This is a genomic window from Ectopseudomonas oleovorans (assembly GCF_003052605.1).
Lineage (GTDB): Bacteria > Pseudomonadota > Gammaproteobacteria > Pseudomonadales > Pseudomonadaceae > Aquipseudomonas > Aquipseudomonas oleovorans_A.
Genome location: NZ_QASO01000119.1, coordinates 1 through 55,054, shown reverse-complemented (window position 1 = coordinate 55,054; position 55,054 = coordinate 1). Strand labels below are relative to the sequence as shown.

The window sequence follows — 55,054 nt, the reverse complement described above, 5'->3', positions numbered from 1 at the left end:
GTGACCGCTGCATCGCCGCAGGCGGCGACAATGGTGACGGCGGCTAGCAGCCCGAGTCTAGCTGCGCCGCGTAGTAGGAATATCAGAGCCATCATCGCGTCTCCAAGTGAGGGCCATCTGTGCCAAGGCCTCTTTCGAAAAAAGAGGCGCCTGATCCAGGCGCCTAGGGCCAACCTCCAAACCAAAGGAGCAACGGGAGGATGGCAGCACAGTTACCCATGGTTGAGTCAAATCACTGATCCGAAAGACTGGCCCGGCGAAAGGATATAGCTCACCGGACCGGCCATTCTTGGCGCTATTACTGCATCGGCTTGATCGACAGAAGCGTCGCCGTCATACCTTCGCTCTTGAACTCGAACATCACCTGTTGGCCGACCTGCACTTGAGCCAGTTGCTCGGGCGTCGCCTTGAAACCCATGGTCATCGCCGGCCACTTCACGGCAGGCACGGGGCCATGGGCGATGGTGACACTGCCTTTCTGACTGTCGATGGCCTTGACGGTGCCGGAAGCCTGGGCGGTTGCCATAGCCCCCGATTGCTCCATCTGCATTTCTTTCATGGGCATCTTGTCCATGGGCATGGCAGGCATTTCGGCGGCAAAGACCGGTTGGCCGAGGACCAGAGTCAGAGCACCTAGGAGGGTGTAGTTCTTCATGCGAGTTTTCCTTCTGCTTGGTTGGGGATGAATTCAGAGGTCTGGCGGCGACGCATCAGTCGATAGGCCGCCGGCAGGACGAACAACGACAACAGCGGCGCGGTGACCATGCCGCCGACCATGGGCGCGGCGATGCGGCTCATCACCTCGCTGCCGGTGCCGCTGTCCAGCAGGATCGGCAGCAGGCCGGCGATGATCACCGCCACGGTCATCGCCTTGGGCCGCACACGCTGCACGGCGCCTTCGCGGATCGCCTCGATAAGCGCACTTTCGTCGGTGCGGCCGGCGTCTTGCCGTTCGTTCCAGGCGTTCTTCAGGTACAGCAGCATGATCACGCCGAACTCGGCGGCGACCCCGGCCAGGGCGATAAAGCCCACCCCGGTGGCCACCGACTGGTTGTAGCCGAGCAGGTAGAGGAACCAGATGCCGCCGACCAGTGCGAAGGGAAGTGTGGCCATGATCAGCAGGGCTTCACTGAAGCGAGCGAACGTCAGGTAGAGCAAGACGAAAATGATCACCAGGGTCGCCGGCACCACCAGTTTGAGCCGGGCATTGGCGCGTTCGAGAAACTCGAACTGCCCGGAGTAGCTCAGGCTCATGCCCGGCTCTAGTTTGACCTGATCATCGATGGCCTGGCGCAGGTCACCCACCACTGAAGCCAGATCACGGCCACGCACGTCGATGTAGACCCAGCCAGACAGACGCGCATTCTCGCTTTTCAACATGGGTGGACCGTCAGTGATCCTGATCTGCGCCACAGTGCCAAGGGTGATCTGGCTGCCCTGGGGGGTATAAATCGGCAGCTCACGCAGCCCTGCCAGTGAATCGCGCCACTCGCGCGGATAGCGCAGGCTGATCGGGAAGCGCGCCAGGCCCTCGATGGTCTCGCCGATGTTCGCCCCGCCGATGGCGCCGGCGACGATCGCCTGCACATCGGCGATATTCAGGCCATAGCGCGCCGCCGCTTCGCGGTCGATATCCACATCGACGTAACGCCCGCCGGTCAGGCGCTCGGCCAGGGCGGAACTGACTCCGGGCACGAGTTTGGCGACCCGTTCGACCGCCTGGGTCATCTCGTCGATTTGCGCCAGGTTGCTGCCGGCGACCTTGACGCCGATCGGGCTCTTGATGCCGGTGGCGAGCATGTCGATGCGGTTACGGATCGGCGGAATCCATAGGTTGGCCAATCCTGGCACCTGTACGGTACGGTCCAGTTCCTCCACCAGCTTCTCCGGGGTCATCCCCGGTCGCCACTGCTCGCGCGGCTTGAACTGGATGGTGGTTTCGAACATCTCCAGCGGTGCGGGGTCGGTGGCGGTTTCGGCACGGCCGGCCTTGCCGAACACATGGGCGACTTCCGGCACCGTCTTGATCAGGCGGTCGGTCTGCTGCAGCAGTTGCGCCGCCTTCTGCGCGGACAGCCCCGGTAGCGCGGTGGGCATATAGAGCAGGTCGCCCTCGTCCAGCGGCGGGAGGAACTCGCCACCGAGACGGCTCATCGGCCAGAGCGCGCTGAGCAGAATCAGCACCGCAACCAGCAGGGTGATTTTCGGCCGCCGTAGTACCGCGTCCAAGGCCGGCTGGTAGATGCGAATCAGCCAGCGGTTCAGCGGGTTCTGTTCCTCGTTGGGAATCCGCCCGCGAATCCAATAGCCCATCAGCACCGGCACCAGGGTCACCGACAGGCCGGCGGCGGCCGCCATGGCGTAGGTCTTGGTGAAGGCCAGCGGACCGAACAGGCGGCCTTCCTGGGCCTCCAGGGTGAAAACCGGGATGAACGACAGGGTGATGATCAGCAGGCAGAAGAATAGTGCCGGGCCGACCTCCACCGCCGCCTCGGTGATCACGTGCCAGTGATGTTCGCCCTTGAGGTCCTCGCCCGGGTGTTCCTCGCGCCAGGCCTCGATCTTCTTGTGCGCGTTCTCGATCATCACCACCGCGGCGTCGACCATGGCGCCGATGGCGATGGCGATGCCGCCGAGGGACATGATGTTGGCGTTGATCCCCTGCTGCTGCATGACGATAAAGGCGATCAGCACCCCGACCGGCAGCGAGACGATAGCCACCAGGGATGAGCGCAGGTGCCAGAGAAACAGCGCACAAACCAGGGCGACTACGATGAACTCCTCGATCAGCTTGTGACTGAGGTTTTCTACGGCACGATCGATCAGCTTGCTGCGATCATAGGTGGTAACGATCTCCACCCCCGAGGGCAGGCTCTTGCCCAGTTCGTCAAGCTTGGTCTTGACCGCGGCGATGGCCTCGCGAGCATTCTTGCCGCTGCGCAGGATCACAACGCCGCCGACTACCTCGCCCTCGCCGTCGAGTTCGGCGATGCCGCGACGCATTTCCGGGCCGAGCTGGATATGCGCAACCTCGCCAAGCGTCACCGGCACGCCGCCACTGTCCAGGCGCAGGGGGATGGCGCGAAAGTCATTCAGCGTCTGCAGGTAACCCGAAGCGCGCACCATGAACTCGGTCTCGGCCAGTTCCAGCACCGCACCGCCGGTTTCCTGGTTGGCCCTGGAAATTGCCTCAGCGACCTGCTGCTGGGTGATGCCGCGGCTGGCCAGCTTGATCGGATCGAGCACCACCTGGTACTGCTTGACCATGCCACCGATGGTGGCCACCTCGGCGACATTGGCCAGGGTCTTCAGTTCGAACTTGAGGAACCAGTCCTGTAGCGCCCGCAACTGCGCCAGGTCATGCGTGCCGGTGCGGTCGACCAGGGCGTACTGATAGATCCAGCCCACCCCGGTGGCATCAGGGCCCAGGGCGGGCGCGGCGCCCGCAGGCAGACGGGCCTGCACCTGGCTGAGGTATTCCAGTACCCGCGAACGCGCCCAGTACAGGTCGGTGCCGTTCTCGAACAGCACGTAGACGAAGCTGTCGCCGAAGAAGGAATAACCGCGCACCGTTTTCGCGCCCGGCACCGAGAGCATGGTGGTGGCCAGTGGATAGGTCACCTGATTCTCGACGATCTGCGGCGCCTGCCCCGGGAAGGGCGTGCGGATGATCACCTGCACATCGGAGAGGTCCGGCAGCGCGTCGATGGCGGTGTTCTGCACCGACCAGACACCCCAGCCGACGGCGAACAGGGTGGCCAGCAGCACCAAGAAGCGGTTGGCCACCGACCAGCGGATCAGCTTGGCGATCATGGTTGCACCTCCAGCTTATCCAGCCGCTCGATCAACAGGCCGTCGTCCGTTTCGCGCACGCCAACGTGTACCGAGTCCCCTGCCTGTACGCCCTCCAGCAGAGTCGGATCTGCCAACGGAAAGGTCATGGTCATTCCAGGCATGCCGAGGGTCTTGAACGGACCATGGGCCAGGGTGACCGAGTCGTTGTCGATCTCGACCACCTTGCCTTCCGCCTCATGCAGGGCCTGCATCGGCTGAGCGTCGGGTGATGCGAGGTCCTGGGCGAGTACCCCGCGCAGGCTGGCCTCGGAATCGAGCAGGAACTGTCCGGAGGCGACTACCTGCTGACCTTCCTCCAGGCCCTCGACAATTTCCGCCTTGTCAGTCCTTTCCCGTCCAAGACGGACCTCAACCGGTCGATAACGACCCTCGCCTTCGACCAGCATCACCAGGGCACGCCGGCCGGTACGGATTACCGCTTCATTCGGCACGTACAATGCTCTCTGTTCGCTCGGGCGACTCAGCCGAACCTTGGCGGTCATGCCTGGCCGCAGACGGCCCGTCGGGTTATCCAGTTCGACCCGCACGCGCAGCGTGCGGCTATCCAGGTTGGCCTGCGGCAGGAAGGCGCTCACCGTGCCCGCCAGCACTTCACCGGGGAAGGCGGGCAGGTATGCCTCCACCGGCTGGCCGAGCTGTACGCCGCCGGCTTCGGCCTCAGGCACAGCCACGTCGAGCCAGACACTGCTCAGGCCGTTGACTGTGGCCAAGGGTTGGCCAGCGGCCAGGGTCATGCCTTCGCGGACATTGAGCTCCTGCAGCACGCCGGCAATCGGGCTAGTGACCGTCCAGAGGGCCTGGACCTTGCCACTACGCTCGACCCGCTCGATCAATGACTGCGGCATCCCAGCCAGGCGCAGGCGCTGCCGGGCTGCGTCCAACAATGCTCTTTCACCGACCTCGCGCAAGGCCAGGAACTCTTCTTGAACAGCCGCCCATTCGGGTACCAGTAGGTCGGCCAGCGGCGCCCCGGCGGCCAGCAGGTCCTCGGGCGCGCGCCGATACACGCGCTCGACGAAGCCCCCGCTGCGTGCCTGCACCACGGCGACATCGCGGTTATTGAAGGCTAGGTTGCCGACCACTTCCAACTCAGTGACCGAGTGTTCACGGGTGACAGTCGCTAGGCGCATGCCCAGGTTCTGGACGACGCTTGGGTCGATGCTGACCGCGGCACTGTCACTCGCCTCGCCGGCGTAGCGCGGCACCAATTCCATGTCCATGAAGGGAGACTTGCCGGGTTGGTCAAATTTCTGCTGCGGGTACATGGGGTCGTACCAATAGAGCACTTCGCGCTCGTCCGGTGCGGAGGACTCCTGGGCATTGGCCATGCTGGCCCCGGCCTCCACCAGGGGCTGAGCGAACCAGTAGCCGCCCGCTGCACCAATGGCGAGCGCCAAGCCCGTCAGCAACGCGCCTTTCCAGATTCGAGTCTTCATTGGCTACTTTCTCCATAGGCGAAATACAGGCGGGCACTGGTCTGTGCACGTTGCTGTTCAAGGTCGATGTGTTTCAGGCGGGCCTCGATGAGTTCGCGCCGCGCGGCCACTAGCGCCATTAACTCGCCACGGCCGGCGCGGTAGTCCGCCATGGCCAGGCGTACCTTCTCCTCGGCCAGCGGTACCAGGGTTTGTCGGCTGCGCTCCACGGCGCGCTCCAGGCGGCGGTGTTCGGCCAGATCGTCGGCCAGCGCTTGCGCGTGCTCCCGTGTCATGGCTTCGCGCTCGGCTTCCAGGCGCAGCACTTCGGCGCGCTTGGCGGCGATCTTCGGGTCCTGCCGGCTGGCGGTGAACAGGGGTAGGTCGAAGGTGAACTGCACGGAGACCATGTCGCCAAAGGCCTCGCCACGTTTTTGGTAGGCCAGCTCCCAGCTCCAGTCGGGTTTCTTGTCCGCTTCGGCTAGACGCACCTGGGCCTCTGCCTCCTGTGTCATCGGCGTGAAGGCCTGCAGCTCAGGGTGACGATCCAAACTGTGGCGGAAATGCAGGTCATCGACTCGCCAGCTCGGCCAAGAGCCGGACAGCGGCTCGACCGCCACCGGCCCGACCCAGCGGCGCAGGGCCGCGCGGGCCTGCGTGCGGTTGCGTTCTAGTTCATCTTCCTGCTCGGCGAGCAGTGCTGCTTCCTGCTTGGGCGCCAAACTGTCAGCCGCCTGGCCACGGCCGCCGGCCAAGCTGGCCTGTACGGCCTTGGCCAGCAGGCGATTCTCGTCGTACAGAGTCTGGAACAGTTGCAGTTTCTGCTCGACCGCGAAGCCGCCGATCCAGGCAAGCGCAGTTTCACGGCGCACCTTGAGGCGTTCGACCCGCTCCAGTGCATCGGCGCTGTCGATGCCCGCCTGGGCAGCCTCGACACGGGCACGGCGCTTGGCTCGGTTGGGAACTTCTTGCATGACCCCGACCATCTGCATGGTCATGAAGTCGCGCGTGAGGCTGCCACGGGCATCGCCCTCGATGGGAAAGTTCTGGATACCTAGGGCAAGCTTGGGGTCCGGTAATTCACCGGCGGGAATGGCGGCCTGCATGGCGGCATCTTGGTTGGCAGCCTGGGCAGCCAGTGACGGTGCCTCGCGCTCCGCCAGGCGCAGGGCTTCGTCCAGGGTAAGGGCGGCGGCCAGGCCGGGCACGGCCAGGGCGCACAGCGTGAGGGCGGCCAGCGAAAGGCGTCCTCCGCAGTAGCGTCGGAGATTCATATTCACGATTCCTGTGGATGATCCGGCGCGTACCCACACGGGCACACGCACACCGTCTCGCCGCCTAAGAGGGGGAAACGGGACTCAAGTCGGCACGGGAATCAGGCGCGGGGGGGACGCCACACCCCAGAGGGGGACGCGGTTGGAAGGAAATCGTGGGTAGGAGTGATTACTACGGAGCGAGAAAACAGAAGAGGCGTCTTGATGACCGAAACCTGCAGCATGCTGCTGCTCTTGCACTCTTGTCCGGTCTTGCAGACTTTGCCGCTGGACATTTGCTGCTGATGGTCTTCGCAGCAAGAAGCCTGCATATCCTCCATCGAGATGCCGTGCTGTTCCATGGGGCAAGGTTCGGAAAACGCGAGCACACCTGCGACCCCATTCAGGGGAAGGGTCAGGCTGAGCAGCAGGAGCAACAGCAGGTGCAGGCGTCGTTTCATGCGGCGGAGTCTAGCCCAGGTCGATAGGGGGAGCAATTCGTCAGTGTTCCGTTTTGCGGAAAGATCACGGCGCGTCAGTCGGATCACGCTCGATCGGCTTTACCTTCTGCGTGTCATCGCTAGCGGGTGGTCCTTTGTGCATGCCGCGCATGCAGAACAGCATTGACAGCGGACAGAGCAGTAGCAGGAAGATCAGCGCGTTCGCCGCAATCCAGGTTTGAAAAGCCGGGAACAGGACATAGGCAGCCAGCAGAAAGATGCCGGCTCCTATGCCAACCCGAATCATGGTGGATTTATCGCAGGTCATGATGTTCTCCTTTCATTCAGCTAGTGGGGGGGGCAGATCATCCAGAATCGGCCCCGGTGGTTGCTCAAGGTCGTCGCAATGCTCGGCCAGGTAGCTCAGACTGTCGCGCAGTGCCTGGAGCAAGACAATGCGTGCGTTCAGCGCGTCGATGTAGTGGTGGGCTATGACTTGAACTTCGCTGCTAGGGCGTTGGCGATCCCGCCATAACGCCAGCAAGGCGCGCACCTGCGTCAATGAGAAGCCCAGTTCTCGGGCGTGGTGGATAAAGCGCAAAACCTGTACATCCCTTTCCAGGTAGTCGCGATAGCCAGACCGGGTGCGCCGAGAAGCTGGGACCAGCTCGATGCGTTCGTAATAGCGGATCATTTTGGCGGTCAAGCCGCTGACGTTCGCCGCTGCGCCAATGTTCATGGATGCCTCCTTCTTGCTGAGCCAGCGCCTCCGTCCAGCTCTACCGGTGCCGGCCGCCATCGCTTGAGCAGCAGCGCGTAAGTGACCACCGAGACGCTGGACAATGCCATCGCCGCACCGGCCACCACCGGGCTCAACAGGCCGAAGGCGGCCAGTGGAATGCCGACCAGGTTGTAGACGAAGGCCCAAAACAGGCTCTTCAGAATCCGTCCGTAGGTATGGCGGGAGAGAGCCAAGGCATCCGCCACCAGCGCCGGATCACCGCGCATCAGGGTGATGCCGGCGGTGTGCATGGCTACATCGGTACCGGTCGACATGGCAATGCCAACATCCGCCGCCGCCAGCGCCGGAGCGTCGTTGATGCCGTCGCCGACCATGGCTACCACTGCGCCACCGGTCTTCAGCGCCTGCACCTCCGCGGCCTTGTCGCCGGGCAACACCTCGGCGCGCACCTCGTCGAGGCCGAGCATAGCCGCCACGCTCTCAGCCGCACCGCGGTTGTCGCCGCTGATCATCACGGTCCGTATGCCCAGTCCGCGCAGCCGCGCCACGGCCTGGCGGGCACTCGGCTTCAGCACATCACCGAAGGCGATCAGGCCCAACAGCAGTGGCTGTCCAGTCACGTCGGCGAGCCAGGACACGCTGTTGCCGGCCCGGGCCAGCGTTGCTGCGGACGCCGCCAGCGGTGACAGGTCAACGCCGAGCTCCTGCATCAGTCGTGTGCTGCCCAGGCGCAGCTCTCGCCCTGCGACCAAGGCCGCCAGACCGCGCCCCGGCAACGCCGTGACCTTGGATGCGGGCAATAAATCCGTGCCGTCCTGCTTGGCCTTGTCCAGCAGCGCCTGCGCCAGCGGGTGTTCGCTGCCGGCCTGCGCCGAGGCGGCCTGCAGCAGCAGGCGCGCGCTATCGCCATTCGCCACTTCCAGCGCGGTCACCCTTGGCTTGCCCTGGGTCAGCGTGCCGGTCTTGTCGAAAGCCACCACGCTGACCCGGTGGGCGATCTCCAAGGCTTCCGCGTCCTTGATTAGGATGCCGTGGCGCGCACCGACGCCGGTGCCGACCATGATCACCGTCGGCGTGGCCAGGCCCAGCGCGCAAGGGCAAGCGATGACCAGCACCGCCACCGCGTTGATCAGTGGGCCGGCCACCTCGCCGGTGAGCCACCAGCCGATCAGCAGGGTCATGGCAGCGATCACCAACACCACGGGGACGAAGACGGCGCTAATCCGATCCACCAGGCGCTGGATCGGCGCCTTGGCCGCTTGAGCGTTTTCGACCATGCGGATGATTCGGGCCAGCGTACTTTCCGCGCCGACCGCTGTGGTCTCGACCAGCAACAGTCCTTCGCCGTTGATTGCGCCGCCGGTCACCACATCGCCTTCAGTTTTCGCCACCGGCAGGCTCTCACCGGTCAGCAGCGACTCGTCGAGATGGCTGCGCCCGTCGCGTACCAGACCATCGGCGGGAACTCGCTCGCCCGGCCGTACCACCAGCAAATCACCGACGGCCAAGGTACTCACCGATACCTGATAGTCCACACCCTCACGGCGCACCCGGGCGGTGTCCGGCCGTAGTGCCTGCAGTGCTCGAATGGCGTCTCCAGTGTGGCGCTTGGCACGCGCTTCCAGCCACTTGCCGAGCAGGACCAGGGTGATCACCACCGCGGAAGCCTCGAAATAGAGGTGCGGGACGCCGGGGCCGGCATGCGTCGCCATCAGATAGACCGACAGCCCGTAGCCGGCACTGGTACCGAGCGCCACCAGCAGGTCCATATTGCCGCTGCCGGCGCGCAATGCTCGCCAACCGGCCCGATAGAAACGTGCCCCCAGCCAGAACTGCACCGGCGTGGCCAACAGCAGTTGTATCCAGCCCGGCAGGCTCCAGCGCGCGCCCAGCAACACGGCGATCATCTGCACCACCAGCGGCAGGGACAGCACGGCGGCCAGTGCCACCGGCCACCAGTCGCGAGACGGCGGCGCGGCGGCGGCCTCTTTGGCTGCCGGCACACCGGCCTCGTACCCGGCGGCCGCAACCGCCTGGATCAGCGCCGCCGGCGCTACCGCACCGGACACCACCCGGACCCGGGCCGCCTCGCTGGCCAGATTCACCGTGGCCGCCAGCACGCCCGGCACCTTCAGCAGGGCCTTCTCGACCCGGCCGACGCAGGAAGCGCAGGTCATACCGCCGATGACCAGGTCCAGTTGCTCTTCCTTCACGCGGTAACCCGCGCCTTCGACCGCCTCTAGCAGGGGAGCCAAATCGGCATCGGCTTCTACCATAACCGCTTCGCTGGCCAGATTGACCCTGGCGGCGGAAACCCTGGGTACTTGAGTCAATGCCTTCTCGATCCGTGCCACGCAGGAGGCACAGGTCATGCCTTCTACGCCAAACGTCCATTGCCGAACAAGGCCGGCGTGCGCAGCAGCAGTGGTTTCGGGGAATGCGCGGGTCATTGCCAACCTCCACGATTATCTCGTTATTGAGAGGTTGGACCTTACCGTTGGGGCAAGGTCAAGCAGTAAGGTGGCGACCATCCGAGAGTTTGGGATGATCACAAATCTGGGAGCACTACGCGGAGCTCCACGAGCAGAAGCGCTAATTCTGTGAGATCAGCTGCGCTCAAGAAGGCAAAGGCCATTGAATAACGGAGGCTGTGATGGAATGAATACCCAACTAAGCCCTTAATCTATCGTGAGGGGCGTTCCGACCGACTGACCTTCAGCTTACGGGGGCCGTAGAGCTAAGGTGGATCGGCGGTCTACCGGGGCTGCCAGGCCACCTACAATACATGATCAGGTGCAAGACCGAGCAAGGGGACGATCCCTGCTTGGGCTGATTGCACCCACTCAGAGAGGGCCTCAAGATCCTGTTGTAGCGACTCGGCTTCCGACCAGATGCAGGCATTCTCAGTCGGCACTGTCAGTGCCGAGCCCTCTACGAGAGTAAGAGCCATTGCGTGAAGCTTCAGCAACTCATCACGGACGGCCACAATTTCACCCAGATTGGCCAGACAGGCATCCAGTCGGTCAACCAATCGCAGAAGTTGGGAGGTGTCGAAGTCCTCTCGCAGCTTTTCCAGGGCCACAGCATCCACTTCGCCGTAGGGGGTAATGTGAAAAGACGCCGGTGGAATCTCGATCATGTTGCCTCCTCGGCATCGGCCCTGCTGGCCGTGTTGACTCGCAGCGAGCCGGCGGCTTGTTGAAACACCGAATCCTTGATCCAGGGTTCTGGTGGCCGGTTGAGCTTGAGGTTGAATTCGCCGAAGCGTTTGACGTTGCTGGTCAGGTAGGGACTGAGGAAAGACACGTCTTCATCGGTGAACTGCCAGCCCTCGCGGGCCAGCTTCTGCAGGATGCGCATCATATCCACAGTGTTCTGCAAGATCACCGACGAGGCCACCATGTCGTTGTAGCGCAGCCGCTTCTGCTGCTCGTCCGGATCGTTCTCAGCAATCACATCGCCGCCGAAGGACAACCACTTGGAGAATCCGTTGTAAGACTCGATCTTGTTGGTGTTCGCGGTGACCTCCTGGCGCAACTCGCGACTGCCGATCCAGTTGAGCAGGAAGATTGTACGGATCACGCTGCCCAGTGCCTGTGCCGCATGGTAGAGCTTGTTGCGCCGGCTGTAGGAGCCGAGTTTGCGCAGCAGCATAGGTGAGGATATTTTGCCGGCCTGGATCGATAGCGCGACCTGCATCAGATCCTGCCAATGGGTTTCGATCAGGTTCCAGTCGGCAGTGTCAGTGAACAGGCGGTTGATATGCTTGTACGAAGCACCGCGATCCGGCCGGCACATCACTAGGTCGCGCCAGTTGCGAATACGTGGCATCAGGTTGATGCCCAACAGATGGGTGAAGGCAAACACCGTGGCCGACTGCCCTTGGGTATCGGAGTACACCGTGTCAGCCTCGACGCTAAGATCAGCCTTGAGCAGCCCCTCAATCACGTAGATCGCCTCCCAGATGCCCGGCGGGATGAAGTGCTGGAACACTGCGATGTAGTTGTTGGCCACGTGCCGATAGGCCACGGCTCCCATCTTGCGGTAGCGGAAGTGATAGCCGGCCAGCAGGTTGTCGTCATAGAAGTCAAACTGCGTACCGTCCGCGGCCACCGCTTTGCCGTCGCCCCAGAGCTTGGGCAGGTCGAGCTGCAGGTAGAGTTCCACCAGCTCGCGGTTAGCTTTGTCCAACTTCTCCAGCGAGAGGTGACGGCGATTGGTATAGGAGAGCATGTGCGGCGTGACATTACCGGCCAGATGCCGCGCGGCCTGGTTAGGGCCTAGGTTGCAGCCCATGGCGAAGATCGTCATCAGGTAGCGCTCGGCAGGCTCTTTGAGCTTCGGCTCGTTACCGGACATCGGCCCGAAATGCCGTGTGAACTGAATCCAATGCTCGATGTTAGCCATGATGTCGAGCACATGCCTGGCCGGCATGCGCTGCATGAGCGCTGTCTGCAGCGAGATAGCCGAAGGCGGGATGTCCCGCGCGATTACTCGGCGCAGCACCGGCTCGCCGGCTTCATTGATCGATACGTCACCTCGGCAGGAGGGGAATTTTTCATCCAGCTGCTGCGCGGTTTCCTCCAACTGGGTTTTGAGGGAGGCAACAAACTCCTTCGCCGTACCAGGAAGCCCCACCTTTTCGCAGTAAGCTGGTAGTTGCTGGAGACATTCTTCCCAGGGCAGCAACTGTTTGCGGTAGTCAGCGAAAGATTCCGACCCCAGCACGCACATGTCGCCGGAGCGCAGCTCGCTGGCCAGGTAGGAGAATACGCAGACTTCCAGATAGCGCCGGTTGGTCGGTGGTCCCTCACTGGTAGGACGACGAACGACCTTGATCCAGCGCTCCGAGGCAAACGACAAGTCGACGTGCTCGCCGATCCATTCGCGGTGTAGATTTTCGCAGTCCTGGATGAGCAGAAGCGCCTGGATCAGTGATCGATCCTGAGTCGTGGGTTCCAGTTGGAGAAGGTGGCTGAGACGGAACAGCAGCGAACGATGGGACTTGAAGTGCTTCCAGATCAGCGGCAGGTAGTTATTGCCGCCGGTAGCTTGGACTTCGGCGCAAGTCTCACGCAACCGATCCAGATTGCCATCGGGGGAGAGGTATTCCCGAATCAGGCTGCCAGCTTCCTGGTCATCCGGTTCTTGAACCAGAATCTGCACCACGCCGTCCAGGGTAGCCGCCAGTTGCTCCAGCTTCTGGCGTTGCCGCGCATGGATTTGCTCCAACTCTTCCTTGGCGCGTTTGTGGATCGTCGATATTCGTCGGATGAACATCTCGGCCAGGTGATCCCGAGTTCGCACTCGCATTCGATAGATCAGGGCCAGCATCAGTGTGTAGCGTTTCGGCAGCGAACAGTCCTTCAGCTCGGAGACGTCCGACGCAGCAGCTTGGGCAGCAAAGTGGCGGATCTTGGCATCGACGATCCCGTCAAAAATGGCTTCCAGGTCCCCAAAGCTCTCTAGCCAGGCCAAGTGATCGATCAGCACTTCCAGGTGCTTGCGAGATGGCTTCTTGGGCGCCTGTTTCAGTGCATTGAAGTCGCTTTGGCGTCGACCGAAGTCAGTGTCGAGCAGCTCCTTTAGCTTATGGATCACCTCGATTGGCGTTCTGGTTACCACAAGGTTGAATATTGCCTCTTGGGATTCGGTATGAATCCGCTCAGCGAGATCATTCAGGGTCGAATACGCAGGTAGCTCATAATCCTGGCGGATCAGTTCTTCAATCACCGAGTTAATGATGTCGGCACGCTGATCAAGCACGAACGACATTTCTTTGGCGTGGCGCTCAGCAACCTCGATAGCATCTGAGCCATAAAATGCAGTCACGCCGAGACGAGCTCGGATGGCGTTCATATGGCGATATTGCTGAAACCACTTGTACTCAGCGAATTTCACCTTGCTACGCTGGCCCAACTCTCCACGAATGAACGCCACCAGTTGATCAGGCACGTCGGTGATATCAGGGAAATATCGAAGTACCTGAAAGGTCTTGAGGAGAACGGCGAGATTGAGGTGAAAGGGGGCCTTGGACTTGCTTCGTACCCACTTAATCTCATCATCGGAAAAGGAGAAATCACGCTGCAGCTCAGCTTTTGAATACGTCTTTGACAGAGTGGGGTACGCCGTGCGCTCTAATGAAGCCATAGAACCTCCTTTTCTGAGGAGTCAGAAAAGATAGTCCACGATCAGAGACTGTGCGCGCGATTTGAAAAACCATTCAGGATCAACCGCTTAAAAGCGAAGTGAGTGAATTTTCCCTTTATCTCGGCATGACCCGGTGAAGGTGTCGTTGTCTTGGATGTATGCGATGTCAAGTTCTACAGGCAATTCGCCGTCGAAACAAACGTGTTCTGCGCCGTAGGCGGTGATGATGGCGCGAGCCTGGTCTGCGGTAAGAGTGGTGCCGGTTTTGATGATCATAATCTTTCTCCTAGGTCCCGGTTCCGCCGGGTCGGTGATTTGACTCTCTCCAAATCAGGGCTCCATTATCGCCGGCCCTCTTTTGTTTGTCAATACAAACAAAAAATTAGACATCCCCTTTCTTCGCTGCGGGCTTTTTCATCTCGGCGCGGATCTCTTTCAGCTCGGCTTTCGCTTCAGATGCTGCGGCCTGCGCGGTTTCAAGTTCGCGGGTAATCGACTCCAGGCGGGCCTGCGTCGCCTGCAGAGCCACTTGCGCCTGGTGCGCTTCGCCAGAGGCCTTCTCGGCGGCTTGGCGAGCATCGCGCTCGCGTTCTTCTGCAGAGGTGATGCGCTGCGTAGCAGCTTCCAGCTGTGCTTTGTACTCCAGGCCTGCCCGTGCTTCAGCGCGAGCCGTCTGCAGCTCCTCAAGGGCCGACTGCAGCTGAGCAGTAGCGTTCTCTGCGTCAGAGCGGCTTTTCGCCAGCTCGTCGCCCGTCTTGCGTAGATCCAGGCGCAGGCGCTGGCTGATCTCAGCATCCTCGACATGTTGCTTTTCAGCAGCAGCCAATGCGCCAACAGCTTGCGCTTCACGTTCGCGGGAGGCTTGCTCGGCACGGCGTGCATCCAGGATGTCGGCCTGTAGTTCCTTTTCACGCTGCGCCGCTTGATCAGCCGCCTTCCCTGCAGCCTCTTCCACAGCGACCAGCCGTTCACGCACCTGGGCCAGCTCGACAGCCTGAGCCTGGCGCGCTGATTTTTCGCTAGCGAGTTGCTGCTCCAGGGATTCGATCAGCTCAACCTTCTCGTCGAGCTTCTGCTCCAGGTCGTCGACAGTCTGGCTGGCGTCTGCCAGCTCGCTATCAGCCTGCTCACGCTGTTCGCCTGCAGCGCGCACAACTTCAGCTACGCGACGTTCGCTGGCTTTGACTGCCTTGTCGTTCAGATCCACGGCCAGCGCTGCAAGCCTGTCAGTCAGCGCCTCAGTGACGACCTTCAACTGTTCGGCTACCTCAACGGGCAATTCCGCCACGGGCTCAGATTGGACTACAGACTGGCCAGCCAGGTGCTCGTCCCAAATGGCCTTGAGGCGGTTCGGGTTGCCGCCGCCGACCCGCTGGCGAAGGGCGAAGCCGGTGACTTTGCGGCCGGCTTCAATGAGCGCCTGGCCGGCCTGGATGATCTGCTCGGGTGTGAATTCTGCTGGTCGCATATCTACCCTCCTCTGGGATAGATGAATATTAGCAACAAACAAAGAAATAAACAAACAAATAAACTTATACGAATTGCGAATTAGTAATTGTGAATTATGATTTTCGCGGCTATAGTCGATCCGTAACCACCCAAACGGAGGCGTGAAGCCAATGGTGAAGCTGATTCTGTTCGGAATTGACGGGCGCCTAGTGGGTGCCGTGGAGCTCGGGCGCGAGGTGCGCCTGGTCGACCTTGAAAGCTTGAAGGCGCTTGGCGCTGTGCGAGCGCAGCTCGCTGGCGGGGCCTGATGGCCAGGCTGAAAGATGTGTTTTATTGTTAATTCGTAATTGCGAATTACGATGAAGGTGCTAGAATAGACCTTAGAAGCACCACCAGACCATCCCCGAGCAGCGGTAGGGATGCGATGGCAATAACTAGAAATGTCCTGTCGGATGCCCGCTGTTACTCGAAGCCACCCCTCCTGGAGCTCTGCTCCATGACCTCGATTAACAGATGGAGCCCCTACCATGACTGACATCAGCCGAAAAACTCTCACCATCGTGAAACGCGGCCGCAAATACTTTGAATGCACGCTCGGGCGCGCTAAAGCCCAGCTGGTGATCAGTGACCTGACCGCCCACCTGGAAGCGGGTGCGGTGGTAGAAATCCCGGTTCGGGATCTGAGCGAACGCTCAAAATACGGCGCGAACCTGCGATTTGAAGCCGTTTCCGAGGAGGCTGCTCAGCAGGTCCTGGCGCTTGTGGAGGCTGAGAAGTGGCTCGGCTTCGCTGAGCGTGACGTACAGAGTGGTTCGTACAAGAGCAATGCTGTCATCCAGGCTCGAACTCGTTGCCCTGCATTTCCTCAGCTTACCGATCGTCTGGCAGCTGTAGTGGCCAAAGCGCAGAAGAACGCCAATGAATATGAATCGCAGGCAGCAGAGCGTCAGCGGGTTTACCAGGAAGAGAAAATGGCCCGCGAGGAAAAGCAGGCTAGCCGCCGCGCTAACCGGATCTTGGTGCCGCTGGCTGTACGGCCAGCAAAGGGTATTCCGACCCGCCTCGCCGGCCGAATCCTTGTGATCGAGGATTTCGGCAAATCATTTCGTATCGACGAGAGCGCGCCGAGTTGCAGCGGCTCGCACCTCCTCGGCTATGAAGGCGAGATGGGGTGCTATGCCTACTATCGGCTGGCGACCGATGACGAGATCGCAAAACTCGAAGCTGAAGAAGAAAAAGATCACGCACACCGTCGTGTGGCGATGGATCATCAAGCGGCTGTAAAGCACATCGCCGATGAGATCCAACGTAGCGGTGAGTTGCCTGAAGGGGTACACCAGCCAGAAGGGAGCCGCTTTCTTGATACTCAGGACATCTACGGCCATGGATCCTGGTTTGTGATCGGCGAGGCTTGGATCTGGTACATCCAGAATAACGGATCTGACGGCGATGACTGGTCACGAAACAACGTTAGCACGGGAGGGGCCGGGGCAATCGGATGGCGTCTCCCCTACTCTGAGGCCGTTGCCGACGAGATTATGGCGCTTGCTTCATCTGTTAATTCGTAATTACTATTTCATAAATCACAATTCGTAAGGGGTGCGACATGGGCGACGTCACTGTCGTTGGCTGCAACAAGGGCGGCGCCGGGAAAACGACCACCGCCATCAACATTGCCGTGGCTCTGGCCGCAAAGGGGCATGATGTCTGCCTGGTGGACGCTGACCCGCAGCGCAGCGCTTCGCGTTGGTACGCCGAGCGTGAGGCCGCAGGCCTTGAGCCGAAAATCACACTGATCGAAAAGCGCGACAACATCTCCTCTACCCTGCGCACGCTGGGTGAGAAATTCGATTTCGTCATCGTCGATGTGGCTGGTCGCAACTCCCGCGAGTTGATCACGGGCGCAGCGGTTGCCGATCTGATCATCGCGCCCCACCAGTGCAGCCAGCTGGATCTGGACACGCTCAGCGAGCTCCAGGAGCAAGTGGTACGGGTGCGCGACCTGAATCCTGGCCTGAAGGTCTACGCATACCACTCGATGGCTTCTACGAACCCTGCCGTGCGCGAGACCGAGCGCCGCGAGTTCCTTGAGTTCCTGGCCGAATTCCCAGAGATCAAGCCGCTTGAGTCTGTAGGCTTCTATCGCAAGGCTTATAAGGACTCGATCCCTACCGGCAAGTCCGTCCTAGAGGGCGACAACGCTCAGGCAGCGGCAGAGATCAACGCCCTGCTGCAGGAGGTGTTCCGTGGCGCTTAAAAAACCAAGCCAGGCCGCTGCTGGTAAGAGCCCGGTCAGCTCCGTTGCGGCAGAGGCCCTTGCGCGGCAGCTTGCTGATCGCCCTTATGGTGAGCAGAAAACAGCAGGATCCTCGGCAGCGATCAAAGCAAAGCCAATCTCAATCAGTCTGCCGCCCAGCGTAATCGAGCAGCTGGAGGATACGGTGCGCGACAACAAACGCTCAGGTGAAGGCCCCAGAACGATCAGCGCGATTGTGCGCGAGGCCCTGGAGGCCGCGGGGTACAGAGGATAAATATTAATTACTAATTCGTAATTAGTAATTGGCAATTACGAATTAAGTGCTAGAATAGACCTTAGAAACACTACCAAACCTACCAGGATCAGCGACAGGGTAGGGGCGGCAAAACCAAGAAAAGCCCAGTCGGGTCTTCGCTGTGACACCAGTTGATCTGCCGCTCCCGCGGCTTCGCATGCCATTGCGTGCAAACCCAATCAACCCGTCGCAGTAAAGGACTCGACAATGAAAAAGCTCATCTCTTCCGCGCTGATCCTCAGCATCCTCTCCCTGGCCGGCTGCGCCAACCTCGGCCCGACCGATCAGGACGGCTCGCGCAATCAGACCCTTACCTGGGGCTCCATCGGCACTATCGCCGGCGCCGCTGCAGGCGCTCTGATCAACAAAGACAACCGCGGCAAAGGCGCACTCATCGGCGCCGGTATCGGCGGCCTGGCCGGTGCCGGTTACGGCGTCTACGCCGACCGCCAGGAAGCCGAATTGCGCAAAGCGACTGCTGGCACCGGGATCGAAGTGCAACGCCAGGGCGACGACATCAAGTTGGTTATGCCCGGCGCGATCACCTTCCAGACCGGATCGACTGAGCTCAGCCCCGCAGCCCAGTTCAACCTCGACAAGCTGGCCACCAGCTTCCGTGAGTACGGCGACAACAACATCGAGGTCACCGGCCACACCGATTCGGTCGGCAGCAACGCGAGCAACATCGAGCTCAGCCAGCGTCGCGCTGTAAGCGTCGGCAAGTACCTCATCGGCCAGGGCATCGCGAAAGAACGCATTCAGGTATACGGCGCCGGTCCGTCTCAGCCGATCGCCAGCAATTCGAGCGAGGAGGGGAGGGCGCAGAATCGCCGCGTTGAGATCAAGCTCAAGGCGCCGCTCCAGCCGGTGGTCATGGAAAAGGGGGCTCTGTAATGACCCTGCGCCTGGCGCCCTTGCCAGGCCTCGATACCGCCCTGCTGCTCATGCAGGGCGAGATCCTGGAACAGGCTGCGCTGATGATTGAATCAGCGACCGCCAACCAGGATGAAATCGAGGAGCTGCGCATACGAGCGGAAGAGTATTGCGTACTGGCCGATTCCGGCCGGGTCGCCTTAGTCCCTGGTACTGGTGCGAAGCTTCGCGCCGGCGCCGATGAGTTGAAGGCCCTGATCCGCGATTGGCGTGCTGCGCAGCAGGATCTGGCCGAGGAGTTGAACGATGAACGTGCTTAATATCGTATGGCCTGGTTTCACTGCAGCGCGCCGCATCGCCCGCAACCCAATCCGCTTCCTGGTTGCTGGTCTTGAGGCCTGCATCATGTTCCCACTGGAGCATGCGCCTTGGGGGTTCCGCATCATCGCCGGCCTGGTCATGGTCGCCCTAGTGTTCGGTTGTGGCGCCGCTGCCCTGGCCTGGCCGTTTGCAATTGCTGGACTGACGTATGTAGCTCATACCGGGCAAGCAACTGTTGGGTCTGCTGTGCTAGGGATGCTGTATGTGACAGCGGCGGCATATCTGGCGTTGCTTACTCACCTGGTGATCGAGCAATGAACCTGGCGAAAGGTGCCTTGGCCGCGCTGATCCTCATGGCTACCGTCCAGGCCGAGGCCGCGAGCGAGCCTCATCCGGTCCCGCTGTTGAAGTTTGCAGAGAAGTGCGTGATGAAAGCATTCCAGCTGAACTACGCAGCTCACGAACGCCAACTGCAGGATTTGCACGTTGAATGCCTGACCGATCCGGCATACCGGGACTGGCGTTCAAGCCTTCAGCGCGTGGGTATTCTCGATCAGCTGAAGAGCCCGAAGAACGGCCTTGTGCTCGCTGTAAATACTGGAGCTGGCAAGGTTGTCCAGGAGGGCGTCAAAGCCGTGGGCAACTTGAACCGCTACACCGCGACGGTTCGAACTCCGGTGGCAATCGTTTTCAACGGGAACGTTGATCGAGCACCTCAGGGATACGTGGAAACAGATGTAATCCGTGTGCGGCAGAACGACAGAATTGTCGGATACGCGATTCATGCGATCCGTTTGAGCATCAAGAAGTGAAAAGGACAGGAATCATGAAAATCAAAATTGCCCTGGTAGCTATCGCCTTCGCCGCCCTGGTCGGTTGTGGTGAGTCGAAAGAAAACAAAATCATGCCGGAAGAGGCAACAACTGATGCGGTCTACAGCGAGAAAGCCTCGCAGTACCTTGAAGATGCACTGGGTACTCCCAAGGCCAAAAGAATTGAACTGACTTTCTGGAATGAGGCGGCGAACCCTGATACAGGCTACCTGTCGCTTGTAGTGGACGGTGTTGAGAAGATTCGACCGATTGACAACTTTGGCGGCTATCGTCGCCGTACTGCAAGTTCGGAAGGCTTCAAATTCGTGTACAGCGATGGTGCCTGGAAAGCTTATGTCGCCACCGGCGAGACCTCTACTCATGGCGAGAATCCGCAAGAGTTCTTCAATGAGGTAACTGGAATAATTCGCAGGTACTAGATTGAATCTCCTGATTAAAAGCCCCTTGCGAGGGGCTTTTTTGTGGGCGATAGGAAGAGTTAATCAAGTTTTCAGTGCGCGGTTCAAGAAAATTCGTTATTCGTTAATTTTATATGTTCGCGCAATTGCAAAAGCATTTGCAGTTTTAGGTAAATGCAATTAGAGGGTTTTGTTATTACCTCTTATTATTTGTTCATCGGCTAACTGAATAGCTGTTAACAAATGAGAGGCAGACATGAAAATCAAGGTAAGCAATAAAGAAAAACTTTCTTCTGTGATTGAGCAGGTTGAGGCAAGGGCTCGTGTGCGCTGCATCAGCGTTGAAGACATCGAGAGCGCAGTGAAGCACATTGAAAAAAGGCTTTCTGCTGTTCTCTTCAAAAAGGACTGGGTAGGACTAACTTTCAGCGTAAGTCCGCACTGTGGGAAAGTGCCAAATTCTTACAAAGGTACTCCAGAGGCTACAAAGTTTAAGTTGGAGCGTTTAGCAAGTGGCTGGGTTGTGGTTGATGTAAGTCGTGGTTATATGGAAAGCGTATATATCAACTCGTTTGGCATGAAGGCGAAGGCCGATGCTCTTGTTGATTTTGTTTGTTCGAACAAATACTGGAACTGATTTATGGATACTCTCGATATCCAGCGCGCACTTGCAGCCTTACGCGAGATTCAAGTTAAAGCTGTAGAGCTTCCACCAAGCTGTGAGCATGACGCGCATGTCATTGCGGCGCTCGCGGTAACAGTTGAACAGATCCTGAGCCGAGAAATTAAAGATGCTGCCTAAATAGCAGTTGAATCTGAAAAAAACCCTGTTGCCCCCTTACACATGTCTGAGGTGAGTCATGAGCAAAATTAAAACATTCGTTGCGTATTTGACCGGATATGCACAAACAAAGAGCGCCGTCCATGGCGCTATTCGCGGGGTTAAAGACTCTGCCAAGCTTCCATTAAATTTTATTCGCGGAATACGATCTGTCATTCAAGAAATTCGGCGTCAAGCTAAAGAAGAAAATGCCCTAGCCGAATTGGATGATAAAGGTCTTTGGGACGATATGTGCCGACAGTATGAAATATCGACTGAAAGCGTGAAGAGGAAGTACAAAAGCGCGCTATTTGTCAACCTGCTGCTTATTCTAGGTATTGGCTTAATTATCGGGAATTTGTTATCAAATCTCGATGCAGGTTACATGATGATTTTTGCAAATGCAGTTTTCATTAACTTCCTTTTAATGCTTCTGTTCCAAAATGCATACCGCTTGAACATGGCATATACCCAAAGCGCACCCCCTGTAATGCGATTCCTGAAAGATATCCTAAAAAATCCTAGCCTTTTGGTTGGGCGCACCCTTCCGGATAATTATAAGGTCCGGCTGGAGACTTCGAATGAATAGCTTCTCTCAGCTTGTATTGTCCTGGATGTTCGGTCGCTGGATATTTAAAGGGCCAGAAGTCTCGAAAGTAGTAACTCAGGACGTTACGCCACTTACTATTTTCGCTGCAGCATTCGCCCAGATTGGCCTGCTGATGTTCGGTGTGCTCGCGTCTTGGGCAATGTTCCTAGGTATTTTTCGGCTGAAAAATAACGGCAACTTCTTCGGCGCCCGGGACGGAAATGAAGCGTTTTTCTATCCTCTTCGTGTGGTGGTCGCACTGATTCTTGTCGCGCCGGTTGTCCCTGTTTCCAGCGCTGGTGGTGTGGCGATCACCCTGACAACCGGGCACGCACTAATTGCAGGCCTATCAAAAACGGCTGCTGATTTTGGCGACACGATGCAGCACGACGCTTTCGAGCTGATGCACCGTCATAATCTTTTCAGCGATCCGAAGTTTCGTCCTAAGGTAGATCCAGGCGTTGCCCTGGACATGTTCAATTCCTGGAAGCTTTCAGCAGCTCAGTTGGCCGGCTTTGCTGTATTTAGGGATCCGACTGAAGAAAAGATAGTTGCCGGCCTTACGGGCGAACAGCTCGCCCTGGTGGCTCTGCGCAATCGTTGGAACGAGGTCTATGGGAGCACTCATCCAGCAGGCTCAGCCGATGCCCAGTCTCAAGCCGCTGAGGCATTTCTCAGTGTCGCTGGCCGATCGCTGCAGATTCCGCTAATTGCTCCAACAGACGCGCTTGCTCGCGAGGTGACTCTCGGTGCAAATGGCCTGATCGACTCCGGCGCTGTTGATGAAACAATCGGTCGTGAACTCGAAACTGAGGGATGGTTTTGCCAACTCGGCTGGATGAGCTCGATGACATGTTCTGATGAGTTCGTTCAAGTTAAGGCCAATAACGCAGCGTCGATTGAAGCTGGCATCTCTTCGGCACAGCGCCAAATCTGGATTCAACTTGTTGCCCATGCCCTTCAGTATGCAAAGTCTGTTCAAGATGGTGGAGTTCCCCAAGTAGAGCATAAGGAATACTTCGAGAAGTCAATAAACTGGACGGCTCAATCAGCTGATTGGTACAGCAAAACTGTTGAAATGACGATTGCCAATACGATTGCTGGCGATCAAGCACAACGTGCAGAGCCCTATTTTGATGAGGTGAAAAATTGGGGCTGGATGTTGGGTGGAACTTTCGTTTTGCGTGCCGCGAGCGATTTTAGTCGCGCAGCGAGTTATGCAGATGGCGCGACAAGCAAAATGATGCCTAAATCTTCACTGTCGGCGATGACAGGCGGGGAAGTGCTATCGAAAGTTGTTGAACAAGAAACACTAGCTCAAATTCAACCCGGCAATACTGGGAACAGCACAAAGTCTTTACTTTCCCGTGTTTTCAGTTTGGATATTCTTAAAGAGACAACAGGGCCGAGCATACAAAACATCCACACAATCGCAGCATGGGGCCGCTCACTGGTCGGAACAGGAATAGGTTTTTATGCCGGTGGGAAAATTGCGCAATACATGCCAGGCCTGTCGTCTCTCACTGATGGGGCGCTTCCGAAATCAATAGGCGCGCTGATGATCATCGGCGGGGGGATAATTGGCTACGTCATGCCGCTGCTTTTCGCTGTTTTTGGTCTCATGGGCGCGATCAGTTGGCTAGTTGCCGTCGCTACCACGTTTTTCGGAGTGACCCTCTGGAGCGCCGGCTTTGCGGCTCCGAAAGGTGAAGAACACACGTCTCAAATGTCTGCAAAAGGCTGGAATGCGTTGATCTTCATAGGCCTTTACCCTGCCTTAGCTGTGGGTGGCCTGGCCGCTGCGATCGTTATTAGCTCCATCGGCTTGGCGATGGTCCAGGCCATGGCTATGGGGTTATGGGGCATGTACGACCCTGGGACTGCTGAAGTAGGGCGGCCCCTGGAAAGTCTTGGCGGGATTCTGGTTGGCGGCCTATTTATGGTGGGTGTAATCATTCTCATCAGCTGGAATGTCGTCGTCACATCAGCTCAGTTAATCAACACATTCCCGCGTACCGTGCTGAACATGATCTCGTTCTCGGAACCTGGCCTGAACCCGTATGAAAACGCACCTCAGAATCTAATGGGTGGCCTATCAACAACCGCTCGGCAGGTGCTGTCTGGCTCAATCAGCCGAGCAATTACCCCGTCTCGTAACCCGAGCCCACCACAGGGAGGCGGGCAGTAAACTAGTACCGCACTTTATACGTCGGCGAGTCTTCCGGCCGGGAAGCTCGCCGATCGTATATCCGCGTTGTGCTGATATTTGCGTGGCCCAGCCACTGCTGGACTTTCGCAATGTCGGCCTCATGCTCAAGGGCATTTGTCGCCGCCGTGGCCCTCAGGCCATGGACGCCCAGTCCCGCGACCTCGATGCCGGCAGCCCGGGCGTAAATGCCGACCAGGGCATAGATCCCCTCAGCTGATACCCCCATCCCTGTTTTCCGGCCCCTCAAGGGCGCGAACAACGGCGCGTCGGCCTGTTCCTGGTGATGACCCGAGGCCTCAAGGTACGCATGTATGCGCTCCAGGGCGACCGGATGTAGTGGCAAATAGCGCAGCTTCCCGCCCTTGCCGTGCACACTCAGGTGCTTGATTCCACGCCGCTCCAGGATGTCTTGTACCGTCAGGCGCGCCGCTTCCTCCCGACGCAGACCGTGGTACAGCAGCACCGCGAGTATCGCCCGGTCACGCAGCCCCTTGATCGTCGCCGGATCAGGAGCATCGAGCAGTGCCTTCGCCTGGTGATCGCCCAGCGCCGGCGTCTTGCCTTCAGAGCTCTCAATCCGTGGACGTTTCACCCCGTGCACTGGGTTGCCGCCAGCTACAGCGTTTGCATCGAGCAAGTGATCAAATAGGCTGGCCAGCGCCGCCAGCTTGCGCCGGATCGTGGCCCCGGCCAGGCCGCGCTGTTCCAGCTGGCGGCGCCAGGCCAGGACATGTGCCCGGGTGACTGCGCGGAACTGGTCGGGTGCAGTGATGCCCAGGAAACCGCTGAAGTCCTCGATGTCGCCCTGGTAGGCGCGACGTGTGCGCGGGTTGTCCAGGTTGGCGAACCACTCGGCCGCGGCCGGCACCTCGGCCAGGCCCTGGAACTCGGCAGCGGTGAGCCTGCGCTCGCCGGCGACCTGCAGGTCACCGGCTGGCTTCGCGATCAAATCATTCATTCACGTCCTCTGCCGTGCAGGCGCACAGTTCATCGTCGTCCTGGAAGCTCACCAGGTCGGTGAAGTCGTCACCGATCCCGCTCAGATCCTCGAACCACTCAACTGGCTCGAAGGGCAAACCGCAGTGTGGGCATACGTTGTCGTCGAACATGGGGAACATCCTCTGTGATGGGTTCCCCAGTTCATTAGCGATCACGACCTAGGCTGACGCAAATCCATCGGCGCCGGCGGCGTCGATTTATAACGATAATGTATTTTATCGAGAATTTTCGATCCGCTGGGAATTGAGGCGAGGAGGGTGGCCCGGTAGCATCTAGGAATGAAACATAAGAATAAAGTCATCTTAACCAGCGGTGGTCGAATGAGCAGAACCCGAAAACACCTCACCCCGACCGAAGCCGAGGCCAAGGGGCTTCTATGCCGTAAGCACCTCAAGGAACGCCTCCGCCTCATGCCGGGGCTGAATACCCGCCCCGCTGGCAGCGTCTGGCAAGGTCAGGGCGCTTACTATGTGTATAACCCAGCCGAGTGCGTGCCGTGGCGCTGGATGCCTGGGCGTGCCCAAGTCCGTCGCCAGCACGTCGCAGCGCAGGCAAAAGACCTGATCGCCGCAGACTGCATAGTGCTCGATACCGAAACCACCGGCCTCGGTGACGATGCCGAGGTATGCGAGATAGCGATCATCGACGTGACCGGCGCGCCGATCCTCGACACATTGATAAAGCCGACCCGTCCAATTTCGGCAGAGGCGAGCGCATACAACGGCATCACCAACGCCATGCTGGCTAGCGCACCGAGCTGGTTAGACGTGGCAGAGCAATACGCTGCCATCGTCGCGGGGCGCACTGTCGTTGCGTACAACGCGGCCTTTGATGCGCGCCTGCTGCGGCAGACCCACCAGCTCCACGGTATAGCCGCGCCGGCATTGACGACTGCCTGCGTGATGCGGATGTATGCCAAGTGGCATGGCGAGTACAACCGAGACCGCGATGACTGGCGATGGTTGAAGCTGATCGAGGCTGCGACCGACTGCGGCGTGGCAGAAGACGGCGCACACCGCGCCCTTGCCGACGCCCGCATGACGCTGGGTGTGCTGCGCTACCTGCATCACCGCATAAATGGACGACGACCAGCACAGCAGACGTAGGATGAAACTCTATTACTAAGGATGGTACGAGATCGAGGCACGGAGCCCCAGAAAAAACTAACCCCCTGGTGCGCAGTGCCAGCAGAGCCGGCCCGAGGCGTGGGGGTTATTCTTGCTGACAAGGGTATTTCCCGAGGAAGCAGGCGTCAACTCGAATCCGGCGCACATTTTCCCCTTCTGGGCTTGGCCCGCGCAGCGGGCAAAAAGAACCCGGCCGAGGCCGGGATCCTTATGCGCTTGGGCCAGGCTCTGGGTCTGGCTTTTCCTCAACTCGCGTATGAATTGCCTGCTGATCTTCCCAGGCCTTTTTGAGATAGGGCTTCAACAGCTCGCTGATTTCATCAGCAGATAAGCCGGGGCATACAACCTGTAAAATGCTTGTAGCTGTAGCTGCTGTTTCTCTCGCCGCCCGGATCGCCTTGGCCCGTGCCGAAATCGCTTTTTGATCTTCCTTCGCTGCTCGCAGCGCCGGCGCGAAAAATTCCTTCAGTTCCTCAGAAGGAGTCTCGCGGAAAATGCGATATAGCGGGCTTTCAGGCAATTTGCGTTTCACAGCATCTGTACTCAGTAGAGCCCCCGAAGGGGCTCGTTCATTTTTACCAGTCGAGTACCTGGACCTTGCCAGGCACCCCAGTCGGCGCCGTGCGTGGTTTCGGCGCCGCAGCCGCCGGCGCGGGTGCAGGCGCAGCGGCTGGAGCGGTTGACGCTGGGATCTCCAGCGGCATGACCGGCTCAGGCGCCATCGGCACGGCCGACGCCGCAGGCACAGAGCGACGAGCTTCCGGCTTCGCCGGGGCCCCGTGATCTTTCAGCTCACGAGTCTCGGTTTCAGAGCCAGAAGCAAAGCGCTCATAACCCATCCACGCTGGCAGGCGCTTGCCCTGATCGATCAGTTCCAGGGCCTCGTTGATGTACCGCAGGTAATCGGCACCGGCCTGAACCTTGGCACGCTCTACCTGGTAGTGCTCATCGAGCTTCGGGCTCGTGCCCGAAGAAATCCAGCTCTGGCGATCCAAATCAATAAATGCGTCGAAGGCGGTTGGATCAATGCCCTGGAGCGGCCGGTGCGGCGTTGGGTAGCGGCGCACCATTTCGGCCACGACGGGGTCTTTGTCTTTGTCCGCCAGCAGCCGCTGGAAACGCTGCTGAAGGGCATCACGCTCGGTGCTGATCTGGGTCTGCATAGCCGTGAGGCGTTTCTGCAGGCCGGCAACTTGCGCCGCAGCAATGCGCTTTTCCTCGGCCAGCCGCGCCGCTTCGGCTTTCTCTGCCGCGGCTACCCGAGCCGCTTCCTCGCGGACGCCTTGGGTGATGTGGCCAGCACCGGCGGCAAAGGCGATACAGAGAGCAGCGACGCAGACCGCACTCAGGAAGCGCGGCGACTTGTCGCCCAGCGGCTGGCCGGTGATAACAGGGCCGACCTGGAGCAGCTCGCCGTGTTGTGCGAGGAGGTGAGATGCGTTGTTCATGCTGCGACCTCCTCAGCGGCCTGTTCGGTTTTCGTTTCAGTTGGGAAGGAAAACATCGGGGTCAAACGGATCTGGGCGCGACGAATTGTGCCGCAGCGATTCACTGCAGCCAGGGCCGTGAATTTATTCATGGTCAGCGCCCGAACCTCATCCGGTGAAACAAGCGGGATTTCGCCAATCTTCACGCTGCCGGCTGGGCGCTCACGGCGAATAGCAGCAGGTAACTGCTGCCAGGCCTGTTCGACACCCAGCTTTTTCGCCAACTCGGCTACGGTGCTGATCGCCTGGCCAACATGGCTATAGGAGCGACCCACTTTGATCATCTCCTCCGACGTTTGAGCCCTAGCTGCTAGGGTGCCTGTGGAGTAACCACCGGCATTGGCACCATAGAGATTTGCGGTGGCCGCCGGATCAGTTGTGTTTGCATTCACCTCGCTGAATACAACGCGAGGGGCCGTGCCGAGGCGCTGAGACACATAGTTGAGAGTCATATCAGATCCGACCTGCAAGCTCACAACCGAGCGGAATTGGTCGAGCAGCATGATCGTCGCTTGCTCGTCTTTGAGCGCGACCTGGAGGCCGTCGAGCCCTTGAGTGGAGTAGAGAGCGCATAGACCGAGCGAGCGCGCTTTTGGCAGGATTGCCAGCTCCTCATGCGACACCAGATCCTGCGCCTCGTCGACTACCAGCAGAACAGGTTCCTGGCCTTCGGATTTCCAGCCATCACCGCGCCGCTTGATGGCTGTGTAAAAACGGCGCTTTGCCAGGGCCGAAATAGCAACACCAGTTTGGCTGTCAGGTAGCGCGAGCCCGATTTTTTCACCGTACAGGCAATCCTCGATCTCTACGCCGTCCACACAATCAGCCCAGGAACCAAGTTCCTGGTCGTTGATCAATGTGCCCAGCCATGTTTCCAAATTGAGTTCGATGGAGGAGCGCGTTTCGTTTGCTTTCTGCATGTGGCGGACCATAAACGAGCTGTACGCACGGTGCAGATGCCCGGGAAGAAGGTGCATGTGCTCGTTTTCGATCAGTGCTTTTGCCGCGTCCCGGCTACCGGCCTCGAACGCCAGTCGATAGATCGACGAGAGATTCCAGGGCCACTGAGCAGGCTCAAGTGCATTCATGAGAGCAAGGACTTTGGCAGTGCTACGGAGCAGTTCGCGGGCGAACTGTTCCCATTCATTGCCACCGACATCGCCGGAATTGCCCTTGGTCGACGTGAAAAGCTGGAACAGCGTATCGGCGACTTCATCTGGCGGCAGGTTCTGGATCGCGTTGAACTGCGATGATTCAGGGCTGATGACCTGGTAGTTGGGCAATCCGGCCAACTCCTTGGGAAGCTGTCCTTTACCGTCCAGTACCAGCAATCCACCGGCTTTCGCCTCTTGCCATTGCCAGACCACAGGTCGGATCACAGCAGCCGTTTTGCCTGTACCGGTCTGGCCGAGAGCAAGAATGTGCGTCGAGAGGTCAGCGATAGACAAGCCGAACGGCATGCCCGCTTTAGGCGGGCTGTAAGGATCACGTCGCTCAGCAAAAAGATCAGTAGCTGTGCCCAGGGTGATGAACATGGAATTTTCGGCCATCGCTCGTTCGAGCTGTTCATCCAGGGCGCGATCAAAGTCCGCAAACTTCGACTTCCCTTCCTGTTCAATCAGCTTGGGGTAAGCGCTTACAGCGAGCGCCTCGCGAGCAGCAGCGGCGCGAGTCTTAGCGATCGACGCCAGATCGAAAATGGCCAGTAATGACCATACCGCCGCGGCACCCGCCGCGATGGGGGCGATGAACCAACTCAACGAGTCTGTGGCGACGAACAGGCCGGCCAGCAGAATCGCAATGCCAGCGACAGCCATCGGCACCGACTCGTCAACCAGTGCCTTGCGCAGATAGGAAACAGATAGATCGTCAGGGACGATCTGACCATCAACGGGGTTGCCGTCGCGGTCGTATGTCCAGGAACGATACGATCCCACCAGGTCGGCAGGCGTCTGGGGTGGAGTCACGCGCAGGAGTGCGCGGGCACCGAACTCTTTCACGTCCTGGATCTCTTCCTCAGTCAGCAACGCGCCGGCCGGGACCATCGCCCGCCACGCTGCAGGCGAAAGGCCGAGAGATAAGCGGAAAACATAGGCGCCGGCGACGGCAATGCACAGACCTGCAGCGGTCGAGCCCCATTGCCACGCTAGGCTGGCACCATTGCGGCCCAGCAGGTAGGCAGTTGCGGATACCAGGACCAATGCCACGATGCTGAGCGCGAAATTCCGGGCGCGCAGTCGGCGCTGGAGGCGGGCGCCGGCATGAAATGCAGCGCGACCGAAAAATGCGCGGCGCGTCAGCGCCGCACGATCTGACGGCAGAGCTTCAATCACGTCATCGTGCAGGATCTGGTTGACAGGCCAGCCGCGGGTGTCAGCACTGAGTTGCGGGCCGATCGCTGCGCGAATCGCCATCGTACGGCGTTCCCGCCAGGCGCGTTTGGCCGCTTCCGGATCGGTGATCCAGAGAAGCAGGCTTTTCATATGCTTCTGAAATTGCGTTACCATGTAATTTCTTCCTTTCGTGGGTTTTCCCGACCGCGAAACCGGCTCACCTGAGTTGCCGCTCAGGTGAGCCACCTATTTCACTCGATGATCCGACGCGGTTTACGCGGCTGGCCGAGTTCCTCAGCAGCTTCCTCAATCATCGATCGCAGAACACTCGCGTGGATGCGTTGATCGAGTCGATCGAGCTGCGGCATGCGCCCAGTCGTCAGCACCTGGAGCACATCCGAAGCGATCGCGTCATGCAGACTCTGATACGAAGGCAACTGACGCATGCTCGTGAAGTCGGGCTCTTTGCCTGTTTCAAGGGCGCGCCGCAGAGCCCGGTTTTCGGCTTGGATCATTGCCACTTGCAGGCGCGATGCGATCAGCGCGGTATGCTGCATCGCCTGAACTGGATCTTTCAGATCCTGCATCCGCTCGAACCAGTCTTTGCCCATCGCAACGACATAAGCCTTATCCTCGTTCGAGCCAGCCAGCTCGGGCATGCACTCGCTGAGAGGGCAGGCCGACACAGAAACGCTCGCCAGCAGAGCAGCGATCATCACCGCAATTTTTTTCATGTCCATCACATCGATCTCCCCTGGCTCTCGTTCTGCTGCTGTTGTTCGTTTCCCTGGTGAAGCTCCTTCTCCAGAGCACTGATCTCGTTCGTCTGCACCAGGATGCGCTCACTGCGCTCGCGCAGCTGAGACGCTTCGGACTTAGCCTGATCGGCCTTGTCATGCTCCGCTTGCCGCAGTTGGTGCTGTTTCTGGACTTCATCCATGTGGGGATCACGAGCCAGCACATCGAGGCCGTCTTTGTCGTGACCTTCTATATCTCGGAATTCCTTTCGCGACTCCGTATTGGCTTTGATCCATGCATCGGCGTCGTAGCCGAGGATCCGGGCCTGTCTCTTACGGCCACGGAAATCTTCATCTTCGCTATGGGCAGCCATGCGATTTCTCCTTGCTGTGGTGTGCGCGTTAGCGCTGTTGGTGGTGTTGTTGCGATGGGGCTTTGAGGTATTGCTCAACAGCTGGGTACAGAGTGCTCATCGAAATCACGAGGGCGATCAAGGCACCGACTCCGACATCGATCAACCGAGCGCTACCGGAGCGCTTGCTCACCTGAGAAAACTCGGCGGACAGCAGGCGAAGGGCGTTGTCTTTGTCCTGTTCGAAATACGCCATACGCTTAACAAGCGCGGCGTTCTTCTCCCTCTCTGCTTCGAGTTGGCCTTTCAGCACGTTGCGCTCAGCGAAATAGTTCGCCGAACTCTCACCGAGCTGGGCCATAGCGGCCTTGATCCGGCTAACCAGGTCGCTAACCGCAACATCGACCGCTTCACTCTCGACCTGGAGTTTCGCGTCGATGATCGAATCAGCGAGAACTTGAGCGATCCCCTCGCGCAGCGAGGCACGGAAATCCATCTCATCAGCCGGCTTCAGCAGACGACCAGGCAGGCCTGCAATCTGATTGGAGAGCGAAACGAGTACCTGGGAGAAACCATCCAGGTTCATCCCTTGGATAGTTGAAGCTGCACCACGGATCTGGACAGCAGCATCCAGAAGCAGCTCAGCAAGGCCAGGCTGTTCGCCCGTGCCATGCAGCGAGCGCTCAACATCTGCAATCTGTTGTGCGACAGCCTCGAACTGCTCAGCCAGCTTGTACTGCTCGCCGAACAGAATCCTGAATTTTTCGGATTCCAGGTCGAAGGGATTCATTACTGAATACCTGCGGTCACGCGCTTAAACAGATTATGGCAGTCGGCAGCAACCAGCTTGGCCAGACGCATGGCGGCAAAAGCATCCCTCACACGCTTGTGCTCTTCGGGGTCGGAAACAGTGGCCCGCATTTCAGCCGCGTAATCGGTTTTGTCCGCCAGAGCTTCGGCGAGGGTCTGACGAGAGCGGCTGAGGTGGTCAAACAGGTTGGACTTACGCAGGGCAGCCTTCGGATCAGCAACGCAGCTTTTCTCCGACTTGGAAAAATCCAAAATCTCCGCGAAAGAACGCTTAACGGCGCTTTCCAGAGGTTCGGCCAGGTCTTGCAGATCGACCATGTTGAACACGATGGGGATTCGGTCAGCCGGTACACCAAATGCACGCAGCTTAGCGACGGTTTTCATGGTTTCGAGCGACTCACGCTTACCCGGAACGGTGGGAACTACGAATAAATCGAAGTCCTCGACACCAGAAAACTCGGTGAGCCCAAGGAAAAACTGCTCAAAGTTCGAGGCGCCGACATCAAGCAGTACATGGTCTGCAGTCATCACCTGGGAAAGGATATCCAGGGTGTCGCCACCACGATGCTTGGTCAGCTCAACTCCGAATTGCTCTGCTCCGTCGTTCAGCGATTCGATGCTGAAAAATTGGGTGCCTTCGGGCATGAACGGCAGAAAGGCGTTGCCGGCGATGCTCGACTTACCGATTCGGCCCTGCTGGTTGGTGATTACAATTTTCATAGTGCTTACCTCTTCCTCGCGTACCTAATTTTTAGGCTTATGGGGTTTGTTGTACGTCTCTTCGATTCGGCGGGCCTCTTCGTCGGCCATCGCCTTTCGTTCCTCCGAGCTCAACCCGATGGCGGCTGGATCGATTCGAGGGTTTTGAGACGTAGGTAGTTGCTGTTCGCCGGTTGCCGCCGGCTTCGTCTCTTTAATAGGTGCTTCTTCCTTCCGATTGCCTACTCCAATTGGGTTTCGTTCGTCCTCTTGATCTCTTTGTGTGCCTGATCCTGAAAGAAAGAGATCAACACTTTCCTGCTCCGCTTGGCTCAACTCAGCTGGCATTGCCTTGCCTGGGCCGATGGCCATGAACTCGCGGTAGTCGGCGGGCATGTGTTTGATCAGGAATGTCCGCAGGCTCTGGTAGCTGACCATCACTCCCGCCTCGGCCAAGGTTTTCGTCATCTCAGCCAAGCTCATCCCCAGGATCATCATGTCCCGCAGATCGTCCATGCGTGGGCGCAAAACCCTCGTCGCGTGACCCCGAGTGCGAGGGTGCTCTCCCTCAAGCGCGTCGGCCCGCTTTTTGGCGATCAATGCCTTCAGTCGGTCAGCCACTTCTCTCTCCCGTAGCTCCATTGCCTCGATGGCATCGTGAGCGTTTTGTTTGTCGTGATCCGGCTCTTTACGCATGGAACCCTCCTCAGGGTGTCTTTCTTGATAGATGGCATAAAGATTCTACAAGAAGGTTTCGATTCCACTGCGTTTCAACCGTGATTCGTTTGTCTTGAGCTAAATCTATTCTTGCGTTTCTATAAAGTCAACGAAAGTTAGCAAATAAGCTTGCGATGGTTGATCCATGCGTTATAGTTGGGTTGTGAAAGAGCAGAATCGTTAACACATCTCCACCCTTCGGGTGGCGCGTGCCGGCCAAAGCCCACGCTCCGCGTGGTTTCGGCCGGAAAAGCCAATAAAGCAAGAGCAAGGTACGCCGGCTAAAGCCGGCTACCTGAAAGCGTTCTCAGAAGGGAAATGGAAAATGGCGAGGAAGAAGGCAGGGGCGAAGTCCTCTACCCAATACCTAGATGAAATCGCGGCCGTACGCCTTGAGCGCCTGTCGGCGCGCCTCGGCATAGCCCAGGGTCGCGTTCTCGACGCACTCCTGAGCGCTCGCTCAGATGAGCAACTGGCGGGCTTCCTGGAAGCGCGGGAATACCTTGCAGACCCGTCCAGGCCGCTTCCTGTTCTCCTCGACGGTCCGGTCGTTGCTTCGATGGCAGGAGCTATTACCCAGTCCGTTTCTTCCCTTCTGGGCTCCGCTCTTCCAGAAATGGCGCTTCAGGTTTTGGCTTCTTACGCGGAGCGGCGTCCTGAGCTCTTCCAGGGGTTGGTGGATCCGATCGTGGACCGGATCGTGCCGACCGTCCTTGATCGCCTGATCACCGAGGCTCAGCGAGCGGAGCCTCAGCTATGAGCCACTACGGCATCTCGAACCAAAAAACGACGGCAGGAAACTTCGCAGCAAAGGCTTCGTACTTTGAGAAGAAACTGAAGGAGCTCCGGGCTCTGCGCGAGGAGCGCATTGCCTTGGGGGCAGATCGTGGCCTGACAGATCAGGTCATGGCTGCCGAGATGGCGAAAGTCGATGCTGAGATCGCAAAAATTCTCAGCCAAGTCGAAGGTGAGCAAGGCACCGGGCGCGAGGACTACTACCACAAAAGCGGTAACGACACTCTGGCGTCAGGGATCGTTGGCCCGCTGGCATCGAAGCTTGGCTTGGGTGAACACCCTCAAGATGGCGATTACCTGGCTCTTTTTCGTGGCGTTAATCCACGTACTGGCGAGGCCTTTTTGAGCGATCGCCGACTCAAGCAAATCGACAAGGCCATCCAGGAGGCTGAAGAGCGGAAATCGAACCCTTCAGCGAAAAAGAAGCTCGACGCTAGTGACCTTGATCAGCTGGTAAAAGATGCCAAGGAGAAGTCAGCCAAGGATCCAGTCCTCGGATTTTCCTCCTGTGTCAGCCTGCAGAAATCGATCAGTGTTTACTGGGCACAGGCCGACGATCAGACGCGCAAGGTGATCCAGGAATGCATGATGGGAGCGGTCAACGACGCTATCGACCGCGAACATAAAGTTGGCCGCATTCGAGGTAAGGAAGGTGCACAGGGCGCTGAGTCTGTGGAAGGCGAGTGCGTTACGTTGACCTACGCCCACTGTACAGCGCGCCGAGTCCAGGGAGAGGAATACCCTGATCCGCAACTTCACGTACACCTCGAACGGCCGAACTTCGTTAGAACGAAGGACGGGAAGTATCTGAGCATTCATGCTGGCTGGCTTTATAAAAGCCAGCGAGAGTTCGGCGCAGTCGTCGATATCGCATTTTATCAGCGCCTTCAGAAAAGGCTTCCCGAGTTGGCCTCTGCGATGGTGGTTGATTACACCGGCCATGGCCTGCGCCTTAACGAGTCTTCGGTTCCAAAAGATATCGTCGTAGAAAAATCAAAGCGGCGCGGACAGATCCAGGAAGAGAAGCAGAACTTGGCCACGTCTGGCCAAGGCGCAGTGCAAGCCATCGCGCTTCGTACACGCGATGGCAAGGCTGTGGTGCTAGGCGAAGGCCTAGACAATCACTGGCGTTCGACCATCCCTCCAATTGAGCTGAAGGCATCAACCGCAGAAGAGTTGAAAGGGCCGACGCTCAATCAGGTCCGTCGCCTGATTTTTCGAGGCAATACCGTCATCGATGAATTCGCGATAGACGCTGCTGCTGCGAGCCTGACTATTGGCCGTGGAGGTTTTGATGATATCGCCGCTACAAAAAGCGCCATTTTCAAGCAACTGGGAATCATCGAGATCCCCCAGGAACCTGATGATGAAGGACGCACCCCGCCCAAGCGTTACACCACAAAGGGGTTAATCCGTCTCGAAGTTGATTGCCTGAAGGCCGTTTACTCTGGGCTGGATGATCCGCGCTGGACAGTGGATCGAGCATTCGTAGACAGCATGATCGATGCCTACGAGAAGGAGAAACAGTCTAAGCAGAAGCCCGGCGCGAAGCCGTTCAAGTTGACAGATGAGCAGCGTCAAGCTGTCTACGATCTGACTCAAAAAGGTCAGTTCTGTTTTTTGAAGGGTGCTGCGGGTGTTGGTAAATCAGCGTCACTCGCGCCTGCGTTCCGCATTTATAAAGCGATTTTCAAAAATAATGGCCGTCGAATTATCGGCGTTGCTCCGGGCAACAAGCAGCATAGTGAACTCGGCAAGTCGACAGGTATCGCGACGCAGACTGTTCACTCCCTGCTTATCAAGCATCAGGCGGCTATGGCTGCTAAGGCATCTGGTCAGCGCTACAAGCCCGAACACCTGATCAATAGCGGCGATATTGTCGTATGCGATGAAGCCGGCATGCTCGACACCTACTTGATGCACCACCTGGTTGTTGCTTGCCACCAGGCAGGGGCTCGACTGATTTGTGTTGGTGACCGCAACCAGCATGGAGCGGTTGAAACTGCAGCACTTTTTGGCCTCCTCCACACCGCTGTCGGCGATCGCTGCGCCAAAATCGAAACAATCGCTCGACAAGTCGAACAGTACAAGCCGACCGCTCAAGCTCTGTACCAGGGCAAAACAAAACTTGCCCTGGATTACATGCTGCGCGACGAGCAGCTCAGGGTCTTCGCCGATGGAGTAAACGAGGCTGATGAATTAGTTGGCGACCTTTTCGAGGATATGAAGGCCGGTCTGCCTGGCGAAGATAACGTTGTTCGTGAATTGGACTGGAAGGATGTTCTGGTTCTTGCGGACACCAACAATCAAGTCAGAGCGCTCAACGACAAGATCCGTGACGGCCGCTTTGCCAGAGGGCAACTTTCAGCCGATGGCAGTGTTTCTATCGAAACTGAAGTTCTGCCTGGCCAACGCTTCACTATTCAAGTCGCCATTGGCGAGCGCCTGCTTCTGCGTAAAAACGCAAAGGATGCAGACAGTCAGCAGATCTACAACGGCGACCTTGGAACCGTAACCGGAATCGAGAGGATCACTAGGGCGATTGATGGTGAAGTTATTGAGGATATTCAGTTCACGATCATTCGCGATGACGGAAAAAACGTAAAGATCAACGCCAGTGAATATCAGTCACTGCAGTATGCCTACAGCATGACCGGGCACAAGGCACAGGGCATGACGGTCGCTCGGGCGTACGCGATTGACCCCATTTCGCTGGAATCGCTTTACGTCAACTACACCAGAGGGATTTACGGCGCGAAGATTTACCTGAACTCAGCTAACTGGACTGAATTCGTCAAGAACGTCGAGAAATTCAAGCCCAAGGAAAACGCGCTTGAGTTGATGCCAAATCTGCAAGCGTCGATCCGTGCAACTGCTCAATCAGGCGTAATGGCGCCGCTCAAGGCTCAAGAAACTTCCGTTATCGACATGGTGACGGACACATCTTCGCTGTTCGAATTCCCGACCCTATCGAACGCACCTCAGCAGCCTGCCGCGGCTGAGAGTGAAAAGCCCGAGCAATCAGTCACTGTCATCCCGCCCGTAGAGGCTGAGATCGAGCACGCCAAAGCATTCGGCGCTGCCATAGTCGACCTGCGCAGTGACGAACAAACGTGGCCGACCGATGCCCGTCGCGTTGCTGTCGTCGCCGCCGAGAACCCCGCTCCAGGTGTGGAAGTCGAGCCCTGGAAAAATCCCGGCTCGTCCGTACCTGCTGAGCAGCGCCGCGACATCTGCGAAACCCTCCAGGGCATGACTCCCGCCCTGACCACCACCAAATATCGCTACATCAAACCAGTGCCTCAGGAGGCCAACCATGAGCGACTTGCTGCCGCCGATTCCCGGCGAGGAACAGAAAACCAACCAGGCCGAGCTGATGACCGAGGAGATGCAGAGTCTTCTGGCCGGTCTGCCCGCGGATTCGGCGTCTACCGACTCGCCCCAGGAGCTGATCGTCTCCAGCGCGACCCCGCCAAGCACATCGAGCACGCAATCCCGCGAGCTGATCAGCTGGACCCTTTCGCGGCTGGACCGCGAGCCCCCGCCCACAACTTGCGCCAGGTGCCGAGCAGCAATCTGGCAACTGGAGGAGAAAGGCGAACTCAAGGTGTATTGCCGCCTGATGTACAGGTTCATGGAGGAGAACCTGCAGAGTTGCGACGGCCAGCAGATGGCCGCAGAAATTCTGCAGCAGTAAAACCCATGGCTCGATTCGACAAGCAGGCCGATAAGGATCTGATCGCCAATCTGAAAATCATGGCGGATCTACCTGGCTATGCCGAAAAGCTCGGCATGCACTTGGACAAAAAGGCCTCCTACGAGGGGCATCAGGTCTATCGCTACGGCGGCGGGAAGTTCGACATTTACCGTGCAGCTGATAGCACCTGGCGTTGGCAAGAGCGCCACAGCGCCCAGAACGGTGACATCTTCAAGCTTCACATGGAGGTGGCTGGCGGATCCTTCGCCGAGGCGAAGCAAGCTGTTGCCGACTTCCATGGTGTCGGTGTGACCGTTACCAAGGAGCAGCTGGCCGAAAGCACCCAGCGCACCATGACCGAGTTGAAATCAGACGCGCTGGACCGTCAGGCAAAAATCGAGGCTGGTACTGAAAAGGCTCAACGATCGTTCGGCCTGATGAGTCGCGGAAATGCCAGCTACCTGGAGTCCCGTGGTATTTCGCCGGAAGTTCTGGCCGCGACCAGGTGGAAAACCAATATCTACGGTAGCGCCTGCTTTCCGCATTACGACGCCGACCGGAATTTTAGTGGCTACGAGTATCGAGGCTTCGATTACAAGGACAAGGCGACCGGCGAAAACAGGCAGGCAAAGGGCTTCAGCCGAGATACCGAAAAAGGCATCTACATCGCCAACCGCGACTGCGCCAACCCCACCGAAATCCGCTTCAGCGAGGGCGGTGTCGACACCCTGAGCACCTATCAGCTGGCCACCCCAGAAGAGCGTCAGCGGATCCTGTTCGTCGGCACCACTGGCGAGCCCGGCCCTAAAACCGAGGCAGCAATCATCGCCCTGGCCGAGCGCCACAACATCAGCCGCTTTTCGCTGGCCTATGACCGCGACCAAGGCGGCGACAGCCTCACAGCGAAGCGCACCGCCCGCCTGGCCGAGCGCTTCCCCGATGCCCAGATCGAGGACGTGCGCGAGCGCATTGGCCTGCAGATCGGCGAAGACCCCAACCAACTCGTGCAGCGCCTGCAGGGCATGACCGCCGAGCCGGCCGAGATCATGGCCACGCCGGTTCAGGCTGAGCAGCCACCTGCAGCCGCTACGCCGACACAGGCCACCGAACCCGAACACGCCGCGGAGCATGAAGCCGAAGTCCGGCCAGGCCCCCGCCGCATGTAACACCCACCAGGGGGCGGCAACCCCCTTAATACCCACGAAAGGAAGACCAGATGCAGTACGCAATCACTGAAATCGGCAATCAGAAACGCCTGATCGCGGCACGCGAATACTTTGCCTGGAGGGAGGGCGCCATTGCTCACGGCGAGCCCTATGATGAGACGGTTCTACCCTTCCACATCGCCTATGGCGCCTTTATGCCTCAGCCTGAGCTGAGCGATGAACAGGCAGTCGAGAGCATGCAAAAGTACCTGGGAGCGTGGCATGCGACGTTGATCGAGCAGACCCTAGAGCTGGTTGCTCTTCACGAAGTAGAGGCCTTGCCCATGATCAGAAGCATGGGGCGAAAAATCCCCTTTGCTGCGTTGATCCAGGCGCCTGAAGCCATCATCGGGAAAATCTCGAACCTGGACACAACAGAGTCGACGCCTGTGTTCACCCACTTCCACGAGATGAGTGCGATCAACAACATCTTCAATCGCTCGGGGATCTGGGCAATGAAGGGCATCGAGCGCCGCCGCGGCGTTATCGAGAAGGAAACATGGCGTGCGGCTGTAGACCGCGAGCGTGTTCAGCGTACAGCCAAGTCGATCAAGTGATCACGGAGAGCAACGACCATGTTGATCAATATTCCAATCCAGGATCACAAGATCACCCCCGCCGATCTCCCCGGCGCCCGCCTGTGCCTCCTCACGCCAATCTCTGCCGGCCGCGGCTGGCTGCCACTCGTGCGCGAAGCCCTGGCCGTGCTGCCGGCCGATGCCGAGGTGCTGCAGATCAAGGAAAAATTAGGCGGTCTGCGCGTCCTGACGAACGCCTGTTCTCCTGATCTCCGCAAAGCGCTGCAGCCGATCGAGCATCGTTCCTTGGCGGTCTGCGAAATCTGCGGCGCCGATGGCCACCTTTGGCATGACGGCGAACCTGGCAAGCCGGCCGGCTGGCTGCGAACCCGCTGCCATGTACACGCCCACACCCGAGTCCTGGAGGTGGCTGGTGTCTGACACTCTTTCGGAGATCCAGAGCCTGGCCGAGCGGATGCGCGATCACCAGATCGCCACACTGGAGGCGCAGCTCGCGGAGCTGCGCAACTCCCCGGGCAATGCCCTGGCCGGCCCTCTGATTCTGACCATGACCATCTGCAACCTGGTGGTGCCCGTGAGCGCGGCTTTTGTCGTACCCAGTCACATAGTCGCACCAGGAGGAGAAAACCCAAGCGGATGGCACCTGGCGCTATTCAGCCCGTGGCCACCGACCGAGGCCGTTCTCCTCGATCTGCGCAACGCGCTTTTCGACGACGCGCCCAGCAGCGTCCGGGATCGAGTCGAACTGTTTTTTTACGACAATTCCGCGATGCTAGCGAAGTGCAAGTCGGCCGGAATTCAACTCCATCTGCACGGAGCCACAAAATGACCATGGGTCTCACGTTGAATCTCGATTTGAACACCAACGACCTTGATGCGCTGTTCACGCTCGTTGATCGTTCTGAAGCCGCAGCAGCAGCGGCAGCACCTCATGATCCTCGCGAGCAGTCTCGGATCATCGACGTTTTGGCTGAGATTAAATCGCAAATCGCAATTCAGAAAAAAACGTCGAACGCCATTTCTGACGTCGAGGACTGATCATGCGTATCCACCTGCTGTCCGACCTGCACAACGAGTTCGATCCCTTCACTCCAGAGCCGCTTGACTGCGATGTGGTCATTCTGGCCGGAGACATTGACCTCAAAGCCCGCGGGGTTGAGTGGGCCAAGCAATCCTTCTCCGGGCCGGTGCTGTACGTCCCCGGCAACCACGAGTTTTACGGTGGCCACCTGGCCCATACCCTGGAAAAACTCAGGGCTGCTCAAGATGATCGCGTTCTGGTGCTGGATCGTGATGAAGTGATCTTAGCCGGCGTGCGGTTTCTCGGTGCGATCATGTGGACGGACTTTGCGGCCACCGGCAACCCGCATATCGCGGCGTTCAGCGCCCAGAATGCGCTCAACGACTTCCGGCAGATCCGTGCTGAAAACTATCGGCGCATCCGGCCCGCTGATCTGATCGCTCAGGCCGTGAAGACGAAAGACTGGCTGCGCGCCCGACTTTCCGAGCCTTTTGACGGGTCTACTGTGGTGATCACCCACCACGCACCGACCTTGCGGTCGCTTCAGGACAACCCCCATGCAGGTACTCACCTGGACGCCGCTTTTGCGAATCGCTGGGAAGACCTCATGTGCGGTGACCAGGTGGCGCTGTGGGTGCACGGCCATTCGCACACAGCCGTCGACTACGAGGTGGCTGGCACCCGTGTGGTGTCCAACCCGAGAGGGTATCCGGGCGAAGAAACTGGCTTCTGCCCTGATTTGGTCATCGAGGTTTAGACGTGATCCTCTTCCTCGACATCGACGGCGTTTTGCATCCTGATCCGCCACAACCAGATCAGCGGCTGCGCTCGCTGCCACGCCTGGTCGCGATCCTGCGCGACTTCCCCCAGGTCGAGGTGGTCATCAGCTCGCTCTGGCGCGAGCACCTTACACTCGATCAGCTGCGCGAAATTTTCCCGGCCGATCTGCGCGAGCGCATCATCGATGTGACTCCCATCGCCGAGCGGGTAGACGGCTGGTTACCTGCCAGGCGTGAGGGCGAGATTCTAGATTGGCTGGAGGCCTCAGGCCGTGCCGCCGAGCCATGGCTAGCTTTAGATGACGCCTGCTGGCAGTTCACCCGGCACCGGGACCGGCTGATCGAGTGCGTGTTCTACGATGGAATCACCGACTCGATAGAAAATGAGCTGCGCCAGAGGCTGGCGACCCATGAGCGTGGCGTAAACGCATGAAAAGACTGCTTTTTCTGGACTTCGACGGCGTACTCCACCCGGACGCCGTTTATCTGCGCCACAGCGGCCAGATAGAGCTGCGCGCCGAGGGCGAGCTTTTTATGTGGGCGAATCGACTCGCGGCAGCGCTTCAGCCCCATCCTGACGTGAGGATCGTGCTCTCGACCTCGTGGGTGCGAAATATCGGTTTTCATCGAGCGCGAAAGGCACTGCCAGCCGAGCTGCAAACCCGGGTCATCGGCGCCACCTGGCACTCCGCGATGGGCCGGGGCTGGCCCGACTTCATCCCCTGGGACGTGCAGACCCGTTATGAACAGATCCAGGCGTACCTGTCCCGGCTTACAGCGCCGGCCAGCTGGATCGCGATCGATGACGATGATCGAGGCTGGGCAGACGCCGACCGTGATCGCCTGATCCTAACCGACCCTGATCATGGGCTTTCCGATCCAGCAGTAGCAGCTGAGCTTTCCCATAAGCTGGAGGTCACAGCATGATCCCTGTCCCCGCGACATCGCGACTGCGATACCTTAGTGGAATGGCTGCGCTCAACTTGCCGGGGCCCAACGGAACCGGGGATTGGCATATGGCGCAGACGTTCTTTCGCCCTCGGGCGAGGCGGTCTCGCTCTTTCATTTCCGGCATCGGCTGTTCAACAGATACAACCTCGATTCTTGGTGATATTGGGGTTTATGACTGTACTGCAGTCCTCGACGAGTTGGGTATTCAACATGAAAGTGCGGTCGTCTTTGCTGCGGATCATGCGAGAGCCATAGTCGACCTTGTCTTAGCAGCGGTTTTTAGAGGTGAATCCCCAGATTTTGTAGTTCTGGATGATTGGATGCCCCGCGATGCTGATAAGCAGCAAGTCTTTGGTTTGCTGGAGAAGACACATAGTCATCTCACGCCAGAACAACAGGACAAGGTGTGCGAGTGGCAACGCAAGAACGCAATATGACTCCTCTTGATCCAGTACCGTGACCGCCTCGTCGAGTGTGTTTTTTATGATGGTCTCGATGATCGAATCGAAGCGCTGCTACGCAAGAAGTTGGCCGAGGTGAGTTGTGATAACTGATCGAGCCGTTATTTTCGACGTCTTCGGCACACTGCTTAAAATCCAGGGCGGCCGGCATCCATATCGCCAGTTGCTTCAGCTCGGCCGTGCACAGGGCCGCCGTCCACGCCCGGACGACGCCGAAGTCATCATGCGGTCACCTCTCGATTTTTCGCAGATGGCCGCTCACCTCGGTATCGAGGTCGCAGTTGACCAGTTCGTCGACCTGGAGCAGCAGTTGGCCGACGAGGTGGAAGGCATTGAGCCGTTTGATGACGGCCTCGCGGCGGTCGACCTGCTCCAGGGCGAGGGCGTCCGCGTCGGCGTCTGCTCGAATCTCGCGAGCCCGTACTGTGCCGCGATTCTCCGTCATTTCCCCTCGCTGGATGCGTATGCATTCAGCTGCGACCTAGGCGTGATCAAGCCGTCGCCCGGTATCTACGAAATGACATGCGAGATGCTGGGCACTCCGCCGGTGGAGACGCTCATGATTGGGGACTCGCTTCGCTGCGACCGCGACGGTCCGCGTGCTGTCGGCATCCGAGGCTTCCTCCTCGACCGCGTAGGCGGAGGCGACTACACAGATCTAGCCAGCTTTGCTGGTCACGTTATGAGAGCTCGGAAATGATCACGCGAATCTACCTGGACACTGAATTTACCAGCTTGAACCGCTATACCTGCAAATTGATCAGCCTCGCCCTGGTCGTGCCGGGAGGCCCGGAGTTCTATGCCGAACTGACCGACACCTGGACGCTGGCGGACTGCTCGCCATTCGTGACCGACACCGTTCTCCCCTTCCTTGATCACGCCAACCACGGTCGCACCACCGACCAAGCTAGGGCCGAGCTGCTGGACTTCCTGCAGACCCTCGGGCCAGTGGAGATCATCACAGACGCACCAGACCATGACTGGCCCCTGCTGCTGTGGCTTGCAGGGCCTGCAGGCCTACCGACCAACGTGCAGCCGGAACCCGGGCTGCTGAGCATCGACCTCGATGCCGACTACGCCGGTGAAGAACCTCCTCACCACGCCCTGCAGGATGCCCTCCTACTCGCCGCCCTGATTGAGCCCAGGCATTGAAATTAACTGGGCCAACCAAGTGGGTAATGCGGCACGCGCACCACATACAGCCTCCCATTCGGCCCCTAGCAGCCTGGAGTGCAGTTGCTTCAGCGCTGCCGGCGCGGCATCTGGCCCCAACCACGCGAGCGCCCGAATCACCTGACCTGCCGGACGAGTACCGAGCAACAGTTGCCAGCGGTTACCGTGCTTGAGCTCTACGCAACGACTGCCAAGGTGTAGGGTTCGGGATGCACCGGAAGTGAGAAAAACCTCTTGGATCGGCACCTGCGTGGTCAGACCCAAAGCATTCGCTTCTGCAGCACCGTGGGCCACCACCATTTCACCGCAGCGGGCCTCAATGCTCTGAAGCACAGACTCAGTGGACGGGGGACGCACGCCAAACCTACCTTGAACAGGGCAGACATAAACGCCGCGACTCACGCGCTGCAGCCTCCCCCCCTGAGCTAGCCTGGACAGGGTGTTGTTGATCGCGGCTGATGACCCCAGATTCAGGAAATCCTTAGCCGACATCATGCTGCCCTCGGGCATCGCCCGGGCAACAGACATAATATTTTCAGCAAGATGGCTCATGGCTCAATTCCCATCAGATCAGTACAGTCGTCATGTACGGCTAATCACATATCTGTGACTTTCCGCGCATGACTAAACCGGCTTTGCCTCTGCCAACACTTCGGCCCGCCAGCTATCCGGCAGAGCATTCGGCGTCACCACATCGACAGGAACACCCAGCAGCTGTAGCAATTCGTGTCGAATCGCGCCAATGTCGAAAAGGGTTATTTCTGGAGTCGGATCAATCAGCAGATCCAGATCGCTTGCATCGTTATCGGTGCCGTCGAGCACCGAGCCGAACACCCGGGGATTTCGGGCGCGATGGGCTTCCACCACGCGGCGAATCGCTTCACGATGAGTGTTCAATGCTGCAGACGGTTTCACCTGGAAGGTACTCGTGGACATAGCTAAATGCATCTTAGCCGCTGAATCCTGGATCTAGCACCTGACGCGCAGCAGCTCGCTCCAGGACGTGGTGAATTTGGGGCTCAACCGCTCGCGCTTCATCGAGAAACCCAGATCCGCCGCCAGCCTGGCAGGCCTGATCGTCCCCCTGCCCTGCTTTGCATTGATCGCATCGACTACCGACATCAGCCGATCGCTTCCAGGCCTCGGCGCCGGCGCGAACAGATCCGGGGTGAATCGCCCAGGTTCAACGAAATCCATCAGCACCACCCCAGCTTTCGCGTAGGCCGGACCCTGCCTGTAGATCGCCTGCAGGCCGGCCAGCGCAGCCGCTACGAGGTCGCGGGTGTCAGCAGACGGATACGGCAACGGCACGCACACAGCGCGGCTATAGGGCTCCCCTCGCTGGTCAAACGGACTCGACCGGATGAACACCTGCAGAGCCTGGCAAAGCTGTCGCTGGCCACGCAGTTTCTCCCCTGCCCGAGCGGCATACCCCGTGACCGCCTCCTGCAGCTCCTGCAGGCTGTGTTTCCGCTCACCGAATGACCTGGTGCAGGCGATCATCTGCTTTGGCTCTGGCCCATCCTCCAGCGCAAAACAAAGCTCTCCGGCGAGCTCGCGTGCAGTCCTTTCAATGTTGACGTTAAAAATGCGGCGCAGCGTCTTGCTGTCGTAGTCGGCCAGCTGCAGCGCGGTGGCCACGTCCATCGCGCCCAGCCTGGCCGAGATCCGGCGACCGATACCCCACACCTCCCCCACCTCGGCCAGGGCGAGCAATCGGCGTTGTCGAGCTGGATCGCGAAGATCCACCACCCCGCCCGTGGCCGGCCACTTTTTCGCGCCCCAGTTGGCCAACTTCGCCAGGGTTTTCGTGGGCGCGATGCCCACACCGACCGGAATGCCGACCTCACGCAACACCCGGGCGCGCATCTCCCGGCCCAACTGCTCCAGGTCGCCTTGCATGCCCTGGAGATCAAGAAACCCCTCGTCGAATAGACCTCTACTCTGGGTGCCATCGTGCGCAGCGTCCGCATCACGCGGCCCGACAAGTCGGCATAGAGCGCGTAATTGCTGCTGCAGGCAATCAGGCCTTCCCGGGTCACTAGGTCGCGCAACTCATGGAATGGCTGGCCCATCTTCACGCCCAGCGCCTTAGCCTCATTGCTTCGGCTCACCGCACAGCCATCGTTGTTGCTCAACACCACCACCGGCCTGCCCCGCAGCTCAGGGCGGAACAGGCGCTCGCAGCTCACATAGAAGTTGCAGTCGACCAAGGCGAACATGGCCATCACCGCCGGCGCAGTGAGTGCAGGTTGTCCGTGACCACGCCCCAGATCTCCAGCTGCTCACCCTCCTGTAGGATGATCGCGGGATATGCTGGATTGGCGGCCAGCAATACCGGCCGGTCGTTTGCGTCATAGCTCAGCAGCTTGGCCGTAAACTCCCCGTCCACCAGAGCAATCACCACTTCGCCCTTGTTCGCCACCGCGGCGCGATCGACCACCAGGACATCACCGTCGAAGATCCCGACACCGTTCAGGCTATCGCCGCCGGCGCGCACCAGGTACACGCTTGGAGCGCGTACGTTGACCAGCTCATCGAGCGATAGGTATGTCTCGGCATAGTCGTCGGCTGGACTGGGAAAGCCCGCACTAACGCGGGCCTCGACCATACGGACGAGGACAGAAGAGGGACGAATGCGGCCAAGGATTGCTGTCATAGGGTCATGGAATAACTGTATAAATATACAGATATTAACCCGACAGCAGCCTGTGGCAATGTCGGATCATCCGAATCACCAGGGCAGAGCATGACCAAAGACGAGTTACGCGCAGAGCTGGAGCGCCAGAAGCAACGATTTGAAGAAGTTTACGGCGGGGAAGTCGTGACATACGCGGCTCAGCCAGAGCCAGACAGGAAGCCCTGGAGGAAGCGGCCGAGCCTCCTCGATGAGGCGTTCCAGGAAGAAGTCAGGAAGGAAGAGCGCAGGCAGGCAACATTGCATCAGGACTGATCATGCGCGACACTGCGCCCCAACAACTAACCCTCATGACCGGCGTGGCGTGACCATCTGGTTCGAGGGGGGAAAAGCCGGCCTAGCGCCGGTTTTTTCGCTTATGGATCCAGTGAAACTGTCTCGACATGAAGTCCCATAAAAACGACATCCGTTATCAGGCCTACCGTTCGCAGGCACGCAAACTGTCTGCTGAGCTGCTACGCGACCAGCCTGACCTATTGCGTGAGGGGATCGATCCGCACCAGGTGAGATTCGAGCCGATCAACGATGAGGCAATCCAAGCCTCCCACCTGTGGGGCGAAGAAACTACGCTTTACCCGTGGGAGGATGTTTCTTCCTGGAAGGCCGATGATCGCAAGGGCTTCGATCTCTCGCTGTGGTACGGGCCTGAACTCTGCGGGCTCTGCTACGCAACACCGAGGAAAAGCAGCATCTGCATCAAGATCATCATCCTGGAAGGCAAGCCGGATCGCTCCCATCCACTGAAGGGTGAAGTGGCTTCCCTGGCGTTGTTGGCCATCGACTACTACGCCCGGATGATCAAATGCACAGAGATCGAGGTCCAAGACCCTGAACCGCTTGTCGTCCCTTGGTATCAGGAGCTTGGATTTGATTTCTCTGAGGATGGCCGACTTGTCATCCAGGTCAATGCCTAATACGATGAACCCCAAACCTATCGACACTGAGGTGTCTATGATCGCCACCAAGCGCCAACCAAAACCGCTGATTGCCAAGCTCGATGCCATCGCGCAGTTCGAGGCTGAAGCACGTCGCCTGGCTGGCCGGGTGTCCGAGAATCAACTCCGCTTCCTGAAGGTCGCCAAGGCCAAGGGCAAGGAAATGGAACCTGTCGGCCGGATGGCCGGCGCCCGCGCCTAAGCGCAAGGATCACAAGAAGCCGCCCACGGGCGGCTTTTTTGCGCCTGCAGGAGAACAACATGGATCGTCGCAAAGAATCACCCTCCTCCCCGGCCAGCGTTCAGCTGGTACAACTCGATGACCTGCAGGTAGAAATCCCGGCCCAGGCTCTTGCAGCCCTTGCCGAGGCCCTGGATCAGATTGCCAAGGGGCGCGCCGTCGACCTGCAGGGCGTTCCCCCCGAGGTGGCCACCCGCGAAGCCGCCGCACTGCTGAACCTCCCCCACCCTCGCCTGCTGCAGCTCCTCGATGACGGTGCGATCGCCTCACGCATGGCCAACGGTCGCAGGCGCGTCCCGGTGGTCGACCTGGTTGCGTATAGGCAGGCGCAGGCCGAGGCCAGCAGCACGGCCATGAATGAGTTGGCCACCCTCTCAGAAGACTTGAAGCTGGGTTACTGAGTTAAATCCCGACGAACGGTCAAGTCCAGCAACGGCGCGGCTTCACGCGCATTTCAAAAGACGAATGTTTTTCTTTCGGAATTGCGCGAGCAAAGCACCCGAAATTATTGGGGTTCCCCTCATTCAGCTATCAGAGTACCCTGCCCGCAGCGTCATCCTGCGCGAGTAACTTTATAAATTCTCACGCGCAGGCTAAGCTGGTGGTAACTCATCAACGAGGTGGATATGAACGTGGATCTCGCAGCCTGCAAACAGCTATTCGCCTACGGCGCACTGCGTGGCGCTGTGGTGACGCCATATCCGATGACGGAAGGTGCATGGAACATCCTGATCGAGCGTCAGGATCGAATCCTGGAGCCACTTAATGGCTTCCGGAAAACTGAGCCCAAGGTCTACAAATCCCTGAATGCCGCGCTGGCAGACGCTGCGCGCATTGGGTTCAAGGAAGTGCGAGTGCAGATCAACCAGGCCGCATAAACCCCAGAAACCACAAAGCCCCGGCTGCAAACCGGGGCTTTGTGGATGACATAATGATCGACTCTTTATCTTGGCGGATGACAGTCGATCACCGATAGGTGAGCTGATTATGAGCATCACAGGATTCTTTCGCAAGTCGAAAAGCATCCGTTCATCAGCTTGCCGCCTTCATGGCGGTGAGAGATGGCGACGAAGTTAAAAGCCGTCCGGCTTGATCCGGCAGACCCCCATTCCGCGCTCCGTAGAACGGCTAGAAAGCTGCCGTTGCAACGTGCTGCCCCTCGGAAGCTCACTGAGCAACAACTCAAGAACCCGCTGATTCGCGCAGCGCACGAACGCCTGGGCAACATTGTCTCTCTGCGCGGTAAATACCTGCGTCGCCTTGATACTGTGCATGGCGATCGCCGCACTCGCCTGGAGAAATTTCAGGCAATCGAGCAAGTTGAAGAGCAGCTGCTCGTGCGCCTCGATCTAGCAACCGGTGTGCTGGGTTACATCGATGCGGAAAACGGGCGATTCGTCCTGAATACCCAGTGCAACATCGCCGCGGATGCAGGCATATCGGCGCCTGTGCTAAGCCGTCTGCTGGCCACCCTGGATGATGCTAGCTATGTGTATCGGCGCATCGAGCGTGTACGCCTCGAAGAGACTGACGAGAACGGGCTTCACCTGGTGAGAACCCGCGTTCTGGTCCGTTTCACCAAACAGTTCTGGGCTGATCTCGGATTACGTTACGTCTACGAACGAGTCCAGAAGGCAGCAAAGAAGCGCCGCGAAGCTGAGTTGCGCGAGCTAGGCCAGCGCCGATTGGCTGAGATGGAGCGCCATTCCCTAGAGCTGCACCGCCGCGAGGTTTCACGCCAGCGCTGGCAGGCTAAGGAAGCTCGCAAGAATGGCATAGCTCCCCCAGAGCCAAGCGCATCAGATAGTCAGCCACAGACAATAACCAAGGCCACCAGCCAAAGTGTCCAGTCCGCCCTAGACCGTTTGATGGCGAACAAGCCCACCGGCAGCGGCTAACTCTCCCCCCTTCATCGAATCCGACATGCTCGGAGGATTCGGCACGTCTACGCTCCAGATAACCCCATCAACCAGCCTGATCACAGCATCAGAAAGCCTGTTTTGCCTAGCTTTTCGACCGCATTAGCGACCCAACCCACCGTGCAGCAGGCAAGCGCCAGGGCCTAGTGGCATGCTTTTGAAATAAATGGAATTTTATACCCCCTTCAGTTTCCCCCTCCGGGTATAAAAAGGGACTTCCGAGGTATCCACAAGCACCGTAGCCCTGGCACATAAGGTATTGCCTGGCCTTCGGCCAGCTCGGCTTCGCCTCGATTCTTGATGAACAACCCCTCACAACCCCCAAACCCCCATCTCCCCTACTCGGGGAGCTTGGGGGCTTAGCTATGCCCGCCCACTTCGCGGCTACGCCGCGGGGCGGAAACATCCTGGGGCTCCTTGCCCCAGACCCCCGGCAAGAGCCTACGGCTCCTGCACCTGTGGCCGTTAAAAGCAAATCAAGAGCATGCCTCCGGCGGCTCTCGCCCGCGAGGCGTCGGGAGCGCAGGGGGAAGAGCGCCCCCTGCCCTCCCTTGCGGAGGCTTGGGGTCGCTACATGCGCATCAAGGCCCCGTGGCTTCGCCGCTACGCGGCTGCAGGCCGCGCCAAGGCCTTGACCCGCACTCCGCTCGAAAGGCTCACCAGGGAGCTCCTGCGCAGGCAGAAGAGCAAAGCAAAAGCAGCCCAGAAGGGAAGGAAGTGATTTCAGCGCGGTGCAGGCGGCAAGCCGCCAGTGAACGGGGTTTGGGGAGCAACGGAACAGAAAGTGCACTTAAGCCCAGCGCCTGCCCGCAAACCCTTGTGGCGTCTGGTTAGTTCGGGAAAACCATCCTTTTGTCGAACCCTGGCAGGCACTGACCCAGGCCGTCCAAACGCATGAAAAGCAGTGCAGAAAAGTCGTTCAGTAAAACAAAGTCTGGATAACCGCCCCTATTTTCGGCAGCGGTGAACTCTAGCTGGGGGGCTCGCAGAATTCGGAAAAAATCGTACGCTAAGGTTTTCCGGGCATCCGTAGGGGCCGAAACTTCCCGTCTTCCAGTCTGCGGCTCTGCCGCCAGACGTAATCGCCGGTTAGGTTGATGTGCTCCCAGCCCAGCGGCGACAGGAATTGCAGCAGCTCGCCGTCCACCGGCTTGCCGGCCTCGACCAACCCCTGGGTGGCGCGCTCCAGGTACACCGTGTTCCACAGCACGATAGCCGCCGTCACCAGGTTGAGGCCGCTGGCCCGGTAGCGCTGCTGCTCGAAGCTCCGATCCCTGATTTCCCCAAGGCGGTTGAAGAACACCGCCCTGGCCAGCGAGTTGCGCGCCTCACCTTTGTTCAGGCCGGCATGCACGCGGCGGCGCAGCTCAACACTTTGCAGCCAGTCTAGGATGAACAGCGTGCGTTCGATCCGGCCCAGTTCGCGCAGGGCGACAGCCAGGCCGTTCTGACGCGGATAGCTGCCGAGCTTGCGCAGCATCAGCGAGGCGGTAACGGTGCCCTGCTTGATCGAGCTGGCCAGGCGCAGGATGTCGTCCCAATGAGCGCGCACGTGCTTGATGTTCAGGGTGCCACCGATCAGCGGGCGCAGCGTCGGGTAGGCCTGCACGCCCTGCGGCACGTACAGTTTGGTTTCGCCGAGGTCGCGGATGCGTGGCGCGAAGCGGAAGCCCAGCAGGTGCATCAGGGCGAAGACGTGATCGGTGAAACCGGCCGTGTCGGTGTAGTGCTCCTCGATCCGCAGGTCGGACTCGTGATACAGCAGGCCGTCGAGCACATAGGTGGAATCTCGGACGCCGACATTCACCACGCGTGTGCTGAACGGCGCGTATTGGTCGGAGATGTGGGTGTAGAACAGCCGTCCTGGCTCGCTGCCGTACTTCGGGTTGACGTGCCCGGTGCTCTCACCCCGGCCGCCAGCGCGGAAGCGCTGGCCATCGGAGGATGAGGTGGTGCCGTCGCCCCAATGGGCAGCGAAGGCATGGCGGTACTGGTGATTGACCAGCTCGGCCAAGGCCGCCGAATAGGTTTCATCGCGGATATGCCAGGCTTGTAGCCAGGACAGCTTGGCGTAGGTCAGGCCGGGGCTCGACTCGGCCATCTTGGTCAGTCCGAGGTTGATTGCATCACCGAGGATCGCGGACAGCAGCAACGTCCGGTCTTTGGCCTCGGCCCCGTCCTTCAAGTGGGTGAAGTGGCGGCTGAAGCCCGTCCAATCGTCCACGTCCATCAGCAGTTCGGTGATCTTGATGCGCGGCAGTAACTGACTGGTCTGGTCGATCAGCGCCTGCGCCCGATCCGGCACCGCCGCATCCAGCGGGGTGATTTTCAGGCCGGACTCGGTGAGGATGGCATCGGGCAGCTCGTTGTCCTTGGCCAGGCGGGCGACAGTGGCCAACTGCTCGTCCAGCAGCTGCAAGCGCTCCTCCAGGTACTGGTCGCTGTTCGGGTTGATCGCCAGCGGCAGGGCCTGTTCCCGCTTGAGCGCGGCGAACTTCTCGGCCGGCAACAGGTAGTCGTCGAAGTCGCGGAACTGCCGCGAGCCCTTGACCCAGATGTCGCCGGAGCGCAGGGCGTTCTTCAGCTCGGACAGCGCGCAGATTTCGTAGAAGCGCCGGTCGAGGCCTTCCGGGGTGATCACCAGCGGCTTCCAGCGCGGCTTGATGAAGGCGGTGGGGGCATCGGCCGGCACCTTGCGCAGGTTGTCGGCGTTCATCTCGCGCAGGGTCTGCACGGCTGCCAGCACGCCTTGTGCGGCCGGGGCGGCGCGCAGCTCCAGTACCTCCAGCAGGGCCGGCGTGTAGCGGCGCAGGGTGGCGAAGTTCTCGCCGACCAGGTGCAGGTGGTCGAAGCCCTCCGGCCGGGCCAGCAGCTCGGCTTCGCTGACGCTCTCGGTGAACTCGTCCCAGGGGATCACCGCCTCGATGGCGGCATAGGGGTCGCTGCCGGCTTCCTTGGCCTCCAGCAGCGCCTGGCCGATCTTGGAGTACAGGCGCACCTTGTCGTTGATCGCCTTGCCCTGCTTCTGGAACTGCTGCTGATGCTTGTGCTTCGCGCCGCTGAACAGCTTGACTAGGATGCGGTCGTGCAGATCCACCAGCTCATCAATCACGGTTGCAGTGCTCTCCAGCACCACGGCGGCCAGGGTCGCATAGCGCCGCTGCGGCTCGAACTTGCCGAGGTCTTTGGGCGTCATCTGCCCACCCTCGCGGGCCAGCTTGAGCAGGCGGTTCTGGTGGATGTGCCGGCCCAGGACTTCGGGCAAGTCCACCAGCTGAAATGTCTTCAGCCGTTCGATGTGCTCAAGCATGTGGCGGGAGTTGGGTTTCAGCGGTGCCTGCCGCAGCCAGGTCAACCAGGTGATGCTGCTGCCGGCCTTGAGCTTAAGCAACTCGTCCAGCTTGGCCCGATGCGAGTCGGTGAGAGGTTCGACCAGGGCGCGGTAGACCCGCCGATTGGCCCGTGCAATGGCCTCCGAGCAAGCCCGGTCGATCACGCTCAACGCCGGCAGGATGCGTCGCTTCTGCCGCAGGCTCTCCAGCGCCTGGCCGGCCAGCAGCAAGCCCTTGTCGGTCTGCTGGGCCAGTTCGGTCAGCTCGCGCACCAGGGCGCGGAAGTCGGACAGGCCGAACGGGGCCAGTTGAAGGTAGGTGCGCAGTTCCTGGGCGTGCTCGCGACGGGTCACATCGCGCTCGCCGTACTTCGTCCAACTCGCCGGATCGGTCTGGACTTGCTTGGCCACCCACAGGATGACCGGTTCGGGCAGCTCGCTGTCAGTGCCCAACGCATAGCCGGGGTAGCGCAGCAGGCAGAGTTGCACCGCAAAGCCCAGACGGTTGGCGTCGCCGCGCCGCTGGCGGATCAGTGACAGGTCGGAATCGTTGAAGGTGTAGTAGCGGATCAGGTCATCCTGGCTTTCCGGCAGCGCGAGCAGGGTGTCCCGCTCCGTGGCCGAGAGGATCAAGCGACGCGGCATGTGTCAGTCGTCCGTGCGGAGGTACTGGTAGAGAGTTTCGCGGCTGATGTTGAACTCGCGGGCGAGCTGCGCCTTGGGCTCACCTGCCGCCGCCCGCTGCCGCAGGGTAACAGTCTGCTCGTCGGACAGGGCCTTCTTGCGGCCCCGGTACGCGCCGCGCTGCTTGGCTAGGGCGATACCCTCGCGCTGCCGCTCACGGATCAGAGCGCGCTCGAACTCAGCGAAGGCCCCCATTACCGACAGCATCAGGTTGGCCATCGGCGAGTCCTCGCCGGTGAATACCAGCCCCTCCTTCAAGAACTCGATTCGCACGCCGCGCTGGGTCAGCTTCTGTACCAAGCGACGCAGGTCATCGAGGTTGCGGGCCAGCCGGTCCATGCTGTGCACCACCACTGTATCGCCTTCGCGGACGAAGCTCAGCAGCGCTTCGAGCTGGGGGCGCTGGGTGTCCTTGCCCGATGCCTTGTCGGTGAACACCTTGCTCACCTGTGTCTGTTCCAGCTGGCGTTCCGGGTTCTGGTCGAAGCTGCTGACCCGGACGTAGCCGATACGGTGCCCCTGCACGATGTCTCCTTGGTTGAAGGCGGCTTAAGTGCTCCTTCTGTTCCGTTGTGCCTCAAACCCCGTTTCTGTCAGGCTGAAATCTATGACCTTCGCAGGCATGTTGTCACTTTCAGAAGGCGACAGCACGAAATATCAAAAGTCGACCGCACGGTCTTTTCTGACGTTGGAGTCGCCTCAGAAAACGGAAAATAAAGCACGCTAAGGCGTAGTTCCCTCGGGCTACACCGCGTCCGCACTGCGCGGTTCTTTCTTCCCTTGCAGTGACGCAATCAGCGGGCAGGAAACGTTCCCCTTCCGCGCATGGCAGGCGCACACCAAATCAGACAGCACGGCCTCCATGCGCGCCAGGTCAGCCATCCTCTCGCGCACGTCCTTGAGCTTGTGCTCGGCCAGGCTGCTGGCTTCCTCGCAATGGGTGCCATCCTCCAGCCGCAGCAGCTCGGCGATCTCATCCAGGCTGAAGCCCAACCGCTGGGCTGATTTCACGAAGCGCACCCGCGTTACATCCGTCTCGCCATAGCGGCGAATGCTGCCGTAAGGCTTGTCCGGTTCCGGGAGCAAGCCCTTGCGCTGATAGAACCGGATGGTCTCCACATTGACCCCGGCCGTCCTGGCGAAAACGCCAATGGTCAGGTTCTCCAAATTGTTTTCCATATCGCTTGACTCCGTACATAACTACGGAAGTAAGCTTAAGCTATCCAATTCAGATTCGAAAGGACAAACGTATGTCTGAACCTCAAAACGGGCGCGGCGCGCTCTTCACTGGCGGGCTGGCCGCCATCCTCGCCTCGGCTTGCTGCCTCGGGCCGCTGGTTCTGATCGCCTTGGGGTTCAGCGGCGCTTGGATCGGCAACTTGACGGTGTTGGAACCCTATCGCCCCATCTTTATCGGCGTGGCGCTGGTGGCGTTGTTCTTCGCCTGGCGGCGCATCTACCGGC

The 55,054-nt window shown here is 59.3% G+C and carries 61 protein-coding genes and 1 pseudogene (1 of these 62 cut by a window edge); 32 read left to right on the top strand and 30 right to left on the bottom strand.

Annotated features, from left to right (window positions below; translation table 11 throughout):
- The 13 genes from DBO86_RS20435 to DBO86_RS20375 all read right to left on the bottom strand — a co-directional run.
- Window positions 1–92, bottom strand: the start of a protein-coding gene (locus tag DBO86_RS20435; RefSeq protein WP_031275450.1) for a F510_1955 family glycosylhydrolase. 814 nt of this gene lie to the left of the window's left edge; 92 of the gene's 906 nt are visible here — the first part of the coding sequence; it begins with the start codon at window positions 90–92; the stop codon falls past the left edge of the window.
- Between the two features lie 206 nt (window positions 93–298).
- Window positions 299–655 carry a copper-binding protein gene (locus DBO86_RS20430; RefSeq protein ID WP_003131925.1) on the bottom strand — a complete coding sequence of 119 codons (357 nt, stop codon included), beginning with the start codon at window positions 653–655 and terminating at the stop codon, window positions 299–301.
- Entirely contained in the window at window positions 652–3,813 is a 3,162-nt protein-coding gene (locus tag DBO86_RS20425) for an efflux RND transporter permease subunit (protein WP_108232899.1), read from the bottom strand. The genes DBO86_RS20430 and DBO86_RS20425 overlap by 4 nt, the downstream gene beginning before the upstream one ends.
- Entirely contained in the window at window positions 3,810–5,291 is a 1,482-nt protein-coding gene (locus tag DBO86_RS20420; protein ID WP_058198919.1) for an efflux RND transporter periplasmic adaptor subunit, read from the bottom strand. The genes DBO86_RS20425 and DBO86_RS20420 overlap by 4 nt, the downstream gene beginning before the upstream one ends.
- Window positions 5,288–6,544 carry a TolC family protein gene (locus DBO86_RS20415; protein ID WP_023911051.1) on the bottom strand — a complete coding sequence of 419 codons (1,257 nt, stop codon included), beginning with the start codon at window positions 6,542–6,544 and terminating at the stop codon, window positions 5,288–5,290. The genes DBO86_RS20420 and DBO86_RS20415 overlap by 4 nt, the downstream gene beginning before the upstream one ends.
- Before the next feature lie 101 nt (window positions 6,545–6,645).
- Window positions 6,646–6,984 (bottom strand): hypothetical protein, encoded by a 339-nt coding sequence (locus DBO86_RS20410; protein ID WP_033869463.1) that lies wholly within the window; start codon window positions 6,982–6,984, stop codon window positions 6,646–6,648.
- Between the two features lie 64 nt (window positions 6,985–7,048).
- Window positions 7,049–7,291 carry a DUF2933 domain-containing protein gene (locus DBO86_RS20405; protein ID WP_003131921.1) on the bottom strand — a complete coding sequence of 81 codons (243 nt, stop codon included), beginning with the start codon at window positions 7,289–7,291 and terminating at the stop codon, window positions 7,049–7,051.
- 12 nt (window positions 7,292–7,303) lie between these two features.
- On the bottom strand, window positions 7,304–7,702 hold the full coding sequence (locus DBO86_RS20400; RefSeq protein ID WP_003131920.1) for a MerR family DNA-binding protein: 399 nt from the start codon (window positions 7,700–7,702) through the stop codon (window positions 7,304–7,306).
- Window positions 7,699–10,155 (bottom strand): heavy metal translocating P-type ATPase, encoded by a 2,457-nt coding sequence (locus DBO86_RS20395; protein ID WP_095462805.1) that lies wholly within the window; start codon window positions 10,153–10,155, stop codon window positions 7,699–7,701. The genes DBO86_RS20400 and DBO86_RS20395 overlap by 4 nt, the downstream gene beginning before the upstream one ends.
- A 326-nt stretch (window positions 10,156–10,481) precedes the next feature.
- Window positions 10,482–10,844: a Tn3 family transposase post-transcriptional regulator TnpC gene (gene tnpC / locus DBO86_RS20390; RefSeq protein WP_023911045.1), complete on the bottom strand. Its 363-nt coding sequence runs from the start codon at window positions 10,842–10,844 to the stop codon at window positions 10,482–10,484.
- The gene (locus tag DBO86_RS20385; RefSeq protein ID WP_042933573.1) at window positions 10,841–13,855 is read right to left on the bottom strand and encodes a Tn3 family transposase; all 3,015 of its coding nucleotides are present in this window, start codon (window positions 13,853–13,855) and stop codon (window positions 10,841–10,843) included. Before DBO86_RS20385 ends, tnpC begins: the two co-directional genes overlap by 4 nt.
- Before the next feature lie 87 nt (window positions 13,856–13,942).
- A complete protein-coding gene (locus tag DBO86_RS20380; protein WP_108234680.1) occupies window positions 13,943–14,131 on the bottom strand; it encodes a hypothetical protein in 189 nt (62 codons plus the stop codon).
- 106 nt (window positions 14,132–14,237) lie between these two features.
- Window positions 14,238–15,842 (bottom strand): DNA-binding protein, encoded by a 1,605-nt coding sequence (locus tag DBO86_RS20375; RefSeq protein ID WP_208630517.1) that lies wholly within the window; start codon window positions 15,840–15,842, stop codon window positions 14,238–14,240.
- On the opposite strand from DBO86_RS20375, the gene DBO86_RS20370 reads away from it, so the two are divergent.
- From DBO86_RS20370 to DBO86_RS20320, 12 genes are all read left to right on the top strand, one after another.
- The gene (locus tag DBO86_RS20370) at window positions 15,832–16,872 is read left to right on the top strand and encodes a hypothetical protein (protein ID WP_108234678.1); all 1,041 of its coding nucleotides are present in this window, start codon (window positions 15,832–15,834) and stop codon (window positions 16,870–16,872) included. The genes DBO86_RS20375 and DBO86_RS20370 overlap by 11 nt on opposite strands.
- 38 nt (window positions 16,873–16,910) lie before the next feature.
- The gene (locus DBO86_RS20365; protein WP_108234677.1) at window positions 16,911–17,561 is read left to right on the top strand and encodes an AAA family ATPase; all 651 of its coding nucleotides are present in this window, start codon (window positions 16,911–16,913) and stop codon (window positions 17,559–17,561) included.
- Window positions 17,551–17,835 (top strand): hypothetical protein, encoded by a 285-nt coding sequence (locus DBO86_RS20360; protein WP_108234676.1) that lies wholly within the window; start codon window positions 17,551–17,553, stop codon window positions 17,833–17,835. The genes DBO86_RS20365 and DBO86_RS20360 overlap by 11 nt, the downstream gene beginning before the upstream one ends.
- A gap of 228 nt (window positions 17,836–18,063) precedes the next feature.
- Entirely contained in the window at window positions 18,064–18,750 is a 687-nt protein-coding gene (locus tag DBO86_RS20355) for a YiaD family glycine zipper/OmpA-like lipoprotein (RefSeq protein WP_108234675.1), read from the top strand.
- Window positions 18,750–19,049, top strand: a complete 300-nt coding sequence (locus tag DBO86_RS20350; RefSeq protein ID WP_108234674.1) for a hypothetical protein — start codon at window positions 18,750–18,752, stop codon at window positions 19,047–19,049. Before DBO86_RS20355 ends, DBO86_RS20350 begins: the two co-directional genes overlap by 1 nt.
- Window positions 19,036–19,368: a hypothetical protein gene (locus tag DBO86_RS20345; protein ID WP_108234673.1), complete on the top strand. Its 333-nt coding sequence runs from the start codon at window positions 19,036–19,038 to the stop codon at window positions 19,366–19,368. Before DBO86_RS20350 ends, DBO86_RS20345 begins: the two co-directional genes overlap by 14 nt.
- Window positions 19,365–19,862: a DotI/IcmL family type IV secretion protein gene (locus DBO86_RS20340; protein WP_108234672.1), complete on the top strand. Its 498-nt coding sequence runs from the start codon at window positions 19,365–19,367 to the stop codon at window positions 19,860–19,862. The genes DBO86_RS20345 and DBO86_RS20340 overlap by 4 nt, the downstream gene beginning before the upstream one ends.
- 14 nt (window positions 19,863–19,876) lie before the next feature.
- The gene (locus DBO86_RS20335; protein WP_108234671.1) at window positions 19,877–20,302 is read left to right on the top strand and encodes a hypothetical protein; all 426 of its coding nucleotides are present in this window, start codon (window positions 19,877–19,879) and stop codon (window positions 20,300–20,302) included.
- 235 nt (window positions 20,303–20,537) lie between these two features.
- Window positions 20,538–20,918, top strand: coding sequence for a hypothetical protein (locus tag DBO86_RS20330; protein WP_108234670.1), 381 nt, complete (start codon window positions 20,538–20,540; stop codon window positions 20,916–20,918).
- Between the two features lie 3 nt (window positions 20,919–20,921).
- Entirely contained in the window at window positions 20,922–21,083 is a 162-nt protein-coding gene (locus DBO86_RS26105) for a hypothetical protein (protein WP_167399149.1), read from the top strand.
- 58 nt (window positions 21,084–21,141) lie between these two features.
- The gene (locus DBO86_RS20325; RefSeq protein ID WP_108234669.1) at window positions 21,142–21,690 is read left to right on the top strand and encodes a hypothetical protein; all 549 of its coding nucleotides are present in this window, start codon (window positions 21,142–21,144) and stop codon (window positions 21,688–21,690) included.
- Window positions 21,683–23,878: a hypothetical protein gene (locus DBO86_RS20320; protein ID WP_108234668.1), complete on the top strand. Its 2,196-nt coding sequence runs from the start codon at window positions 21,683–21,685 to the stop codon at window positions 23,876–23,878. Before DBO86_RS20325 ends, DBO86_RS20320 begins: the two co-directional genes overlap by 8 nt.
- Before the next feature lies 1 nt (window position 23,879).
- Here DBO86_RS20320 and DBO86_RS20315 read toward each other — a convergent pair whose 3' ends face one another.
- Both DBO86_RS20315 and DBO86_RS26100 read right to left on the bottom strand, forming a co-directional pair.
- Window positions 23,880–24,857 (bottom strand): tyrosine-type recombinase/integrase, encoded by a 978-nt coding sequence (locus tag DBO86_RS20315; RefSeq protein WP_108234667.1) that lies wholly within the window; start codon window positions 24,855–24,857, stop codon window positions 23,880–23,882.
- Window positions 24,850–25,008, bottom strand: coding sequence for a hypothetical protein (locus DBO86_RS26100; protein ID WP_167399148.1), 159 nt, complete (start codon window positions 25,006–25,008; stop codon window positions 24,850–24,852). The genes DBO86_RS20315 and DBO86_RS26100 overlap by 8 nt, the downstream gene beginning before the upstream one ends.
- A gap of 168 nt (window positions 25,009–25,176) precedes the next feature.
- Between DBO86_RS26100 and DBO86_RS20310 the strand changes: the two genes are divergently transcribed.
- Complete coding sequence (locus DBO86_RS20310) at window positions 25,177–26,004, top strand: 3'-5' exonuclease (protein ID WP_244185583.1); 828 nt, start codon at window positions 25,177–25,179, stop codon at window positions 26,002–26,004.
- 229 nt (window positions 26,005–26,233) lie between these two features.
- Here DBO86_RS20310 and DBO86_RS25920 read toward each other — a convergent pair whose 3' ends face one another.
- From DBO86_RS25920 to DBO86_RS20275, 8 genes are all read right to left on the bottom strand, one after another.
- Window positions 26,234–26,557 carry a hypothetical protein gene (locus DBO86_RS25920; protein WP_143503321.1) on the bottom strand — a complete coding sequence of 108 codons (324 nt, stop codon included), beginning with the start codon at window positions 26,555–26,557 and terminating at the stop codon, window positions 26,234–26,236.
- A gap of 43 nt (window positions 26,558–26,600) precedes the next feature.
- Window positions 26,601–27,473 (bottom strand): hypothetical protein, encoded by an 873-nt coding sequence (locus DBO86_RS20305; protein WP_108234666.1) that lies wholly within the window; start codon window positions 27,471–27,473, stop codon window positions 26,601–26,603.
- Window positions 27,470–30,019: a type IV secretory system conjugative DNA transfer family protein gene (locus DBO86_RS26305; RefSeq protein WP_208630514.1), complete on the bottom strand. Its 2,550-nt coding sequence runs from the start codon at window positions 30,017–30,019 to the stop codon at window positions 27,470–27,472. The genes DBO86_RS20305 and DBO86_RS26305 overlap by 4 nt, the downstream gene beginning before the upstream one ends.
- Before the next feature lie 77 nt (window positions 30,020–30,096).
- Window positions 30,097–30,585 (bottom strand): hypothetical protein, encoded by a 489-nt coding sequence (locus tag DBO86_RS20295; protein ID WP_093503786.1) that lies wholly within the window; start codon window positions 30,583–30,585, stop codon window positions 30,097–30,099.
- Window positions 30,585–30,956, bottom strand: a complete 372-nt coding sequence (locus tag DBO86_RS20290; protein WP_108234665.1) for a hypothetical protein — start codon at window positions 30,954–30,956, stop codon at window positions 30,585–30,587. The genes DBO86_RS20295 and DBO86_RS20290 overlap by 1 nt, the downstream gene beginning before the upstream one ends.
- Before the next feature lie 28 nt (window positions 30,957–30,984).
- Window positions 30,985–31,725, bottom strand: a complete 741-nt coding sequence (locus DBO86_RS20285; protein ID WP_108234664.1) for a hypothetical protein — start codon at window positions 31,723–31,725, stop codon at window positions 30,985–30,987.
- A complete protein-coding gene (locus DBO86_RS20280) occupies window positions 31,725–32,465 on the bottom strand; it encodes a hypothetical protein (protein ID WP_108234663.1) in 741 nt (246 codons plus the stop codon). Before DBO86_RS20280 ends, DBO86_RS20285 begins: the two co-directional genes overlap by 1 nt.
- Before the next feature lie 24 nt (window positions 32,466–32,489).
- Window positions 32,490–33,140, bottom strand: coding sequence for a hypothetical protein (locus tag DBO86_RS20275; protein ID WP_108234662.1), 651 nt, complete (start codon window positions 33,138–33,140; stop codon window positions 32,490–32,492).
- A 346-nt stretch (window positions 33,141–33,486) separates the two neighbouring features.
- Here DBO86_RS20275 and DBO86_RS20270 point away from each other — a divergent pair, with 346 nt between their 5' ends.
- The 12 genes from DBO86_RS20270 (at window position 33,487) to DBO86_RS20215 (ending at window position 43,761) form a co-directional block, all read left to right on the top strand.
- A complete protein-coding gene (locus DBO86_RS20270) occupies window positions 33,487–33,921 on the top strand; it encodes a hypothetical protein (protein ID WP_108234661.1) in 435 nt (144 codons plus the stop codon).
- The gene (locus DBO86_RS20265) at window positions 33,918–38,819 is read left to right on the top strand and encodes an AAA family ATPase (RefSeq protein WP_108234660.1); all 4,902 of its coding nucleotides are present in this window, start codon (window positions 33,918–33,920) and stop codon (window positions 38,817–38,819) included. Before DBO86_RS20270 ends, DBO86_RS20265 begins: the two co-directional genes overlap by 4 nt.
- A gap of 50 nt (window positions 38,820–38,869) precedes the next feature.
- The gene (locus DBO86_RS20260) at window positions 38,870–39,415 is read left to right on the top strand and encodes a hypothetical protein (RefSeq protein WP_042920799.1); all 546 of its coding nucleotides are present in this window, start codon (window positions 38,870–38,872) and stop codon (window positions 39,413–39,415) included.
- An 18-nt stretch (window positions 39,416–39,433) separates the two neighbouring features.
- A complete protein-coding gene (locus tag DBO86_RS20255) occupies window positions 39,434–39,817 on the top strand; it encodes a hypothetical protein (RefSeq protein WP_108234659.1) in 384 nt (127 codons plus the stop codon).
- On the top strand, window positions 39,810–40,226 hold the full coding sequence (locus DBO86_RS20250) for a hypothetical protein (protein ID WP_084341645.1): 417 nt from the start codon (window positions 39,810–39,812) through the stop codon (window positions 40,224–40,226). Before DBO86_RS20255 ends, DBO86_RS20250 begins: the two co-directional genes overlap by 8 nt.
- A complete protein-coding gene (locus DBO86_RS20245) occupies window positions 40,223–40,435 on the top strand; it encodes a hypothetical protein (RefSeq protein WP_108234658.1) in 213 nt (70 codons plus the stop codon). Before DBO86_RS20250 ends, DBO86_RS20245 begins: the two co-directional genes overlap by 4 nt.
- A gap of 2 nt (window positions 40,436–40,437) precedes the next feature.
- Complete coding sequence (locus DBO86_RS20240; protein WP_108234657.1) at window positions 40,438–41,175, top strand: metallophosphoesterase; 738 nt, start codon at window positions 40,438–40,440, stop codon at window positions 41,173–41,175.
- A gap of 2 nt (window positions 41,176–41,177) precedes the next feature.
- Window positions 41,178–41,630, top strand: coding sequence for an HAD domain-containing protein (locus DBO86_RS20235; protein WP_167399147.1), 453 nt, complete (start codon window positions 41,178–41,180; stop codon window positions 41,628–41,630).
- Window positions 41,627–42,124: an HAD domain-containing protein gene (locus DBO86_RS20230; protein WP_167399146.1), complete on the top strand. Its 498-nt coding sequence runs from the start codon at window positions 41,627–41,629 to the stop codon at window positions 42,122–42,124. The genes DBO86_RS20235 and DBO86_RS20230 overlap by 4 nt, the downstream gene beginning before the upstream one ends.
- An 89-nt stretch (window positions 42,125–42,213) precedes the next feature.
- The gene (locus DBO86_RS20225; RefSeq protein WP_208630505.1) at window positions 42,214–42,585 is read left to right on the top strand and encodes a hypothetical protein; all 372 of its coding nucleotides are present in this window, start codon (window positions 42,214–42,216) and stop codon (window positions 42,583–42,585) included.
- A gap of 106 nt (window positions 42,586–42,691) precedes the next feature.
- On the top strand, window positions 42,692–43,309 hold the full coding sequence (locus tag DBO86_RS20220; RefSeq protein ID WP_244185582.1) for an HAD family hydrolase: 618 nt from the start codon (window positions 42,692–42,694) through the stop codon (window positions 43,307–43,309).
- Window positions 43,306–43,761 (top strand): 3'-5' exoribonuclease, encoded by a 456-nt coding sequence (locus tag DBO86_RS20215; RefSeq protein WP_108234655.1) that lies wholly within the window; start codon window positions 43,306–43,308, stop codon window positions 43,759–43,761. The genes DBO86_RS20220 and DBO86_RS20215 overlap by 4 nt, the downstream gene beginning before the upstream one ends.
- Here the strand turns inward: DBO86_RS20215 and DBO86_RS20210 are convergent.
- The 4 genes and pseudogenes from DBO86_RS20210 to DBO86_RS20195 all read right to left on the bottom strand — a co-directional run bounded on the left by DBO86_RS20210 (window position 43,729) and on the right by DBO86_RS20195 (window position 46,441).
- Window positions 43,729–44,334, bottom strand: coding sequence for a DUF6088 family protein (locus DBO86_RS20210; protein WP_108234654.1), 606 nt, complete (start codon window positions 44,332–44,334; stop codon window positions 43,729–43,731). The genes DBO86_RS20215 and DBO86_RS20210 overlap by 33 nt on opposite strands.
- Before the next feature lie 72 nt (window positions 44,335–44,406).
- Window positions 44,407–44,718 carry a nucleotidyltransferase family protein gene (locus DBO86_RS20205; RefSeq protein ID WP_425266814.1) on the bottom strand — a complete coding sequence of 104 codons (312 nt, stop codon included), beginning with the start codon at window positions 44,716–44,718 and terminating at the stop codon, window positions 44,407–44,409.
- Between the two features lie 33 nt (window positions 44,719–44,751).
- A pseudogene (umuC, locus tag DBO86_RS20200) lies at window positions 44,752–46,010 on the bottom strand (translesion error-prone DNA polymerase V subunit UmuC).
- A complete protein-coding gene (locus tag DBO86_RS20195; RefSeq protein ID WP_108234653.1) occupies window positions 46,010–46,441 on the bottom strand; it encodes a LexA family protein in 432 nt (143 codons plus the stop codon). Before DBO86_RS20195 ends, umuC begins: the two are co-directional and overlap by 1 nt.
- 90 nt (window positions 46,442–46,531) lie before the next feature.
- On the opposite strand from DBO86_RS20195, the gene DBO86_RS20190 reads away from it, so the two are divergent.
- The 6 genes from DBO86_RS20190 (at window position 46,532) to DBO86_RS20165 (ending at window position 49,554) form a co-directional block, all read left to right on the top strand.
- Window positions 46,532–46,735, top strand: coding sequence for a hypothetical protein (locus tag DBO86_RS20190; RefSeq protein WP_108234652.1), 204 nt, complete (start codon window positions 46,532–46,534; stop codon window positions 46,733–46,735).
- Window positions 46,736–46,863: 128 nt separating this feature from the next.
- On the top strand, window positions 46,864–47,394 hold the full coding sequence (locus DBO86_RS20185; protein ID WP_108234651.1) for an N-acetyltransferase: 531 nt from the start codon (window positions 46,864–46,866) through the stop codon (window positions 47,392–47,394).
- Between the two features lie 37 nt (window positions 47,395–47,431).
- Entirely contained in the window at window positions 47,432–47,617 is a 186-nt protein-coding gene (locus DBO86_RS20180) for a hypothetical protein (RefSeq protein WP_108234650.1), read from the top strand.
- Between the two features lie 59 nt (window positions 47,618–47,676).
- Window positions 47,677–48,057: a helix-turn-helix domain-containing protein gene (locus tag DBO86_RS20175; RefSeq protein WP_108234649.1), complete on the top strand. Its 381-nt coding sequence runs from the start codon at window positions 47,677–47,679 to the stop codon at window positions 48,055–48,057.
- A 225-nt stretch (window positions 48,058–48,282) separates the two neighbouring features.
- Window positions 48,283–48,534, top strand: coding sequence for a plasmid replication protein RepB (locus DBO86_RS20170; protein ID WP_108234648.1), 252 nt, complete (start codon window positions 48,283–48,285; stop codon window positions 48,532–48,534).
- Window positions 48,535–48,792: 258 nt separating this feature from the next.
- A complete protein-coding gene (locus tag DBO86_RS20165; protein ID WP_108234682.1) occupies window positions 48,793–49,554 on the top strand; it encodes a hypothetical protein in 762 nt (253 codons plus the stop codon).
- A gap of 1,030 nt (window positions 49,555–50,584) precedes the next feature.
- Here the strand turns inward: DBO86_RS20165 and DBO86_RS20155 are convergent.
- From DBO86_RS20155 to merR, 3 genes are all read right to left on the bottom strand, one after another.
- Window positions 50,585–53,551, bottom strand: coding sequence for a Tn3-like element TnAs1 family transposase (locus tag DBO86_RS20155; protein ID WP_055985749.1), 2,967 nt, complete (start codon window positions 53,549–53,551; stop codon window positions 50,585–50,587).
- A gap of 3 nt (window positions 53,552–53,554) precedes the next feature.
- Window positions 53,555–54,115: a recombinase family protein gene (locus tag DBO86_RS20150; protein WP_033958617.1), complete on the bottom strand. Its 561-nt coding sequence runs from the start codon at window positions 54,113–54,115 to the stop codon at window positions 53,555–53,557.
- 219 nt (window positions 54,116–54,334) lie between these two features.
- Complete coding sequence (merR, locus tag DBO86_RS20140) at window positions 54,335–54,769, bottom strand: Hg(II)-responsive transcriptional regulator (protein ID WP_000429838.1); 435 nt, start codon at window positions 54,767–54,769, stop codon at window positions 54,335–54,337.
- 71 nt (window positions 54,770–54,840) lie between these two features.
- Between merR and DBO86_RS20135 the strand changes: the two genes are divergently transcribed.
- The coding region (locus tag DBO86_RS20135; RefSeq protein WP_244185581.1) for a mercuric ion transporter MerT at window positions 54,841–55,054 on the top strand (214 nt) is incomplete at its 3' end.

Bases quoted from the DNA above. Each gene is read 5' to 3' on its own strand.
- DBO86_RS20430 (WP_003131925.1), bottom strand. From the start codon at position 655: ATGAAGAACTACACCCTCCTAGGTGCTCTGACTCTGGTCCTCGGCCAA.
- DBO86_RS20425 (WP_108232899.1), bottom strand. From the start codon at position 3,813: ATGATCGCCAAGCTGATCCGCTGGTCGGTGGCCAACCGCTTCTTGGTG.
- DBO86_RS20420 (WP_058198919.1), bottom strand. From the start codon at position 5,291: ATGAAGACTCGAATCTGGAAAGGCGCGTTGCTGACGGGCTTGGCGCTC.
- DBO86_RS20415 (WP_023911051.1), bottom strand. From the start codon at position 6,544: ATGAATCTCCGACGCTACTGCGGAGGACGCCTTTCGCTGGCCGCCCTC.
- DBO86_RS20410 (WP_033869463.1), bottom strand. From the start codon at position 6,984: ATGAAACGACGCCTGCACCTGCTGTTGCTCCTGCTGCTCAGCCTGACC.
- DBO86_RS20405 (WP_003131921.1), bottom strand. From the start codon at position 7,291: ATGACCTGCGATAAATCCACCATGATTCGGGTTGGCATAGGAGCCGGC.
- DBO86_RS20400 (WP_003131920.1), bottom strand. From the start codon at position 7,702: ATGAACATTGGCGCAGCGGCGAACGTCAGCGGCTTGACCGCCAAAATG.
- DBO86_RS20395 (WP_095462805.1), bottom strand. From the start codon at position 10,155: ATGACCCGCGCATTCCCCGAAACCACTGCTGCTGCGCACGCCGGCCTT.
- tnpC (WP_023911045.1), bottom strand. From the start codon at position 10,844: ATGATCGAGATTCCACCGGCGTCTTTTCACATTACCCCCTACGGCGAA.
- DBO86_RS20385 (WP_042933573.1), bottom strand. From the start codon at position 13,855: ATGGCTTCATTAGAGCGCACGGCGTACCCCACTCTGTCAAAGACGTAT.
- DBO86_RS20380 (WP_108234680.1), bottom strand. From the start codon at position 14,131: ATGATCATCAAAACCGGCACCACTCTTACCGCAGACCAGGCTCGCGCC.
- DBO86_RS20370 (WP_108234678.1), top strand. From the start codon at position 15,832: ATGACTGACATCAGCCGAAAAACTCTCACCATCGTGAAACGCGGCCGC.
- DBO86_RS20375 (WP_208630517.1), bottom strand. From the start codon at position 15,842: ATGTCAGTCATGGTAGGGGCTCCATCTGTTAATCGAGGTCATGGAGCA.
- DBO86_RS20365 (WP_108234677.1), top strand. From the start codon at position 16,911: ATGGGCGACGTCACTGTCGTTGGCTGCAACAAGGGCGGCGCCGGGAAA.
- DBO86_RS20355 (WP_108234675.1), top strand. From the start codon at position 18,064: ATGAAAAAGCTCATCTCTTCCGCGCTGATCCTCAGCATCCTCTCCCTG.
- DBO86_RS20350 (WP_108234674.1), top strand. From the start codon at position 18,750: ATGACCCTGCGCCTGGCGCCCTTGCCAGGCCTCGATACCGCCCTGCTG.
- DBO86_RS20345 (WP_108234673.1), top strand. From the start codon at position 19,036: ATGAACGTGCTTAATATCGTATGGCCTGGTTTCACTGCAGCGCGCCGC.
- DBO86_RS20340 (WP_108234672.1), top strand. From the start codon at position 19,365: ATGAACCTGGCGAAAGGTGCCTTGGCCGCGCTGATCCTCATGGCTACC.
- DBO86_RS20335 (WP_108234671.1), top strand. From the start codon at position 19,877: ATGAAAATCAAAATTGCCCTGGTAGCTATCGCCTTCGCCGCCCTGGTC.
- DBO86_RS20330 (WP_108234670.1), top strand. From the start codon at position 20,538: ATGAAAATCAAGGTAAGCAATAAAGAAAAACTTTCTTCTGTGATTGAG.
- DBO86_RS26105 (WP_167399149.1), top strand. From the start codon at position 20,922: ATGGATACTCTCGATATCCAGCGCGCACTTGCAGCCTTACGCGAGATT.
- DBO86_RS20325 (WP_108234669.1), top strand. From the start codon at position 21,142: ATGAGCAAAATTAAAACATTCGTTGCGTATTTGACCGGATATGCACAA.
- DBO86_RS20320 (WP_108234668.1), top strand. From the start codon at position 21,683: ATGAATAGCTTCTCTCAGCTTGTATTGTCCTGGATGTTCGGTCGCTGG.
- DBO86_RS20315 (WP_108234667.1), bottom strand. From the start codon at position 24,857: ATGAATGATTTGATCGCGAAGCCAGCCGGTGACCTGCAGGTCGCCGGC.
- DBO86_RS26100 (WP_167399148.1), bottom strand. From the start codon at position 25,008: ATGTTCGACGACAACGTATGCCCACACTGCGGTTTGCCCTTCGAGCCA.
- DBO86_RS20310 (WP_244185583.1), top strand. From the start codon at position 25,177: ATGAAACATAAGAATAAAGTCATCTTAACCAGCGGTGGTCGAATGAGC.
- DBO86_RS20305 (WP_108234666.1), bottom strand. From the start codon at position 27,473: ATGAACAACGCATCTCACCTCCTCGCACAACACGGCGAGCTGCTCCAG.
- DBO86_RS26305 (WP_208630514.1), bottom strand. From the start codon at position 30,019: ATGGTAACGCAATTTCAGAAGCATATGAAAAGCCTGCTTCTCTGGATC.
- DBO86_RS20295 (WP_093503786.1), bottom strand. From the start codon at position 30,585: ATGGACATGAAAAAAATTGCGGTGATGATCGCTGCTCTGCTGGCGAGC.
- DBO86_RS20290 (WP_108234665.1), bottom strand. From the start codon at position 30,956: ATGGCTGCCCATAGCGAAGATGAAGATTTCCGTGGCCGTAAGAGACAG.
- DBO86_RS20285 (WP_108234664.1), bottom strand. From the start codon at position 31,725: ATGAATCCCTTCGACCTGGAATCCGAAAAATTCAGGATTCTGTTCGGC.
- DBO86_RS20280 (WP_108234663.1), bottom strand. From the start codon at position 32,465: ATGAAAATTGTAATCACCAACCAGCAGGGCCGAATCGGTAAGTCGAGC.
- DBO86_RS20275 (WP_108234662.1), bottom strand. From the start codon at position 33,140: ATGCGTAAAGAGCCGGATCACGACAAACAAAACGCTCACGATGCCATC.
- DBO86_RS20270 (WP_108234661.1), top strand. From the start codon at position 33,487: ATGGCGAGGAAGAAGGCAGGGGCGAAGTCCTCTACCCAATACCTAGAT.
- DBO86_RS20265 (WP_108234660.1), top strand. From the start codon at position 33,918: ATGAGCCACTACGGCATCTCGAACCAAAAAACGACGGCAGGAAACTTC.
- DBO86_RS20260 (WP_042920799.1), top strand. From the start codon at position 38,870: ATGCAGTACGCAATCACTGAAATCGGCAATCAGAAACGCCTGATCGCG.
- DBO86_RS20255 (WP_108234659.1), top strand. From the start codon at position 39,434: ATGTTGATCAATATTCCAATCCAGGATCACAAGATCACCCCCGCCGAT.
- DBO86_RS20245 (WP_108234658.1), top strand. From the start codon at position 40,223: ATGACCATGGGTCTCACGTTGAATCTCGATTTGAACACCAACGACCTT.
- DBO86_RS20240 (WP_108234657.1), top strand. From the start codon at position 40,438: ATGCGTATCCACCTGCTGTCCGACCTGCACAACGAGTTCGATCCCTTC.
- DBO86_RS20230 (WP_167399146.1), top strand. From the start codon at position 41,627: ATGAAAAGACTGCTTTTTCTGGACTTCGACGGCGTACTCCACCCGGAC.
- DBO86_RS20225 (WP_208630505.1), top strand. From the start codon at position 42,214: ATGGCGCAGACGTTCTTTCGCCCTCGGGCGAGGCGGTCTCGCTCTTTC.
- DBO86_RS20215 (WP_108234655.1), top strand. From the start codon at position 43,306: ATGATCACGCGAATCTACCTGGACACTGAATTTACCAGCTTGAACCGC.
- DBO86_RS20210 (WP_108234654.1), bottom strand. From the start codon at position 44,334: ATGAGCCATCTTGCTGAAAATATTATGTCTGTTGCCCGGGCGATGCCC.
- DBO86_RS20205 (WP_425266814.1), bottom strand. From the start codon at position 44,718: ATGTCCACGAGTACCTTCCAGGTGAAACCGTCTGCAGCATTGAACACT.
- DBO86_RS20195 (WP_108234653.1), bottom strand. From the start codon at position 46,441: ATGACAGCAATCCTTGGCCGCATTCGTCCCTCTTCTGTCCTCGTCCGT.
- DBO86_RS20190 (WP_108234652.1), top strand. From the start codon at position 46,532: ATGACCAAAGACGAGTTACGCGCAGAGCTGGAGCGCCAGAAGCAACGA.
- DBO86_RS20185 (WP_108234651.1), top strand. From the start codon at position 46,864: ATGAAGTCCCATAAAAACGACATCCGTTATCAGGCCTACCGTTCGCAG.
- DBO86_RS20180 (WP_108234650.1), top strand. From the start codon at position 47,432: ATGATCGCCACCAAGCGCCAACCAAAACCGCTGATTGCCAAGCTCGAT.
- DBO86_RS20175 (WP_108234649.1), top strand. From the start codon at position 47,677: ATGGATCGTCGCAAAGAATCACCCTCCTCCCCGGCCAGCGTTCAGCTG.
- DBO86_RS20170 (WP_108234648.1), top strand. From the start codon at position 48,283: ATGAACGTGGATCTCGCAGCCTGCAAACAGCTATTCGCCTACGGCGCA.
- DBO86_RS20155 (WP_055985749.1), bottom strand. From the start codon at position 53,551: ATGCCGCGTCGCTTGATCCTCTCGGCCACGGAGCGGGACACCCTGCTC.
- merR (WP_000429838.1), bottom strand. From the start codon at position 54,769: ATGGAAAACAATTTGGAGAACCTGACCATTGGCGTTTTCGCCAGGACG.